The 57,395-nt window shown below is 58.8% G+C and carries 51 protein-coding genes and 1 riboswitch (2 of these 52 only partly in view); of the genes, 33 read left to right on the top strand and 18 right to left on the bottom strand.

Annotated elements, in window-relative coordinates; all coding sequences use genetic code 11:
* The 4 genes from ACTJKV_RS13870 to ACTJKV_RS13855 form a co-directional block, all read right to left on the bottom strand.
* Positions 1-1,460, bottom strand: partial view of a sugar ABC transporter ATP-binding protein gene (locus ACTJKV_RS13870; RefSeq protein ID WP_313590783.1) — the 5' portion only. Its footprint begins 115 nt before the window's first position; only the first 1,460 of its 1,575 coding nucleotides appear in the window; it begins with the start codon at positions 1,458-1,460; the stop codon falls past the left edge of the window.
* Positions 1,457-2,623 (bottom strand): Gfo/Idh/MocA family protein, encoded by a 1,167-nt coding sequence (locus tag ACTJKV_RS13865; RefSeq protein ID WP_112953159.1) that lies wholly within the window; start codon positions 2,621-2,623, stop codon positions 1,457-1,459. The genes ACTJKV_RS13870 and ACTJKV_RS13865 overlap by 4 nt, the downstream gene beginning before the upstream one ends.
* A 121-nt stretch (positions 2,624-2,744) precedes the next feature.
* Positions 2,745-3,866 carry a substrate-binding domain-containing protein gene (locus tag ACTJKV_RS13860; RefSeq protein ID WP_153310795.1) on the bottom strand — a complete coding sequence of 374 codons (1,122 nt, stop codon included), beginning with the start codon at positions 3,864-3,866 and terminating at the stop codon, positions 2,745-2,747.
* 38 nt (positions 3,867-3,904) lie between these two features.
* A complete protein-coding gene (locus tag ACTJKV_RS13855) occupies positions 3,905-4,732 on the bottom strand; it encodes a sugar phosphate isomerase/epimerase family protein (protein ID WP_440598882.1) in 828 nt (275 codons plus the stop codon).
* 188 nt (positions 4,733-4,920) lie between these two features.
* On the opposite strand from ACTJKV_RS13855, the gene ACTJKV_RS13850 reads away from it, so the two are divergent.
* Both ACTJKV_RS13850 and ACTJKV_RS13845 read left to right on the top strand, forming a co-directional pair.
* The gene (locus ACTJKV_RS13850) at positions 4,921-6,276 is read left to right on the top strand and encodes an ROK family protein (protein ID WP_153310797.1); all 1,356 of its coding nucleotides are present in this window, start codon (positions 4,921-4,923) and stop codon (positions 6,274-6,276) included.
* Between the two features lie 9 nt (positions 6,277-6,285).
* The gene (locus ACTJKV_RS13845) at positions 6,286-7,290 is read left to right on the top strand and encodes a substrate-binding domain-containing protein (protein WP_153310798.1); all 1,005 of its coding nucleotides are present in this window, start codon (positions 6,286-6,288) and stop codon (positions 7,288-7,290) included.
* Positions 7,291-8,129: 839 nt separating this feature from the next.
* On the opposite strand, the gene ACTJKV_RS13840 is transcribed toward ACTJKV_RS13845, so the two are convergent.
* The 6 genes from ACTJKV_RS13840 to ACTJKV_RS13815 form a co-directional block, all read right to left on the bottom strand.
* On the bottom strand, positions 8,130-8,807 hold the full coding sequence (locus ACTJKV_RS13840; RefSeq protein WP_207773771.1) for a hypothetical protein: 678 nt from the start codon (positions 8,805-8,807) through the stop codon (positions 8,130-8,132).
* 356 nt (positions 8,808-9,163) lie between these two features.
* On the bottom strand, positions 9,164-10,570 hold the full coding sequence (hydA, locus tag ACTJKV_RS13835) for a dihydropyrimidinase (protein ID WP_440598881.1): 1,407 nt from the start codon (positions 10,568-10,570) through the stop codon (positions 9,164-9,166).
* Positions 10,571-10,586: 16 nt separating this feature from the next.
* Positions 10,587-11,852, bottom strand: coding sequence for a cysteine desulfurase-like protein (locus tag ACTJKV_RS13830; RefSeq protein ID WP_274101651.1), 1,266 nt, complete (start codon positions 11,850-11,852; stop codon positions 10,587-10,589).
* Between the two features lie 23 nt (positions 11,853-11,875).
* Positions 11,876-12,625, bottom strand: a complete 750-nt coding sequence (locus tag ACTJKV_RS13825) for an amino acid ABC transporter ATP-binding protein (RefSeq protein WP_062600265.1) — start codon at positions 12,623-12,625, stop codon at positions 11,876-11,878.
* A complete protein-coding gene (locus ACTJKV_RS13820; RefSeq protein ID WP_113179956.1) occupies positions 12,622-13,296 on the bottom strand; it encodes an amino acid ABC transporter permease in 675 nt (224 codons plus the stop codon). The genes ACTJKV_RS13825 and ACTJKV_RS13820 overlap by 4 nt, the downstream gene beginning before the upstream one ends.
* Positions 13,297-13,353: 57 nt before the next feature.
* On the bottom strand, positions 13,354-14,142 hold the full coding sequence (locus ACTJKV_RS13815) for a transporter substrate-binding domain-containing protein (protein ID WP_111847523.1): 789 nt from the start codon (positions 14,140-14,142) through the stop codon (positions 13,354-13,356).
* A gap of 157 nt (positions 14,143-14,299) precedes the next feature.
* On the opposite strand from ACTJKV_RS13815, the gene ACTJKV_RS13810 reads away from it, so the two are divergent.
* Positions 14,300-14,998, top strand: coding sequence for a FadR/GntR family transcriptional regulator (locus ACTJKV_RS13810; protein ID WP_113180097.1), 699 nt, complete (start codon positions 14,300-14,302; stop codon positions 14,996-14,998).
* Positions 14,999-15,172: 174 nt separating this feature from the next.
* A complete protein-coding gene (locus ACTJKV_RS13805) occupies positions 15,173-15,469 on the top strand; it encodes a PRC-barrel domain-containing protein (protein WP_062423755.1) in 297 nt (98 codons plus the stop codon).
* Positions 15,470-15,658: 189 nt separating this feature from the next.
* On the opposite strand, the gene ACTJKV_RS13800 is transcribed toward ACTJKV_RS13805, so the two are convergent.
* Positions 15,659-15,913, bottom strand: a complete 255-nt coding sequence (locus tag ACTJKV_RS13800; RefSeq protein WP_130978135.1) for a hypothetical protein — start codon at positions 15,911-15,913, stop codon at positions 15,659-15,661.
* 307 nt (positions 15,914-16,220) lie between these two features.
* Here ACTJKV_RS13800 and ACTJKV_RS13795 point away from each other — a divergent pair, with 307 nt between their 5' ends.
* From ACTJKV_RS13795 to ACTJKV_RS13760, 8 genes are all read left to right on the top strand, one after another.
* Entirely contained in the window at positions 16,221-16,691 is a 471-nt protein-coding gene (locus ACTJKV_RS13795; RefSeq protein WP_440598880.1) for a heme-degrading domain-containing protein, read from the top strand.
* 146 nt (positions 16,692-16,837) lie between these two features.
* Positions 16,838-17,674 (top strand): transporter substrate-binding domain-containing protein, encoded by an 837-nt coding sequence (locus ACTJKV_RS13790; protein ID WP_062600269.1) that lies wholly within the window; start codon positions 16,838-16,840, stop codon positions 17,672-17,674.
* 23 nt (positions 17,675-17,697) lie between these two features.
* A complete protein-coding gene (locus tag ACTJKV_RS13785) occupies positions 17,698-18,444 on the top strand; it encodes an amino acid ABC transporter permease (protein WP_112953227.1) in 747 nt (248 codons plus the stop codon).
* Between the two features lie 65 nt (positions 18,445-18,509).
* On the top strand, positions 18,510-19,223 hold the full coding sequence (locus ACTJKV_RS13780) for an amino acid ABC transporter permease (RefSeq protein WP_313554904.1): 714 nt from the start codon (positions 18,510-18,512) through the stop codon (positions 19,221-19,223).
* Between the two features lie 12 nt (positions 19,224-19,235).
* Positions 19,236-20,021, top strand: a complete 786-nt coding sequence (locus ACTJKV_RS13775; RefSeq protein ID WP_113226644.1) for an amino acid ABC transporter ATP-binding protein — start codon at positions 19,236-19,238, stop codon at positions 20,019-20,021.
* A 2-nt stretch (positions 20,022-20,023) separates the two neighbouring features.
* Positions 20,024-21,364, top strand: coding sequence for an MmgE/PrpD family protein (locus ACTJKV_RS13770; protein ID WP_113261460.1), 1,341 nt, complete (start codon positions 20,024-20,026; stop codon positions 21,362-21,364).
* A gap of 15 nt (positions 21,365-21,379) precedes the next feature.
* A complete protein-coding gene (locus tag ACTJKV_RS13765; RefSeq protein ID WP_113261459.1) occupies positions 21,380-22,684 on the top strand; it encodes an LLM class flavin-dependent oxidoreductase in 1,305 nt (434 codons plus the stop codon).
* Positions 22,685-22,813: 129 nt separating this feature from the next.
* Complete coding sequence (locus tag ACTJKV_RS13760; protein WP_112520683.1) at positions 22,814-23,680, top strand: D-amino-acid transaminase; 867 nt, start codon at positions 22,814-22,816, stop codon at positions 23,678-23,680.
* 16 nt (positions 23,681-23,696) lie between these two features.
* Here the strand turns inward: ACTJKV_RS13760 and ACTJKV_RS13755 are convergent, their stop codons facing one another.
* Positions 23,697-24,569, bottom strand: a complete 873-nt coding sequence (locus ACTJKV_RS13755) for a LysR family transcriptional regulator (protein ID WP_376752867.1) — start codon at positions 24,567-24,569, stop codon at positions 23,697-23,699.
* A gap of 174 nt (positions 24,570-24,743) precedes the next feature.
* Between ACTJKV_RS13755 and ACTJKV_RS13750 the strand changes: the two genes are divergently transcribed.
* The gene (locus tag ACTJKV_RS13750) at positions 24,744-26,255 is read left to right on the top strand and encodes an MFS transporter (protein ID WP_312930270.1); all 1,512 of its coding nucleotides are present in this window, start codon (positions 24,744-24,746) and stop codon (positions 26,253-26,255) included.
* Here ACTJKV_RS13750 and ACTJKV_RS13745 read toward each other — a convergent pair.
* On the bottom strand, positions 26,245-27,777 hold the full coding sequence (locus tag ACTJKV_RS13745; protein ID WP_113261458.1) for a serine hydrolase domain-containing protein: 1,533 nt from the start codon (positions 27,775-27,777) through the stop codon (positions 26,245-26,247). The genes ACTJKV_RS13750 and ACTJKV_RS13745 overlap by 11 nt on opposite strands.
* Before the next feature lie 110 nt (positions 27,778-27,887).
* Here ACTJKV_RS13745 and ACTJKV_RS13740 point away from each other — a divergent pair, with 110 nt between their 5' ends.
* The 5 genes from ACTJKV_RS13740 to ACTJKV_RS13720 all read left to right on the top strand — a co-directional run bounded on the left by ACTJKV_RS13740 (position 27,888) and on the right by ACTJKV_RS13720 (position 35,793).
* Positions 27,888-28,925, top strand: a complete 1,038-nt coding sequence (locus tag ACTJKV_RS13740; protein WP_113261457.1) for a dipeptidase — start codon at positions 27,888-27,890, stop codon at positions 28,923-28,925.
* Positions 28,926-29,071: 146 nt separating this feature from the next.
* Positions 29,072-31,672 (top strand): bifunctional lysylphosphatidylglycerol flippase/synthetase MprF, encoded by a 2,601-nt coding sequence (gene mprF / locus ACTJKV_RS13735; protein WP_440598879.1) that lies wholly within the window; start codon positions 29,072-29,074, stop codon positions 31,670-31,672.
* On the top strand, positions 31,669-33,033 hold the full coding sequence (locus ACTJKV_RS13730) for a virulence factor family protein (RefSeq protein WP_113261456.1): 1,365 nt from the start codon (positions 31,669-31,671) through the stop codon (positions 33,031-33,033). Before mprF ends, ACTJKV_RS13730 begins: the two co-directional genes overlap by 4 nt.
* 190 nt (positions 33,034-33,223) lie before the next feature.
* Positions 33,224-34,366 carry a M24 family metallopeptidase gene (locus ACTJKV_RS13725; protein WP_440598878.1) on the top strand — a complete coding sequence of 381 codons (1,143 nt, stop codon included), beginning with the start codon at positions 33,224-33,226 and terminating at the stop codon, positions 34,364-34,366.
* An 89-nt stretch (positions 34,367-34,455) separates the two neighbouring features.
* A complete protein-coding gene (locus tag ACTJKV_RS13720) occupies positions 34,456-35,793 on the top strand; it encodes a telomere resolvase (RefSeq protein ID WP_440598877.1) in 1,338 nt (445 codons plus the stop codon).
* Between the two features lie 71 nt (positions 35,794-35,864).
* Here the strand turns inward: ACTJKV_RS13720 and ACTJKV_RS13715 are convergent, their stop codons facing one another.
* On the bottom strand, positions 35,865-36,533 hold the full coding sequence (locus tag ACTJKV_RS13715) for a CHASE3 domain-containing protein (protein ID WP_313554803.1): 669 nt from the start codon (positions 36,531-36,533) through the stop codon (positions 35,865-35,867).
* A gap of 209 nt (positions 36,534-36,742) precedes the next feature.
* Positions 36,743-36,845: riboswitch (TPP riboswitch) on the top strand.
* 71 nt (positions 36,846-36,916) lie between these two features.
* Between ACTJKV_RS13715 and ACTJKV_RS13710 the strand changes: the two genes are divergently transcribed.
* Genes ACTJKV_RS13710 through thiD form a run of 3 tightly spaced genes read left to right on the top strand, consistent with a single transcriptional unit; the run spans position 36,917 to position 39,097 of the window.
* Entirely contained in the window at positions 36,917-37,654 is a 738-nt protein-coding gene (locus ACTJKV_RS13710) for a hydroxyethylthiazole kinase (RefSeq protein WP_440598876.1), read from the top strand.
* Positions 37,641-38,300 (top strand): thiamine phosphate synthase, encoded by a 660-nt coding sequence (thiE, locus tag ACTJKV_RS13705; protein ID WP_440598875.1) that lies wholly within the window; start codon positions 37,641-37,643, stop codon positions 38,298-38,300. The genes ACTJKV_RS13710 and thiE overlap by 14 nt, the downstream gene beginning before the upstream one ends.
* The gene (gene thiD / locus ACTJKV_RS13700; RefSeq protein ID WP_440598874.1) at positions 38,297-39,097 is read left to right on the top strand and encodes a bifunctional hydroxymethylpyrimidine kinase/phosphomethylpyrimidine kinase; all 801 of its coding nucleotides are present in this window, start codon (positions 38,297-38,299) and stop codon (positions 39,095-39,097) included. Before thiE ends, thiD begins: the two co-directional genes overlap by 4 nt.
* Before the next feature lie 13 nt (positions 39,098-39,110).
* Here thiD and ACTJKV_RS13695 read toward each other — a convergent pair whose 3' ends face one another.
* A complete protein-coding gene (locus tag ACTJKV_RS13695) occupies positions 39,111-39,587 on the bottom strand; it encodes an Lrp/AsnC family transcriptional regulator (protein WP_062423735.1) in 477 nt (158 codons plus the stop codon).
* Between the two features lie 127 nt (positions 39,588-39,714).
* Here ACTJKV_RS13695 and alr point away from each other — a divergent pair, with 127 nt between their 5' ends.
* Positions 39,715-40,881, top strand: a complete 1,167-nt coding sequence (gene alr, locus ACTJKV_RS13690; RefSeq protein WP_440598873.1) for an alanine racemase — start codon at positions 39,715-39,717, stop codon at positions 40,879-40,881.
* Between the two features lie 7 nt (positions 40,882-40,888).
* Positions 40,889-42,145: a D-amino acid dehydrogenase gene (locus ACTJKV_RS13685; RefSeq protein WP_440598872.1), complete on the top strand. Its 1,257-nt coding sequence runs from the start codon at positions 40,889-40,891 to the stop codon at positions 42,143-42,145.
* A 37-nt stretch (positions 42,146-42,182) separates the two neighbouring features.
* On the opposite strand, the gene ACTJKV_RS13680 is transcribed toward ACTJKV_RS13685, so the two are convergent.
* Positions 42,183-42,893, bottom strand: a complete 711-nt coding sequence (locus ACTJKV_RS13680) for a GntR family transcriptional regulator (RefSeq protein WP_062423733.1) — start codon at positions 42,891-42,893, stop codon at positions 42,183-42,185.
* A gap of 260 nt (positions 42,894-43,153) precedes the next feature.
* Here ACTJKV_RS13680 and ACTJKV_RS13675 point away from each other — a divergent pair, with 260 nt between their 5' ends.
* The 6 genes from ACTJKV_RS13675 to ACTJKV_RS13650 all read left to right on the top strand — a co-directional run bounded on the left by ACTJKV_RS13675 (position 43,154) and on the right by ACTJKV_RS13650 (position 48,827).
* The gene (locus tag ACTJKV_RS13675) at positions 43,154-44,233 is read left to right on the top strand and encodes an ABC transporter ATP-binding protein (protein ID WP_144620057.1); all 1,080 of its coding nucleotides are present in this window, start codon (positions 43,154-43,156) and stop codon (positions 44,231-44,233) included.
* A 30-nt stretch (positions 44,234-44,263) separates the two neighbouring features.
* Positions 44,264-45,553 (top strand): ABC transporter substrate-binding protein, encoded by a 1,290-nt coding sequence (locus ACTJKV_RS13670; protein WP_062423731.1) that lies wholly within the window; start codon positions 44,264-44,266, stop codon positions 45,551-45,553.
* 189 nt (positions 45,554-45,742) lie between these two features.
* Positions 45,743-46,654 (top strand): ABC transporter permease, encoded by a 912-nt coding sequence (locus ACTJKV_RS13665; RefSeq protein WP_440598871.1) that lies wholly within the window; start codon positions 45,743-45,745, stop codon positions 46,652-46,654.
* Between the two features lie 3 nt (positions 46,655-46,657).
* Positions 46,658-47,476 carry an ABC transporter permease gene (locus tag ACTJKV_RS13660; RefSeq protein WP_274101693.1) on the top strand — a complete coding sequence of 273 codons (819 nt, stop codon included), beginning with the start codon at positions 46,658-46,660 and terminating at the stop codon, positions 47,474-47,476.
* Positions 47,477-47,486: 10 nt separating this feature from the next.
* Complete coding sequence (locus ACTJKV_RS13655; RefSeq protein ID WP_274101695.1) at positions 47,487-48,233, top strand: aspartate/glutamate racemase family protein; 747 nt, start codon at positions 47,487-47,489, stop codon at positions 48,231-48,233.
* Between the two features lie 111 nt (positions 48,234-48,344).
* A complete protein-coding gene (locus ACTJKV_RS13650) occupies positions 48,345-48,827 on the top strand; it encodes a BA14K family protein (RefSeq protein ID WP_062423727.1) in 483 nt (160 codons plus the stop codon).
* 46 nt (positions 48,828-48,873) lie between these two features.
* Here the strand turns inward: ACTJKV_RS13650 and ACTJKV_RS13645 are convergent, their stop codons facing one another.
* Together ACTJKV_RS13645 and ACTJKV_RS13640 are read right to left on the bottom strand one after the other, a co-directional pair.
* A complete protein-coding gene (locus ACTJKV_RS13645) occupies positions 48,874-50,229 on the bottom strand; it encodes a sigma-54-dependent transcriptional regulator (RefSeq protein WP_274101697.1) in 1,356 nt (451 codons plus the stop codon).
* 1 nt (position 50,230) lies between these two features.
* The gene (locus ACTJKV_RS13640) at positions 50,231-52,051 is read right to left on the bottom strand and encodes a sensor histidine kinase (RefSeq protein WP_274101699.1); all 1,821 of its coding nucleotides are present in this window, start codon (positions 52,049-52,051) and stop codon (positions 50,231-50,233) included.
* 257 nt (positions 52,052-52,308) lie between these two features.
* Between ACTJKV_RS13640 and ACTJKV_RS13635 the strand changes: the two genes are divergently transcribed.
* The 4 genes from ACTJKV_RS13635 to ACTJKV_RS13620 form a co-directional block, all read left to right on the top strand.
* Entirely contained in the window at positions 52,309-53,643 is a 1,335-nt protein-coding gene (locus ACTJKV_RS13635) for a dicarboxylate/amino acid:cation symporter (RefSeq protein ID WP_062443951.1), read from the top strand.
* Positions 53,644-53,764: 121 nt separating this feature from the next.
* On the top strand, positions 53,765-54,202 hold the full coding sequence (locus tag ACTJKV_RS13630) for an EamA family transporter (RefSeq protein WP_440598870.1): 438 nt from the start codon (positions 53,765-53,767) through the stop codon (positions 54,200-54,202).
* 91 nt (positions 54,203-54,293) lie between these two features.
* Positions 54,294-55,826: an acyl-CoA carboxylase subunit beta gene (locus ACTJKV_RS13625; protein ID WP_440598869.1), complete on the top strand. Its 1,533-nt coding sequence runs from the start codon at positions 54,294-54,296 to the stop codon at positions 55,824-55,826.
* Positions 55,827-55,837: 11 nt separating this feature from the next.
* Positions 55,838-57,395 carry the 5' portion of an acetyl-CoA carboxylase biotin carboxylase subunit gene (locus tag ACTJKV_RS13620; protein WP_440598868.1) on the top strand. 446 nt of this gene lie beyond the right edge of the window, so 1,558 of the gene's 2,004 nt are visible here — the first part of the coding sequence; the start codon lies at positions 55,838-55,840; the stop codon falls past the right edge of the window.

Genomic DNA, 57,395 nt, shown 5'->3' with positions numbered 1-57,395 from the left:
AAAGCCTCGCGAGGAAGGTCCGAGTAAACGCGTCCATCCGCCATGACGAGAATGCGGTCGCAAGCGGTCAGCAGTTCCGAAAGCTCCGAGGAGATCATGATGATGGCCTTGCCGGAGGCGGCAAGATCCCGCACCAGACGAATGATCTCCGACTTCGAGCCGATGTCGATTCCGGCTGTCGGTTCGTCGAGAATGAGTATGTCGGGATCTGTGGCCAGCCACTTGCCGATCACCACCTTCTGCTGGTTGCCGCCTGATAGCGTGGCCACGGCGTGGTCGCGGCTCGCTGTTTTGATCGAAAGCCGCGCAATCTGCCTGTCCGTGAGGTCGACCACGGCCTTGCGGTTGACCACACCGGCACGCGACAGCCGTTCGATGACCGCGAGCACCATGTTCGATGCCACCGAATGCGCAGGAATGATGCCCTGGGTGGCCCGCGCCTCTGGAACCAGCGCCACGCCGTTGTCGATCGCATCGCCGGGCTTACGGATCGAGACCTCCCTGCCCTTGATGCTGATCATGCCGCTTGCAGCAGGATCGATACCGGCGAGCAGCCGCGCGAGCGAAGACCGTCCAGAACCCAGAAGCCCGGCCAGGCCGAGGACTTCGCCGGCGTGCAGCGCGAAGGACACATGCTCAGGCTTGTGCGCACCGCTGAGATTGCTGACCTCCAGCAGGACCTTTCCCCTGACGTAAGAGCCTCGCACGACGTCCGAAAGTCCTTTCGAGCGCTTGCCGACGATATGCTCGATCATGGTGTCGATCGGTAGCTCGGAAAGCGGCGCGGTGACGACGTGCCGGCCGTCACGCAGAATGGTCGCGCGGTCGGCGATGCGGGCGATCTCGTCCATGCGGTGGCTGACATAGATGATTGCGACACCCTCGGCCTTCAGCTTTTGAAGGAAGACAAATAGGCGTTCGACGTCGGAGACCGCGAGCGCCGTCGAGGGCTCGTCCAAAACGAGAACCTTCGCATCCTGCGAAATCGCCTTGGCGATCTCGGTTAACTGCTTCTGGCCAGCACCGAGATCGCCGACCAGGGCGCGGGGATCGACCGAGACCTCAAGCCGCGCAAAAAGTTCAGCGGCGCGGCGCTCCGCGTCCGCATCGTCGATCAATCCGGTGCCGGTGCGGCTTTCACGCGTCAGGAACACGTTCTGCGCCACCGTCAGCGTCGGGATAAGGCTCATTTCCTGGTAGTTCATGGCAATGCCGGCGTCACGTGATTCTTCCGGCGTGTGAGCCGTCAATGCGCGTCCGGCGACGACGATCGTGCCCTGATCAGGCCGATGAACTCCGTTCAGTATCTTCAGGATCGTGGATTTGCCAGCGCCGTTGCCGCCCAACAGGGCATGAACCTCGCCGGGCAACACCTCGAGATCGACGCCTTCAAGGGCGCGGACGCCCCCGAAGGATTTCGAAATGCCTGTCATCCGAACGGCTGCGGCGCTGTCGTTCATCCCACCTTCTCCCATACACCCGACTCACCGGAGCGGATGAAAGCATCCGCGACAAGTTCGGTCAGCAGGCCGTCTTCAAAATTGGGGCTCGGCTGCTTGCCCTTCGCGATCGCCTGGAAGAAGTCGTAGCACTCGACGATCTTCGTTTCCGAATATCCGATGCCAAGGCCGGGGATCGGCCAGAGACCGCCACCATAGGGGTGCGCCGGACCGGTATACACGGTGCGGAAGCCGCGCGCATCAGCCGGGTCGTCCGCAAACATGACCTGCAACTCGTCACGGCGTTCGTAGTTGAAGTGGATCGAGCCCTTTGTACCGTGGATTTCGAGCGTGATGAAATTGTTGCGCCCATAGGCATTGCGGGTCGCCTCAAGGCTACCGATCGCACCATTGGCAAATTTCAGCATGGATACGACTTCGTCGTCCACATCCACGTCGCCACGTTCAGCGTCGGCCGCTTTTTCCGCCGCACCAAGTTTGTCGATACCGCCCTGTTGAAGCGGACGGGTCTTGTTGTAGGTCGTGGTCAGCGCGATGACCTCCGCAATCGGCCCTACCAGATAGTGCGCGAGATCGACCACATGGGTGCCGATATCGCCGACCGCGCCCGAGCCTGCGATCTTCTTCTGGAAGCGCCAGGAAAGCGGTGAATCCGGATCCGCCGACCAGTCCTGCAGATAGGTGCCACGGAAATTGAGGATGCGACCGATCCGACCCTCATCGATGTACTTCTTCGCCAGAGCAACGGCTGGGGTGCGACGGTAGTTGAAGGCCACCATGTTGATCACGCCGGCTTGTTTGACCGCTTCGGCCATGGCGCGAGCTTCTTCCACGGTGCGAGCCAACGGCTTCTCGCAGATGATATGCTTGCCGGCCTTTGCCGCCTCTATGGCGATCTCAGCATGGACATTGTTCGGCGTGCAGATATCGACAACGTCAACATCCGGCCGGTTGACCGTGGCGCGCCAATCCGAGGAAGCTTCCTCGAAACCGAAGCGTTGGCGGGCATCCTCGGCCATGCCGTCGGTCACATCCACTATCACCTTGCGGTGCGGGATCGCCGGAGCCGGCCAAAAGAACATCGGCATAGCGGCATAGGCCATGGCATGCGCCTTGCCCATGAAGCCGCCGCCAATCATGGCGACGTTCATCACTTTCGTCATCGAGGTATCTCCTAATTTGGTGCAGCGATACGCTGCTCAACATGCCGGTGGGATCAGCGATCGCCTTACCGGGGCTCTCCTGGCGCGGCGCGGATTTTCCGCACCGCGCGCTGTAAGCGGTTTAGTTGCCTAGGCTGGACTTGACGTTGGCGGTCGCTTCGGTCGAATAGACCGTCTTCCACGCATCTAGCAGGCTGTCGCGGGTGACAGGCAGAGCCGGCAGGGCGACAAAGGCTGGGGCCGTCTTGCCCAGAAGGGCATAGCCGGCAAGTTTGGCTTCTACGACGCCCGCATCATAGGGCCGCTGGGCGCCGAGGCCCTTGACGAAACCGTTCTGCGCCATCGAGATCGCCACGTTTTCGCCGAGGTCGATCGTGGTGATGATCAGGTCGTCCCGTCCGGCATTTCGCGCTGCGGCGATGACGCCTTCGGCGGGCACGTCCCAGACCGCCCAGATGCCCTTGACGTTCGGGTTGGACGTCAGAATTGCGCCGGCGGCCTTTTCTGCGTCACCGGAGAAATCCGGGCCGCCGATGCCCTGCTCGGCTACGATCTTGATATCGGGATAGTCCGACGCGATGGTCTTCTTGAAGGCGTCATAGCGCTGCTTGGTAACGAAGAAATCAGCAGCGTGGAACACTAGGCCGATCTCGCCCTTGCCACCGAGTGCCTTGGCCATCAGATGCGCCGAGGCAACGCCATTGCCATAATTGTCAGCGGAGACGACGGAGACGTAGTCCTTGCCCGCCTTGAAGCCGGTAGGCACGTTATCCATGAACACCAGCTTGGTGCCAGCATCCGCTGCGGCCTTGTAGGCCGATGCGGTCGCAGTCGGATCGGTCGGGATGGAAACGATGATGTTCGGCTTCTGCGCCATGATGGTTTCGAGGTCGGCCACCTGCTTTTCGGGCTTGAAGCCGGCATCCGTGACCGCAATGACCTTGATGCCCATGGCCGCAAACTGTGTCTGCAAGCCGTTGATCTGGGCGCGAGACCAGTCATTGCCGCCGTAATGCATGACGATAGCAGCCGTGGCACCCATTGCCTTGACCTTGGCAAGTTCCTCGGCGGTCAGCGAGACGCCGGAGGCGGGCGACGGGTCTTCACCCGACGGTCCCTTCGACAGCACCGATTCCTGCAGCTTGGCGAGCGCGGTATCGGGATCGGCGGCAAATGTCGGGGCCGCGATGGACAGCACTGCCGCGATGGTCGCGGAGCACAAAAGAATGCGTCTGGTAATCATGGTTTCCTCCCGTGGATGGGGCATAGCCCCGGTGGCCTTCAATCCTTCTTGAGATCGGCCGATTTCAGATAAGTCATACTGGCACGAGCGCCCTCCAGCGGATCGGTCCAGGCATCGAGTTCCGCGCAGATCCAGCCGGCAAAGCCGATCTCGCGCAAGGCGGCAATAATGCCGTCGGTCGGCACGTCACCACGATCAAGAGGCGTGAAGGCAAACGGCTCGCGCTGCAGGCCCTTGAGGTGGACATAGGAAATACGGGACGCGTGATCGCGTATAAGCTGCGCAGGATCGCCGCCTGCTGCTGCGAGATGCGCCGTGTCCGGGCAGAAATCGATACCCGTCAGGCCGAAGATCTTTGCGACCTCCTCCGGTCCCTCCACGATTGTGGAGAGGTGGGGATGATAATGGCCGCGCAAACCGTGTGCGCTCGCAATTTCCCCTACCCGATCAAGCGCTGCCGCCAGCTTGTGAAAATCCGCCTCCCGCGTTCCGTCGAAACGCTTTGCGCCGCCGCCGACAACGAGATGCGGAGCACCGAGTTCGGCGGCCCGTTCCGCGGCGCGCGTCACGCGGGCCAACTCCTCCGGAAGGATATCGTCGAAGATGAAGTTTCCGCCAGCATATGCGGCGACAATGCTCAAACCATTGTCGGACAGCAGGGCACGCATATCCGCCGTGGCGAATTCGAGCAGGTTGCCATCGAAAAGCTCCACGCCTTCATATCCTGCCGCTGCAATATCGGCGAAGGCACGCCTCATGTCACCGAAGGTCCGGTAAGAGAGCTGTGTAATCGAGGTGACGCCAACGGCACTTCCGCCGAGCTCCCCCCAGCAATTGGCATGATAAGCCAGCTTGCAACGCTCCATGGTCATCTCCTCCTCAAGACATTTCCACCTTATATCGCCTTGATTGCGCCCTTAAACCACTCATGTCAACATTTAAAATGCATTTATTGGCAAACTTATGCTGTTTTAATACAAAAGTTTGTTGTTGCACGTCTCAAGGTGAGGATTTATCAAGGCTTATCCGCTTGGTTCGGGTGAAAGGAATAGATATGCCTGCTACGGCGAAGATGGACGCCGATATGCACCCGCGACGAAAGGGGCGTCCGCGCACGGCGGAAACGGCTGCGCCCAGCCTTGTGGAAATTCTCAACCTGGTGCGCACGGAAAAGGCTACGACCCGTCAGGAACTGGAGCGTGAAAGCGAACTCGGCCGCGCCGTGGTGGCAGATCGCCTGGGGACGCTCGCCGAACTCCGGCTCGTTGATGAGAGCGAGCTTGGGACGGCTACAGGCGGTCGGGCGCCGCGGCTCGTGCGGTTTTCCGCAAATCGCGGCAGCATCCTCGTCGCCACCCTCGACCAAACTGCGCTTGGCGTCGGCCTTGCCGATCTCGGCGGCCATCTGAGGATGGAACATCACGAGGCAGCGGACCTGACGCAACCTGTCTCTACGCTGCTTGACCGGCTCACCATGCTGTTTCGCTGGATCCTCGATATGCAGCCGGACGCCGGCGAGCTATGGGGCATTTCCATCTCGGTGCCTGGCGTCGTGACCGACGCTGGCGAAAGCTTTTTTCAGACTGGCACACCCCCGGTGCTGCCGGGATGGGAGAGCTTTCCGCTGGTCGAGAAACTGGTCGAGGGATTCGACGTTCCCGTCTGGCTGCGGTCCAGCGTCGAGACCATGACCATGGGTGAATTTCACTCCGGCGCTGGCGTCGGCCACCGGGCGATGCTGTTCGTCAAGATCGGTAAACGTATCGGCGCCGGGCTGGTCAGTGACGGTGCGCTGTTCCGGGGCGCACAAGGCGCGGTCGGCTTGATCGGCTCCGTGCCGGTGAGTTCGGGTGAGAGGCACGGTACGCTGGAGACCATGGCCGGCTCGGAGGCGATAATTCGTGACGGCCGGATACAGGCGGAGAAGGGCTTGAGCCCGATCCTCGCCGAGCATGCCCGGCGCGGCGGCGAGATCACGGCGGTCGAAGTGGCGCAGGCGGCGCATATGGGCGACGCGGCGGCCATCGATATCCTCTCGCAAAGCGGGCGTATGATCGGCCAGGTCGTGGCGACGCTTGCAAACATGCTGAACCCGGAACTGATCGTGCTCTCCGGGTCGATCGCTCAGAGCAACGATATCCTGCTGGCAGCCGCTCGCGAGGCCATCTATGGCGCATCCCACCCGCTGGTCAGTCGCGACCTACAGATCATCCGCTCACAGATGGGCAGTTCCTCCGGCCTCGTCGGGGCTGCTATCGTGGCGACGGAAAGCCTGTTCTCGCCAGCCGTACTCCGCGACTGGATTATGGCAGGGCGCCCGCAAGCGCATCCACAATTCGAGGCCCTTCGCGGCCGGTTAGAGGCGCAGACCGCAGCCGTTGCAGCGGTCATGCCGCCGCCCAAAACTTGAGGCGTGTCGATGGTGATTGAAGGACTTGGTCCCCATGGCGAACGCGCATCCGCACCAGAGCGGGTCTTGCTTCTTCCTGAGGACAAGGCACGGGCACGGGCTGCGGGCTTACGCATTGCCATCGTCCTGCATACGCTGGCGAGCGACTGGGCCAAGCAGCAACTGGCCGGTATCGTCGGAACGCTCGGCGACTGCGGTGTGGCAGTTATCGATGTCGTCGACTGCGGTTTCACGCCCGAGGTGCAGATCGAGGCGCTGGACCGTCTGATCCGCGAAGCACCGGACGCCATCATTTCGCTCCCGGTCGCCAATGCCAAGGTCGCCGCGGCCCATGCGCGCGTTTCCGCCGCCGGAATCAAGCTCGTGCTGCTTGATAATGTCCCGACTGGTCTACTGCCGGGCAAGGATTACGTATCGCTGATTTCAGCAGACAACTTCGGTCTCGGCAAGATGGCAGCAGAAGGTCTCGCGCCCCATCTCGGCGAGGAAGCCGAGGTTGGTGTGCTCGGCTACGAATCGGATTTCTTCGCGACCAACGAGCGCGAGATCGCCTTTGTGAAATGGATGCGTATCAACCGACCGCGCCACCACCTGCATGTCGCCCGATTCCCTTCCCTCACGGAGGCGGGCGCGACGGCTTCGGCGTTAGCAAAAAAGCTTCCGGACCTAAAAGGGCTGTTCGTGGTCTGGGATACGCCGGCCATCGCGGCGGCCGCGGCTCTCGTCTCCGCTGGCCTGTCTGTTCCGATCGCCACAGTCGACCTCGGCAAGGAGGCGGCCATCAGCCTCTCGGGCGGCGGGCCAATTGTAACAATTGCCGCCCAGCAGCCATTCCGGCAGGGGCAGACGGCCGCCTCGACAACGGTAACCGCTCTCCTCAGTCGCCTTACGCCAGCCTGGGTAGCCCTGCCCGGCGTTGCGGTAACTGCCACAAATGTGGTGGAATCGTTCCAGACGATCTGGCGGTCTCCGGCGCCTCGAGAAGTCTTGAGGCAGCAGAAGCTTCTCCGCTGAGTTTGGCTCATCTGACGATTTTGTTGTGAGGCGATCCTTCGTCGGTCCAAAATTTGGACTGATGAGACCAGAACCCGGATTGGTCTCATGCGATGGGCGCCGTGCCGCCACACGCACAACTTCGGTGCGCTGCGTGATATCCCACCCTTTTGCGCGTAAAGTTCAGCGCATCGATCCGGAAATAATTGCCGCTTTAGCGCCCTGTTGACTGAGGCCCAAAGCCAGGGCAAAAAGGTGGCATCCACGGTCGCTCGCGATTGGAAAACAGAGGGAATTTCAAGGATCTTGAATTAAGTCATTGAAATCACGTGAGAATCCAGGTTCTCCAGCCAATTCTCGCTAAATCCCCTTAATTCCTTGATTTTCTAGTCGTGCCGGATATCGTTTTGGCATCATTGGCGACCTGATGCCCAGAACTGTAGCCCACAGGTGATGCCCACGCGAAATCGCGCGCTGGCATTTTAGTTGGCAGGCAAGGGCAACAACCTCATGGCCCGCCGCGGCAATATTTTCTGTTGGAGTGCCCGCGTCCAAAATGCCGATGGGCGATGCCACCAGGCAGCCGTCTTTCATTGAGCCTTCACCGTTCTGACCGACAGAAATTCAAACTGTTGCTATCAAGCTTAACGTGCTGGTGGGTGAACGACGTGTTGCGGACTTTCAGCTGTGCAGCCCGCTGGAATGATGAAACTCATCGTCTGCGACTTTATTTTCCGGGCGATCGGCGATCGGCGGTCACCGCCGCGCCAATACTAGCTCAGCACGCATCATGGAATTGCAGCAGTCCAATGCACGAATCTTTGCAAAGTCGCCGTGTCAGGAAAGTACGCCTTCGGTGATCAAACCGAGGTAGCTATGCTTCTTGCATCAAAGGTAATCACCAAAGCCACGAGAAGCGCCGCCAGAGTGGCAAACAGAAATGCCGCGAGGAATATGGCGGTCGCTCTTTGTACTCCGATCCTAAGGTCGTGCATGAACCATCGAACCTGTGCCTGAGCATACCAGATCATTGCAAAAGCCACGGTAAACGAACCCACCAGCACCCCATGCTCTTCAGGCATGCTGATGAAATCAAACCCCAGCACAAGGAAAAAGGCGAAAGGCGCAGCGACATAGCATTGGCTGAAGAACGGCGGACGCAGCGAATTGCGAGTGATTTTTGATGCCTTCGATCGCAGCAACGTTACCGCCATACAAAGCGGGTAAATTCCGAAGATCACTCCGCGCGCAATCAGGAGGTTAGACCCAGACCCAAGTTCGCGCGCTGCCTGCGTGGTATCGTACACCGACGGCAGAGCATTGGAGAGCCCTTGGGAAAGAAGCAGGGTGATCAAGAGAAACAAGGGCGGGCTAAGGGTGTCGTCGTACTGGTCGTCGAGCCTGTCGGAGAGCTCGATGTCCGCATACCGCATCATCCTGAGAGGCGTGATCACCGATCTCCACATAGTGAGAGGATAAAACACCAGCCATGCCACGAGCTCGTAGAGAAGTTCTTCGAGCGACTTCAGCAGTTTCATGAAGTCCACTTGTCGGTCCTTTCCGCTCGATGCCTGAGACTGAATGTACCTGTTACCAGCCTGAATACCTGATGTAACCGAAACTTTCCGCGTCCCGTCTCTGCGAAATGTGACATTGATGACCAAGCGGGGAAGCCATCACGACGATACGATCAAAGCAGTGTTTGGCGCTTAAATTTCAATCCAATTTGACATGACACTCGAGCAAGACACCTTGCTCACGCTGGGAAGTGAACCTTCGCCGCCGAAATAGCTTGGCTCGATGCGCGTGAAAAGACGCAAGCTGAATCCCTTTCCGGTGAGCGGTCCCCCGATGTCCGCTATGGGATGACCGCTCCGCTCATTCCCAAAAAGTATCATTTCTTTACGAGGCACGAGGTCGTGCGAGGAATATATCTGCCCCCGGTCGGCGCAGGGCTGAGAGCGGCTTCTTCGACGATCGACTTGCCGCGCAGCAGCACGCGGATGGGCCATCCCTGCACCTCAAGACCTTCGTAAGGCGTATAATCCGAACCGTGCGCCAAGAGATCATTGACAATTGTCACTCGCTTTTCCGGGTCCCATAGAGCGAGATCGGCATCGGAGCCAACTGCGATTGTGCCCTTCTGCGGATAGAGCCCGTAGAGCTTGGCGTGGTTGGTCGATGTCTGGGCAACGAACTGGTTGAGCGATACACGCCCCTTCATCACACCTTCGGAAAACAGGATCGGTAATCGCGTGGCAACGCCTGGGATGCCATTTGGTATCCAGCGGAAATGCCGCTTTCCCTTTTCGTTCAGCTTCCCCTCGGCGTCTTCATAGCGAAATGGGCAGTGATCGGACGAGAAGAGATCGAAGACATTCTGCTCCAAACCTTCCCAGCATGCATCCTGGCTTTGCTGGTCACGTGGTGGGGGAGAACAGACGTATTTTGCGCCTTCCAGCGCATCCTGATCGAGATCAGCAGCTGTCAGCATCAGATATTGCGGACAGGTTTCACCGGCGATTTTCTGGCCGCGCATGCGGGCTCTGCGAATTTCCTCCATCGCCTCGCGATTGGACACGTGAACGATCACGATTGGGACATCCACGATCTCCGCAAGCGACAATGCCCGATGGGTTGCCTCACGCTCGGCCGCAATCGGCCGCGTCGTCGCATGATATTTGGGAGCAAGCTTTCCTTCGTCTTCGTGGCGTCCAATCAGATAGCGGATCGCATCTTCATTCTCGCAATGGACCATGACGAGCGCTCCGGTACGGCGCGCCGCATCGAGCGTATCCAGTATCTGATCATCGCGCAGCCGAAGCCCCTCATAGGTCATGAAGACCTTCAGCGACGTATAGCCAGCTTCCACCAGCGCCGGCAGTTCCTGCCCCAAAACCTCGGGGGTCGGATCAGTGATGACGAGATGGAAAGCAACGTCGGTATAACATTTGTCCTCAGCCTTGGCGTGGTAGGCCTTGAGGGCCTCGCGCAATGTCTGCCCCTTCTCCTGCATGCAGAAGGTCAGCACCATGCTATTGCCGCCCATGGCTGCCGACCGTGTTCCACTTTCAAAATCGTCCGCCATGACGATGCCTTCGCCGGACGGCTGGTCAAGGTGAACATGGCTGTCTATCCCGCCCGGCAACACGAAAAGGCCCGCGGCGTCGATGATCTCCGCTGCATCGTTAAGCCCGCTTGAAAGGGTCGCGATTTTTCCATCAAGGATACCGATGTCGCAGACAAAGGTATCGCTAGCGGTCGCCACGGTTCCGTTACGGATGATTGTATCGAAGCGCATCGACGCCGTCCTTTTCTCAGCTTGCTTTCGCAAAACCCGTTTCGCCGGAAAGAATTTTGTCGAGAGCCTGCGTGAAGCGATCGACTTCTTCCAAGGTATTATAATGCACCATGGACACTCTCAGCATGCCACTTTGGTCGGTGAGGCCAAGATATTCGGCCAAACGGCGCGAGTGGAAATCTCCGAACCGCATTGCGATATGATGCTCATCCATCGCGCGGCATATCTCAGCTGCGTCGCGGCCATCGAAGCGGAAAGCAATCGTGGGAACGCGGGAACTGTCTCCATTATGGCTCTGCCCGACGATCTGGCAGTCGTTTCGCGATCGCAAGTACGACAACAGCCTTTCGGTCAGTGCGTCCTCCTGGGCGGTGATTGCCTTGAACGCTGTTGCGATCCGATTACGAACACTGCTTTTTTCCCCGGCGTGTTCTCCAAGTTTCGTCAGGTAGTCGACGATGCCACAGGTGGAATAGGCAAGCTCATAATTGGGATTGCCAGGCTCGAGCTTTCCCGGAACTTTGTCCTTGCCGTAAAAGTAGTGGTAAAGCGTATCGAGCTCGAGGAGATAATCATATTTCCCATACATGAGCGCGTAATGAGGCCCGTAGGTCTTGTAGAGGCTGAAGACGTAGTAATCCGCATCGAAAGCCCGAACGTCAACGAGACGGTGGGGGGCGTAAGCCACCGCGTCCACGCATAGCCGGGCGCCTTGCGCATGAACGAAGTCGGCAATCTCGCGTACTGGGTTGATCGACCCAAGAATGTTGGAGACATGCGTCATGCAGACTAGCCGCGTGCGCTTCGACATCAAGGGCTGAAGATCTGCCAGATCAAGGCTCAAAGTGTTCTTGTTGAGCGGCCAGAACTTTATGATCACGCCCGCCGACTGCAGTCGATCCCAGGGACCGATATTGGATTCATGGTCACTCACGGTCACGATAATTTCGTCGCCGGGCTCAAGCTGGCTTTCCATGGCGCGCGCCAGGTTTTGCAGAAGCGCAGTTGTCGAATTTCCAAAGACGATCTCTTCAGGCCGCGTCGCGTTGACAAGGTGCATGGCGGCGGTGCGCGCTTCGTAGAGGGCCTCCGCCGCCTTTTGCGACACCTCATAAGAGCCGCCGATCTGGACATTGCGTTCGATCAGGAAGCTGTTGATACGGTCGATCGCACCCTGCAGGATCTGCGAACCGCCAGCGTTGTCAAAAAACGTCCAGCCTCGTTCCAGACCGGGAAATTGGCTTCGCACGAATTCCAGATCGAGCGATGGCTTATCGTTCATGGTGTGTCCTCCACAGACATAATTCAATGGTTGAGTACCGCGCGCAGGAAACTGCGCGTTCTTTCTTCCTGGGGATTGTCGAATATCTGCTGAGGGGTACCCATCTCGACCAGCTTCCCGCCATCCATGAAGATGACGCGGTCGGCCACCTGCTTGGCGAAGCCCATTTCGTGCGTCACGACGATCATGGTGACACCGGTCCCGGCCAGACGCCGCATGACATCCAGCACTTCCCCCACCATTTCCGGATCGAGAGCCGATGTCGGCTCGTCGAATAGAAGAACCTTCGGCTCCATGGCGAGAGCACGCGCAATCGCCACGCGCTGCTGCTGCCCGCCGGATAGCTGCCCAGGATACTTCTCCGCCTGTTCGGAAATGCCGACACGGGCCAACAGGTCTTTCGCCTTCGCAGCCGCCTGCGCTTCGCCAAGCCTGCGCACACGCATCGGCGCCAGCATGACGTTTTTAAGCACCGTCATATGTGGAAAAAGATTGAAGGACTGAAATACCATGCCGACTTCGGCACGAACTTTGGCAAGATCCTTGCCGGGACGCACCTTGACGCCATCGACGGTGATGGAGCTCTCAGGCGAGAAAGCCTCCAGGTGATTGATGCATCGGATCAAGGTCGACTTGCCGGACCCAGATGGACCGATAATGCAAACGACCTCACCTTCGGTGATATTCAGGTCAATACCGTGTAGCACGGTATATGTACCATAAGCCTTGAATAGCCTTTCGACGCGGATCAAATTCTTGGATTGATCAGTCATCTACGTCTCCCTGCACCAAACCGCACTTCGAGTCGGGAAACGACAGCCACCATGGGCCAGAGCAGCAGGACATAGATCAGAGCCGCACCAATCAAGGGCGTGGGATTGGCGCTCAGGGCCTGCGCTTGCGTCGCCTGCTTTAACAGATCAGGCATGGCGACCACCGACGCCAGGGCCGTATCCTTAAGGACATTGATGGAATTGTTGGTCAGTGGCGGAATAACGATCCGAATGGCTTGAGGGAGAATAATGTCCGCCATTGTGTGCCGGTTGGATAGACCGAGAGCCGCCGAAGCCTCGAACTGGCCGACCGGTATGGCGTCGATGCCTGCACGGAAAATCTCTGCCGTATAGGCCGCCGAAACAAGCGAGAGCGCTGTGACCGCCGAAAAGAACGGCGAGAGCCTAATCCCGACGAATGGCAACGCGTAATAAATGACGATGAGAAGAACGAGCAAGGGAATGGATCGGAAGACGTCCACATAGACACGGATGAGCAGCACGATTGCCCGTGGCGCGTAAAGCCGAGTAACCGCAAGCACAAGGCCACCAACGAGACCGGCGACGATGCTGACGATGCCAATCTGAAGCGTGACGACCAGTCCCCACATCAGTTGCGGAAGGCTTTGAAGCAGGACATCGTAATTGAAGAATGTGTTGATGAGATTCATGCCGAAAAGGCTCCCTCAAGCCAGCGGATCTAAGACCCGCTGGCGGCTGTGGTGCTGTTAAAGTTTTGGCATGTCCATGACCGTCACGGTCGATGTTTTCTCTTCCGCAGGCGCTCCAAACCAAGTCTGATGAAGCTTGGCGAGATAACCGTCCTTCTTCATCTCGGTGATGACGCCATTCACCTGCTCTGCAAGCGGGTCGCCCTTGTTGAACATAACGGAGTATTTCTCGCCGGTCTCGATGCGGGCGACCACCTTCAGTTCTGGCTTGTCCTTCACATAGTACAAGAGAGCTGGAATGTCGCTGATGTAGCCATCGATGCGGCCGGCAACAAGATCGAGCATAGCGGGAGAAAGTCCTTCGAACCGCCGGATGTCGGAGAACTTGTATTCGGCCTTATTCTTCTCAGCCCACATGTCGCCGGTCGAGCCAGTGTCAACACCGACCACTTTGTCATTCATATCTTTCAAGCCGGTGATTCCGGACTTTGCTGTCACCGTGAGCGACTGGTCGCTGTCGTAATATGGCTGCGCGAAGGATACCGATTCAAGACGCTTTGGCGTAATGGTAATCGAAGAGATCGCCATATTGATGCGCCCCGACTGAACCGCCGAGAACAGTCCATTGAATGGAGTGTTTACAAACTCGACCGACTTGCCGAGGCGCTTTGCGACCTCGTTGACGAGGTCGACTTCGAACCCGACGACTTTGCCGGAGGCGTCCTGGAATTCCCACGGCACGTTGCCGATGTTTGCGCCCACAGTCAAATCAGCGGCGCGCGCTGCTTGCATGCTCATAAGAGCGATACCGGCAGCCAATGAAGCGGTTAAAAATCTCGCTGTCATGCGTTTCATCAGTGTTCCCCTTGTTATTTGATACACGATCACACATTGTGGTCTAACTGGTCGGACCAGTTAGACCAAACAAGCATGGACTTTCGGTCTTGGCAAGCTGTTGTGTTGAAAATAGACGTTGATTAAGAAAAAGAGGGATGCGCGCAGGATGCTGAACAAAACGCTTTTGCCACAAACAGTGGCGCGCGAAATCCAGACTATGATTCAGAGCGGCGTGCTCAAGCCCGGCGAAAAAATCCAGTCCCAGCGCGAGCTATCGGAAAAGTTCGGCGTCAGTCGCGCGTCGCTGCGCGAAGCCTTGCTGACCCTTGAGACACTTGGCATGGTAAAGACGGAAGCAGGACGCGGAACCTTCGTCACCGCTCCAGCAGAGCGCTCTGCGGGACCCGCTGCCAATATGGCGCCGTGGCGGTACTCGCAAAGCTATTCCGCTTTCGATGTGTTCCAAACACGCGCACTTCTCGAAGGCGAGATCGCGAAACTGGCCGCCGGTCGCTTGACTCAGCGCCAACTGGACGAAATGGAGCAGGCCACCGAGACGATGGAGCGTTCCTGGGAGAAGCAGGATGTCATCTCCAATGTCGAAGCCGACCTGCAGTTTCATTCGACGATCGTATCCGCGTGCTCGAATGTGATGTTGCAGGCGTTGTACCAGACTGTCCGTGAACTTATCACGGAGACCCAGCGGCAACCCATTCCCATTACGGATCCAGCCAGGATGCGCAAATCAATTGCCGAGCATCGCCGCGTCATTGAGGCTCTACGTCTCAACGACGGAAACTTGGCGAAAGCGGAGATGGAAATGCATATTCGCAACACAGCCCGCTGCGCTGGGCTGGATCCTTAGATTGCCGACCGCAGGTATCGTCGCCGCGCATGAGCGTGTGAAGCTACGAGCGCCGCGTTTTAGTTGAGACAGAGCGGTGCACGTTGATTTCGTGATACACCCGCTCACACAAATTTCCTCGGAACAGGAGCGGAATCCACGAGTTATCCTGGTGCCAACAACAGGAGAAACATCATGGATCATAGCAATCACATCCGCCTCACCGTTGATGAACTGAGACCCTCCGTGCTCGCAGGAGCCACGGTCTACGGAGCAGACGATCACAAGGTCGGAAAGGTTGACCACGTCCATGGTATCGGCGAGAGCAGCAGCGTGATTATCGATGTGGGTGGCTTTCTCGGGATCGGCGCGAAGCCAGTTGCGGTTTCCATCTCGGATCTGGACTTCATGCGTGACGAGGACGGCGATGTGCATGCCGTGACCTCCTGGACGAAGGATCAGCTCAAGGAGATGCCAGAGCATCGCGACTGATCTTTTGATAAAGCGGGGGCGGCCTCTAGGGGCCGCCTTTTGCTTCGACGACGTGGCCCGTTCATTTTTTGCGGACTACGACAAACTTTATGCGACAGAAAAGCTATGACGACCGTCTCACCGGTGGCGGTGTTTCCATCTCTCGCCACGCGCTATCCTATGCACAGAACGTATCTCGAAAGGCCCGTCTCACTTCAACTGGTTGAGTAGAGCCGAAATCTTGTCCGATTCTGGCAGGTGCGGCGCGTGCTCCAGTTTGGATTTGTGCCGATAGCTCGGGCTGGTCGCATACCATTCGATAAGCGCCGAGGCAACTTCCTGTGCTCTTCCATCAGTCTTGTCGACACCGTTTTCTTCGCACCAGGCGTTGAGGAAACGGTTGACCTCTTCCAGGTCATCTGACGAAAGGGGGACGGTGGAATAAGATGGAGACTGTGTGTTCATGGTGGCACCACGCATTAATTATATATGTTACAACTTCCGAATAAATTGTTTTGTTCCCATAAGTATTTGGGGCAGCTGATGATATTGCAAAAGCGGCCTCACTTTCGATATTTGCGGTAGAAGGTCGCGCCTTTTGCATGACGTGGAGCGCTTGGAAATATATGTGCTCCTCCTCGTCCCGCACTCACGGGAATTCTCAGGACAGTCCTCCAGCACAACCGTCGCCGAAAAGGCTTGTCTGATGCGGTTGCTCCTCCTATTCAATCCCCCATCTTGAGCGCGAAAGCGTCGACCCGAGGACGTGATGATGCACAATAGCAAGCCGACGATCGAGAGCGTGAAGGCCGAAGAAGCGGCCCTGCAGGTTCCAACATTTCACTACGACTTTGCCTGGACGCTCGGAAGCCTGATCCGGCAGAAGGCGGCGGAGAGAAAACACCCTGTGGCCGTCGAGGTCAGGCACGGAAACGACGTGGTGTTTGCAACGCTTTTGCCTGGAGCGACCATCGATAATTTCGGCTGGACCCGTCGCAAATGCGCTGTCGTGCACCGCTTCCACCGCAGCTCTCTTCGCGTGCGGCTCGAAGCTGAGGCCAAGGGCTATGACTTCAATGCGAAATTTGGCTTGCCCGTGACTGATTATGTGGCAAGCGGCGGCGGTTTTCCGCTGATCCTGCAGGGCGGTACGCTCGTCGGGTCCGTTGCCGTCAGTGGACTCCCCGATATAGAGGATCACGCCCTGATCGTGGAAAGCCTTCGCGAACTGCTGAGTATCTGACGGCAGCCGCTTGATTGGGGGCAGCGTTGCGAAAGGCGCCGCTCGAAGAAAGAACGCTTTTCTGCATTCTTGCTAAAATGAAGAATGGCGTTCCTCGTGAGGCCTTGGCCGTTCGATTATGTTTCGCGGCGAAATAGGAGCCTCCCATGTTCGTCAAAGCCTTCACCAAAGCTGTCTTCGCCCTTTCCATCTCACTTGCGACACTGGCAGCGACTGAGGCTTCCGCGGATGCCACGCTTGATCGCATCAAGGGCCGCGGCAAGCTGACTGTCGGCGTCATCTTGTCCGGCGCGCCATTTGGTTACATCGATCCGGCGTCGCAGGAGCAGAAGGGGTACAATGTCGATCTCGCCAAGGCCCTGGCGGCCGATCTCGGCGTCGAACTTGAGACCGTGACGGTGACACCGCCGAACCGCGTTCAGTTCCTGCAGCAGGGCAAGGTCGATATCCTGATCGCCAATATGCAGTACACGGAAGATCGCGCGAAGATTCTTGACTACGTTCCGACCCCTTATGATCGCGCTGGCGGCGCGGCGGTGGTGCGTAAGGATAGCGGACTGAAGGACTGGGCCGATTTGAAAGGCAAGCCGGTTTGCATTTCGCAGGGATCCAACTATGCACAGCCATTGGCGGAAGAATACGGCGCAATCGTCAAGGGCCTGCCAAGCCAGCCAGAATCGCTTCTGGCACTTCAGGGCGGCAACTGCGTTGCAGCCGTGCATGTGGGCGCAACCGTCGGCCTTCTTCTCGTGGACCGCGCCGATGAATGGAAGGATTACGCCATCCCCTTCCCAACCGAGCTCATCCCTTCCGACTCCGTTATCTGGCTGCGCAAGGGCGAAAGCGACACGCAGGCAGCGCTCGACAACAGCGTCAAAAAGCTTCACGCGTCCGGCAAGCTGCTTGAAATGGCCAAAGCGAACCGCCTGCTGAATACCAAGTATCTCGAGGAAGAAAAGACCAAGCTTTCTGCCGCGCAGTAAGCGGAAGGCAGCGGTAGCGCTCCATGCAAGACATGAATCCGACCAGCCTGTTCGTCGATCTGACGGGCAGGCTGGGTCTCAATTACGAATTTCTCCTGACCGGCTATGAAGCGCAGATCTGGCGCGACGGCTTTCTGACGACCCTCTATCTCGTAGCCGTCACTATTCCGGTCAGCCTGTGCTTCGGTGTCATCTTTGCGGCTTGCCTGACGTCTGGCAGGTCCTGGCTGTCGACGCCTGTGCGCGCCTTCGTGGAGCTTACCCGCAACACGCCGACGCTGGTGCAGTTGATGTTCAGCTTCCTCGTGCTCAACACCGTCGTGTCCAACATGGTCGGGGGTGCGGTCAACAATCCGCTGTCACCATTTTTCTGGGTGGTTGCCGTGGTGGGACTGCATGTCGCAGCCCTGCATGCGGAAGCGATCCGAGGCGGCATCGAGGCGGTTCCCGCATCGATGATCGAAGCCGCGCGAGGCATGGGTTTCAGCCAGTTCGAAATTCTCCGCTATGTGCAGATCCCGCTTGCACTCCGCTCCTCGCTGCCAGCGATCGTCAATGGGCTGATCAGCCTCGTCAAATCGACGACTGTCGGCAACGCGATCGCGGTCAGCGAAATCACCTACGCCTCCATCATGGTCTGGACGCAGCGCGACAATGTCGTCGAACTGATGATCGTGCTGCTCGCCTTCTTCAGCCTGATAAACTTCCTCATCGCCCGCCTCGGCACATGGGTAGAACGCAAGCTGGCAGTTCCGGGGTATGGGCTATGAGTATAGTCACCTTACAACAAACAGGGTCCAGCGGCGGCATTCTGCGCTATATCGGCTTTGTTGCCATGCCGCTTCTGGTGGTCATCTGGTCGCTGCTCGATCCCACACTTGGTGCCGAGTTGGTGAAGTGGGTGCCCTATCTCGCTTCCGGCTTCTGGATGAACATCGTCATCACGTTCTCTGCTGTGACGCTGGGGACCGTGGCGGGTGTGCTTCTTGGCCTCATGCAACTGGCGCCGCTTTGGCTCATCCGCTGGCCGGCGGCGATCTATGTGCAGATTTTCCGCAATGCGCCGGCACTCGTGCTGATCTTCGCTACCACCTACATCTTTCCCTTCGAGATCGTCGCCTTCGGCCACTACCTGCCCTTTCCAGATTGGATCAAGGCGGTGATCGGCCTCGGCATCCTGGCTAGCGCCTACATTGCCGAGATTACGCGCGGGGCAGTGCTTTCCATTCCGACAACGCAGTGGGAGGCAACCAAGGGGCTCGGCTTCTCAAGGTTACAGGCGCTGCGCTTCGTCATCCTGCCACAATGCATCAGACGGTCTCTGCCGCCCTGGATGAATGTCGCCTCTTCGATTGCCATGGGGACATCACTTGCGTCGCTCGTCGGTGTTCACGAACTCATGCACGCCGCGACCGATGCCAGCACCGCCGTGCGCCGGCTGGACTTCACCGTCATCGCCTATGTCGTGGTCATGGCCGCCTTTTTCACGCTTTGCTACCCGCTTTCTCGACTGACGCGCCGCCTCGAGCAGCGCTTCAATGCGGGTTGAAGGATTTCGATCATGACCACATCCACCGACACCGCGATCGTAAAACTGGAGGACGTTCATCTCGCCTTCGGACAGACCGAGGTTCTGAAGGGCATCGATCTCACCGTCAACAAGGGCGATGCCGTCTCGATCATCGGCCCCTCGGGCTCGGGAAAGTCGACGCTTCTTCGCTGCATCAACGCGCTCGTCACGCCGCAGAAGGGCCGCATCACCGTGGCTGGCACGCGCGTGGATGAGCTGACAAAGGAAAGCGAACGCATCGCGCTACGCAAGCGCGTCGGCATCGTCTTCCAGCAGTACAATCTCTTCCCGCATCTGACCGTGCTCGACAACATTGTGCTGGCACCGACCCGCATCTTAGGCGCGGACCGCGGAGCGACCGTCAAGCTTGCACGCGAGTTGCTGGAAAAGGTGCGACTTTCGGAAAAGGCCGACGCCTATCCAGGCCAGTTGTCGGGCGGCCAGCAGCAGCGTGTGGCGATTGCCAGGGCTTTGGCGATGAAGCCGGAGCTTGTGCTCTTCGACGAGGTAACATCGGCGCTCGATCCGGAAACGGTCGGCGAAGTTCTCTGGGTCATCCGCGACCTGATCCGCGATGGGATGACCAGCATTCTGGTCACGCATGAGATGCGTTTCGCCGAAGAAATCAGCGATACAGTCATCTTCACTGAAAATGGCCGGGTGGTGGAGCACGGTTCGCCGAAGCACATCTTCCACGAGTCGCAAAATCCCCGCATCCGCCAATTTGTCGGCGGTCTTTCCGGCGGGCGCTCCGTTCGCGATGGCGAAGGGATCTGACCATGTCCAAGGCCATTGTCACCGAAGCCTTTGCCACGGCAATCAGCAACGCCGATCCCCGCCAGGATAGTGCGGCCATGGAAGCCGCGCGGATAGCGATTATCGATTTTCTGGCATGTGCCATCGCCGGCGCCAATGACCGTACAACGGATATCCTCGCCAAGGCAGTGGGCGTCGATCTTCCAGGCAACGCGATCCTCATCGGCAGAGCCGCAAAGACGAACCCTCTCACGGCTGCGGTCATCAATGGTTACGCGGGCCACGTACTGGATTATGACGATGTTCATTCCAGCGTGCGCGGCCATCCGACCACCGTCATTCTACCAGCTCTCCTGGCATTCGTCGCCGATGAGGGCGTAAGGGCAGAAGCCCTAGTTGCGTCCTACATCGTCGGGCTGGAAGCAATGGCGCGGCTCGGATTGTCTCTCGGTTCCAGGCACTACGAAAATGGCTTCCACGCAACCGCTACGCTTGGCCCGATCGGCGTTGCCGCTGCCATCAGCCATCTCACCGGCGCTGCCTCCGAAAAGACCGCGATCGCGCTTGGGCTTGCCGCAACCCAGGCCTCCGGCCTGCGCCTGCAATTCGGCTTCGATGCCAAGCCCTACCATGCCGGAATGGCGGCGCGCTCCGGCCTGCTTGCTGCCCGGCTGGCGGCGGCTGGCTTCAGCGGCGCGCCCGATTTTCTCGACAACCCAACCGGTTTCTACTCCGCTTACGGCTTCGGTGCCTCTCGGCCGGAACTGGCGACCGAAAACTGGGGCGCTCCGTGGCAGATAGCATCGCCCGGCCTGACGCTGAAAGCCTATCCCTGCTGCACGGCAAGTCATCCGGTCGCATCCCTCGGCATCGAGCTTCAGCACGAAGGTCTGGCTGCGGATCAGGTGGAAGCTGTTACGTTCACCTATCCGCCAGGCGCGGACGCGGCTCTTGTGGTCACAAAGCCGGAAAACGGTATCGAAGCCCGTTTCAGTCCGGAATATGTGTTTGCTGCCGCCCTGCTGGATGGGGCGCTGAGACTTGATCATTTCGACGAAAGATCGGTCGAAGATCGCATTATGGCGCTTGCACTCAAAGCCAGCCGCCGCCATGACAATGCCGCTCCGCGCATGTCGAGCGATCCCAGCACACGCTTCGTCCTTCTGGATGTCGCGCTCAAGGATGGCACTAACATCCACCGTCGTTTCGACGGCTTGCCAAGCCTCACCGACCCCGAACAAAAATTCAAGAATGCGACTTCAGGGCGCTCGGCTTTCGCCGATATTCCCGAACTCGTTCGCAGCATGGAAAGCGAGGCCGATCTCGCCTGCCTTCTGTCCCTGCTCAACCAGACCTCCCTCTGACGAAAGACGTATGCCATGACTGCCAAGCGACAAATCCACCTCGGCCTGTTTCTCCAGGGCGCAGGCCATCACGTCTCCGGCTGGCGGCACCCAAAAGCGGAAGCCGGAAGCGAGAATTTCGACCTGCTTCGCCGCGTCACGCAAGCCGCCGAGCAGGCGAAGTTCGACATGGTATTCCTAGCGGACGGCTTGACCAGCGGCGTCGATGCCCATCCGTCCACGATCGCCCGTTTCGAACCTCTGACGCTGCTTGCAGCACTTGCACTCGTTACCGACAAGATCGGTCTTGCCGCAACATCCTCCACCACCTACGGGGAACCCTACCATACAGCCCGAGCCTTCTCCTCGATCGATCATCTCAGCCACGGTCGCGCCGCATGGAATATCGTCACGACCTCCTATGCCCGCACGGCCAACAACTTCTCGAAGTCGCATCCCGCGCATGACGAGCGCTATGCGGTGGCGGAAGAGTTCGTCGATGTGGTTCGCGGTCTCTGGGACAGCTGGGATGATGACGCCTTCATCAAGGACAAGCAGAGCGGCATCTATGCCGATCCGAACAAGGTACATATGCTGGACCACCAGGGTCAATATTACTCGGTTAAAGGCCCACTCAACATTCCGCGCTCGCCCCAGGGCCACCCTATCCTGATCCAGGCCGGCTCCTCCGGTCCGGGCCAGGATCTTGCGGCCCGTACCGCCGATGTCGTGTTTACCGCGCAGCAAAGCCTTGCGGAAGCGCAAGGGTTCTACAAGAGCCTGAAATCACGCGTCGAGAAATTCGGCCGTCCTGCTGATGCCGTTGCTATCATGCCGGGCTTCCTGCCGGTGATTGGGCGCACGTCGAAAGAAGCGGCGGAAAAACTGGCAGAGCTCGACCAGTGGACGGAGCTGAAAAGCGCCATGCCGCTGCTCGAAGAGCGTATCGGTCACAGCCTCGCAGACTACGATCCAGACGGTCCCTTGCCGGATCTGCCCATTTCCGATCAGTTGCGCAGTCGGGCCGAGCTTTTGACCGCACTTGCCCGACGCGAGAACCTGACGATCCGCCAGCTGGCCCTTCGGGTGGCTGCCGGACGCGGGCACCATATCGTGCTCGGCACGCCGGTCGATGTCGCGGACCGGATGCAGGAATGGTTCGAAACCCGCGCCGCCGACGGCTTTAACGTCATGCCGCCCTTCTTCCCGGAGGGCCTGGAAGACTTCACGCAACTGGTTGTGCCCATTCTGCAGGAGCGCGGGCTGTTCCGAACCGACTATACAGGCTCGACCCTGCGCGATCATCTTGGTCTGGCGCGTCCGGCACTCACCTCGGTCTGATCTCGTTTCAGACTGCTATACGCACTGGCTCGAAGCCTCCGGTTCTGAACCGCCAGCCTTGCATACTGATGCCCGCAATGCCAGACAGGGAGGACAGCTGGTAGGCATAGGGCAAGCATAGGCAGGATCATGGACAGAACGGTTTATCTCAATGGCGCATGGGTTGCGGAAGGCGACGCGAAAGTTTCGGTCTTCGATCGTGGCTTCCTTTTTGCCGACGCGATCTATGAAGTGACGGCGATTATTCACGGCAAGCTCGTCGATTATCCCGGCCACCTCGCCCGTCTGAAACGATCGCTCGATGCGCTCGGCATCGCCAAGCCGGTGGCGGAAGCCGAATTGCTGGACCTGCACAAGGAGATCGCAAGACGCAACGGCATCGAGGACGGCCTGATTTACTTGCAGGTTTCCCGCGGCGTTCAGGATCGCGACTTCGTCTTTCCTGAAGCCATGGAGCCGACCTTCGTGATGTTCACCCAGACCAAGAAGGTGCTGGACAATCCGAAGTGGAAGACCGGTCTTTCCGTCAAGACGGTGCCCGAGGGCCGCTGGTCGGACCGGCAGATCAAGACCGTCCAGCTTCTTTACTCATCGCTTCGCAAGACGGAAGCCAATCGCCAAGGTTACGACGACGTTCTGTTTGTCGAAAACGGCCATATCACCGAAGCAAGCTCTGCGAATTTCCACATCGTCACGCAAGAGGGCGTTCTGGTCACACGCGATCTGTCGAACGCGCTGCTGCACGGCATCACCCGCGGCTCCATTCTTCATCTCGCAAGGAAGGCGGATCTCAAGGTGGAAGAGCGCGCTTTCACCCCGGAAGAAGCCAAAGCCGCTTCTGAGGCTTTCGTGACATCTGCAACGAGCTTCGTCACGTCCGTGGTCAAGATGGATGGCGACACAATCGGCAATGGTGAAGTTGGCCCGATCAGCCGCCGTCTGCTGGATATCTATATTCGCGAGCAGCTCTCAGCGGGTATTCCGATCGCGGGTTAAAGACGTCTTCTCTCGATCAGGCGCTTGCGAGGCTGATCCGCCGGTTACTGGATTTACGATGTTCACTGAAGGCTGCGGTAATCGCCCGCAGCGTTTCCCGCGTCTTGGCATCCGTGAGTGAGGAGTGCAGCGTGATCGATAGCGAGGGAATGCGCGGCAGGCCGAGCGCATGCCCGACGTCGATCATGTCCGGCGTTGCCAATCGGCAGGGAAATGCCGCCACGGCAAGTCCAGCAGAAAGCGCGGCAGTGACGGCCGAGGTCCCTCCGATAAACACTTCCGTCCAGGGAATAGATGCGCCGTCCAACAAGCGGGTCGCCACTTCGCGCACCGTGCAGCAGGTCGGATGGCTGGCAAGCGGCAATGGCTCGCCGGCCCGATGCTCGAAATCAGCGGACGCGAACCATCCGAAATGCTCTGGCCCCAGCACCTCGCCGCCTCTCCGGTCATCATCGCTGCGCACGATGATTGCATCAAGCGCGCCCTCCTCGTAGGAGTCGAGAAGCGCACGCGAATTGTCGATCATGACTTCAACCTTGAGGCAGGGATCGAGCGTCTTCAGCTTGGCGAGGAGGATCGGCATCTCCGGTCCCATAATATGAGCGGCAATGCCGAGCCGGAACCGCCGTCGCTCTGCCGTTAGTGCAGCCATTGCACGCTCATGGGCAGCGAGAAATTCTCTCGCTGGTGGCAGGAAGGTTTCGCCTTGCGCCGATAGCCGGACCTGCCTCGGCGTGCGTTCGATCAACCGCTTTCCAAGACGATCTTCGAGCCGCTTGAGCTTCACGCTGACGGCGCCCTGCGTAGAACCAAGAGCTTCCGCCGCGCGTGTGAAGCTCTGATGGTCCGCGATCATCACGAACGCCCGCACGGCATCGACTTCCAGCATCCCGATCATCCATCATATTTTGTTGTTACTGAAATTCCCTGCCATGCAGTTGATGGATGGTCAAGCCTCCGGCACATTGGCTTCGACACAAATCAATCTACAAGGCCGTCGCGCCCAGTCTTCGCTTCCCAATGGATGCGACGCGCCTTGCATTGTCAAAAAGCAGGGCAGACCATGACAACCTATCGACAATCCAGAAATTGTTTCGCGCTCGTCGCCGTATGTCTTTCGGCTCTGATGTTAGGGCTTGAAATTACCAGCATTCCCTCAATCTTGCCGACGCTCGAGAAAGTCCTGTCGGCGGACTTTCAGCAACTCCAATGGATCATGAACGCCTATACGATCGCAATGTGCTCCGTACTGATGGCCATGGGGACGTTGGGCGATCGCTTTGGACGCAAACGGGTCTTCAAGATAGGCATCGCAGTCTTCGCCTTCGCTTCGCTGATTTGCGGGCTGGCGACCAGCGCGCCCCTGTTAATCGCAGCCCGCTTTGTTCAAGGAACCAGTGCAGCGGCGATGCTCGCTTGTCAGGTCGCTGTTTTATCCCATCAATTCCAGGATGGGGCTGAGCGCGGAAAAGCATTTGGATGGTGGGGTATCGTCTTTGGAGTGGGCTTGGGTTTTGGTCCGATCGTCGGGGGAATGCTCATTACACTGACAAGCTGGCACTGGGTTTTTCTTGTCCATGTGGTGATCGCGGTCGCAACCGTCGTCTTCGCGCAGAAAGGCGTCGAAGAATCTGTCGATCCGCACGCGACACGCATCGACATGGGAGGAATGGCAACGCTCTCGCTAGCCGTCTTCGGCATTGTCTATCTCATCACCCAAGGTCAGCAGCTTGGACCGACAAGCCCTCTTGCATTGACCATTCTCGCTATAAGCGCTGCGAGTTTCCTGCTTTTCGTGATCATCGAGATCCGCGTCGCGCGACCTATGTTTGATTTCGGAGCGTTCCGCGTCCGTCGCTTCGCTGGTGCGATCATTGGGTCGAGCGGCATGAATTTGAGCTTCTGGCCCTTCGTCATCTATCTGCCGATCTATCTTCAGGCTGTGCTCGGCTATGATGCGATCGCTGCAGGGATGACCGTGCTGGCCTATACGCTCCCAACCATTGTCGTTCCGCCGCTTGCCGAGCGGCTATTGCTTAAATGGGGTCCGAGACTTGTGATCCCGGTTGGCCTCCTCACTATCGGTGCGGGGTTCATGCTCTTGGTTTTGGTGATCAACAGCGAGCATGCCAGCTGGATGACCTTGCTGCCGGGTTGCGACTTGGCTGGCATCGGATTAGGCCTGACCAATACGCCCGTCACAAACACGGCAACGGGAGCGTTACCGCTGGAACGCAGCGGGATGGCGTCGGGCATGGATATGAGCGCCCGAATGATCTCACTATCCATCAACATTGCGCTGATGGGACTCATCTTGTCGAGCAGTATATCCGGCTACATACTTCGTGCGCTTCCCGATGCACCCTCAGGTTCCACGCTTCGAACGCTAGCAGATATCGTTTCGGCCGGAAACCTCACCGCCATCGAGAACAACGGGGTCTCGCTCACGTTGGCGAAATCGGCGCTGTCGTACGGCATAGGAAGGGTTGCGCTCTATGGCGCGATCTCAGCATTCATCCTGGCCCTAGTCAGCTTCACAATCTTCGGGAACAATCGGACACCCCTTAAACGGTAGCACCAAGCCCATCGCATTTCCGTCGATACTCGATCATCCGGGCGCGGCTTGTCACAAGCTCCACATGATCGTCGCCGAGCGTGTGGAGGCAGACGCGCTTCGTCCACGGGCCATCTTGGATGGTGAAGAGATAGCGCCCATTGCCGAGCGCCATAAGCGGCATGCGCCGGCGAAGGGGCCCAGTGCCCATGATTAGGGTGCCAGCGGCGATGTCGAACTCCGCGCCCTCGTCGGAGCGCCAGCGTCCATCAAGCGTTGGCGGAACGTCTTTGCCAGGCACGACGGGTAGAAACCGTCGCGGCGCATGGCCGACTTCGCCAGCAAGCGTTTCTCCATAAAGGCGAAGACGAACGGGCGAGGACGCTGAGCGAGACGAGACCCAGCCATCACCCTCGTCATAGAGCGTGTCTTCGGCATCGAGAAAGCTGCAGGTGCTGCCCTTGATCTCCAGCCACCAAGGCCCCGTCTCTGTGACGTAGAGACCATCCGGCAGGAACGCTGCTGGTCTCGGCAGCGGCAAGCCCGTCAGTGTCGCCATGCTCTCAAGTGCAATCTTGAACCCGTTGGTGTCCTCACGATTGGAGAGGACGACGAAGCCCGTGCCACTCTCTGGATCGAGCAGGAAATAGCTCTTGTAGCCGGGATGCGATCCGCCGTGGCCGACGAAACGCCTGTCGCCGAGATGCGTCCACCGAAGACCCAGACCATACTCGCTTATCCTGCCATCGGCGAGCGGACGCGGAGCCGACAGTTGATCGAGCACGCCGGTGAAACCATGATCGCCCTTCAACAGGCATTGCAGCCATGCGATGAGCGCCTCGGCACTTCCGGCAAGGCTTCCGGAGGCGGAGAGATGCAGGCCGGCGGCGGACAATTGCCAGCCCTTATCGGATTTCCAATAGCCGGGTGCCAAGCCGATAACAGGATTGTTCCAGACATCCGGCGCGGACAGCGCAAGCCCCAGATGCCTGGCGGTCTCTTGCACGAAGTCGTCGAAACGAAAACCCTTTCGCGCCAGTGCAGCCTCGACCAGTCGGTAGCCGGTATTGGAGTAGGACACTTCCGTACCGGCGGGGAAATTCAGCCTCGTCTGGCGCGCAACATAGTCCAGCAGGGGCTGAGCCTTTGTCTCGCTGTAGACCGACAGGCCAAGCAGCGAGAGGCACTCACGCACGTCCGGCAAACCTCCGCTCATATCCAGCGCCTGGCCGACCGTGACATCGCGTAACGGGGACTGCAGCTCCGGCAGGTGCTCGCCGAGCGGATCATCAAGACCCATCACATCGCTATGGGCGAGGACCATGGCGCAGAACACATGTTTGGTCAGCGACGCATAGCGGGCCACGGTCCTGGACGAGAACGGCGCAAGGGTGGAGAGACTTTCAACGCCGCCAGCATGGGCGAAGCGAATGCCGGAAAGATCGAAGCCGACCACGCAGCCGCCCGGCTCATCGTCGCGCCAATGCGAGACGAAATCTCCAGCTGTTTTCGAAGCGCCAGTCCAGTCCATCGTCATTGTCATCACCCACGTCCTCTTTGTTCCACCAGGCAGCGGAAACCATTCTTGCATTGCATTTGCCCCACTCTCGGGGATAGAGCAAAGACGCGATGACATCAGTTGGAAGCAATCCTATGACCGATCAAACCGTCCTGCCCGTCTTCGATGGGCATAATGATGTTCTGCTGCGATTGAAACTCTCCGGTTATTCAAACCCGGAAGAGCGTTTCATCGAGGGAGACAGCACCGGCCATATCGACCTTCCCAAGGCCAAGAAAGGCGGATTGGCGGGCGGGCTTTGCGCCGTCTACATCCCCTCACCGCGCGGAACCGATGCCAATGGCGATTTCCTGGCCCCGACCCAGCAGACGGCGCTTGCCACAACGCTTGCAATGGCCGGTCTGCTGTTTCGCATCGAAGCGCAGTCGAAGGGCGGGCTTGCGGTCTGCCGCAGCGCTGCGGATATCCGCAACGCCATGGCGCGCGGTTCGTTCGCCTCCGTCTTCCACATCGAAGGTGTCGAAGCCTTCGACGCCGACTTGGAAGCGCTCTATGTTCTGCATCAGGCGGGCCTTCGCACGCTTGGTCCCGTCTGGAGCAGGCCCAATATCTTTGCCTACGGCGTTCCCTTCCGCTTTCCCTCCTCACCCGATATCGGCCCGGGGCTGACGGAGGCGGGGCAGCGTCTCGTCAGGACCTGCAACGAGCTGAAGGTCATGATCGACCTGTCGCATATGAACGAGCAGGGTTTCTGGGATATCGCCAAATTGTCCGACGCGCCGCTGGTCGCCTCGCATTCCAACGCCCATGCGCTCTGCAACCACAGCCGCAACCTGACGGATCGTCAACTCGATGCCATTCGCGACACGGGTGGTCTGGTGGGCATCAACTTCGGCGTCCTTTTCCTGCGTCAGGATGGCATCAAGAACCCGGATACGGATATTCGCGAACTGGTTCGTCATGTGGATTACATCGTCGATCGTATCGGCATCGACCATGTGGCGCTCGGATCCGATTTCGACGGCACGACCATTCCGGCTGCCATGCGTGACGCTTCCGATCTGCCGCTTCTTGTCGATGAACTGCGCAAGGCTGGATACGATCAGGCGTCGCTGGAGAAGATCGGTCACGGCAACTGGCTAAGAGTTTTGGAACGCAGCTGGGGTGCGTAACCCGATATTCTCCCAGCATTTTAGACAAACGACATACTGTAGATAATCTCACAAAGATTATGATTTTTCGTATTTGTGAAACCACAACGAATTACTGTCATAATCCTGTGGTTGGCAAACTGCGCCTCGCTTTCGTGGAACATTAAATGACAGAGAAGAACGACGTCACGCCGATTGAAGAGGCCGAAGATGGCCTGAGCGGCTTTTTCGAACGTTACAAACCCCATCTGACATCGCTTGCGGTCATTGCCGTCTTCGTCATGATGACGGTGACGATCTATCGCCTCACGTCCGAGGTCCGCTACGATGACATCGTCGTCGCCCTTCTCGACACCAGCTGGAAGTCGGCGTTTCTCGCCGTCCTCTTCACGGCGCTGAGCTTCGCTGCCCTGATCTGCTACGATCTGAATGCACTCGAATTTATCGGCAAGCGCCTCAAAAAGCCTTCCGTCATCGCCACGGCCTTCATCGCCTATGCCGTTGGCAACACTGCAGGCTTCGGCCCCTTGAGCGGCGGCGCGATCCGTTTCCGCGCCTATTCGCGCATGGGACTGACGCCATCCGACATCGCCCGCGTCATCGCCTTCGTCACCCTGTCCTTCGGCCTCGGACTTCTGTCCGTCAGTGCGCTCGCAACCTTGATCGTTGCGCCGCGCGTCGCCAGCATCATGGGCGTGGACGCAATCTGGCTTCGCGGTGCCGCAGTCATTGTCATCCTTGTTCTGGCGACGTTGATCTATGTCGGTCGCAATGGGCGCGTCGTTCAGATCCGTCAGCTGAAACTGCGCCTTCCCGATAGCCGCACCTCGTCACGCCAGTTCCTGGTGTCCGCGCTCGATATCGCGGCATCGGCTTCGGTCCTCTATGTGCTCTTGCCGGAAACCAATGTCGGCTGGCCAAGCTTCTTTGCCATCTACGCCACCGCAGTCGGCCTTGGCGTCCTCAGCCACGTGCCGGCAGGTCTTGGCGTTTTCGAAGCGGTGATGGTGGCGGGTCTCGGCAACGCGATCAGCCTCGATCAGCTTCTCGGTGGCCTTGTCCTTTACCGCGTCATCTATCACGTGCTGCCGCTCCTCTTCGCCATCATCCTGATGCTGATCACCGAGATGAAGCAGTTCGCCGCAAAGCCGGTGATGGCCGATATCGGCAATCTCGCCGGTCGGCTGGCGCCCTCGCTTCTCTCGGCCTTTGCCCTGATCCTGGGCGCAATGCTGATCTTCTCCTCCGTGACGCCAACGCCGAACAGCAACCTGGATTTTTTGTCCAACTTCGTGCCGCTTCCCATCATCGAAGCTGCGCACTTTCTCTCCAGTATCCTGGGCCTCGGCCTCGTCGTCGCATCCCGCGGCTTGAGCCAGCGTCTGGATGGCGCATGGTGGGTGGCGCTGGTGGCGGCCGCAGGCGGCCTGTTCCTCTCGCTCATCAAGGCGATCGCGATTTTCGAGGCGATCTTCCTTGGCGTCTTCATCGTCGCGCTCTTCTTCAACATGCGCGCCTTTACCCGCCACGCCTCGCTTCTGCGTCAGGCTCTTGGTCCCACCTGGATTGCTGCGATGGCGGTCATCGTCGCTGGTGCCGCCACGATCCTCCTGTTCGTCTATCGCGATACCGATTACAGCCAGACTTTATGGTGGCAGTTCGAGTTTTCAGAGGAAGCGCCGCGCGGGCTTCGCGCCGTCCTTGGTCTGGTTCTCGCCTCTTCGACCATCGCCATCTTCAGCCTCTTGCGGCCTGTCACCTACCGGCCGGAAGAAATCCAGCCCGAAGACATCGAGAAGGCCACCGATATCGTCGCCAAGCAGGACGTAGCGGACGCCAATCTGGTGCGCATGGGCGACAAGCACATCATGTTCTCGGAAAAGGGCAACGCCTTCATCATGTATGGCATTCGCGGCCGCTCGTGGATCGCGCTGGCCGATCCTGTCGGGGACGAGAGCGAATTTTCCGATCTGATCTGGCAATTTGTCGAGACCGTGCGTGCCAATGGCGGACGTGCTGTCTTCTACCAGATTTCTTCCGCGTCGCTGCCCTATTGCACAGATGCGGGCCTTCGCGCCTTCAAGCTCGGCGAACTCGCGATGATCGATCTCAAGCGCTTCGAACTGAAGGGCGGCAAGCTGGCCAATCTGCGTCAATCGCTGAGCCGCGGCACGCGCGACGGCTTGACCTTTTCAGTTGTCGATACGCCGGATGTCCCAGCCATCTATGACGAGTTGAAGCAAGTCTCCGATTCCTGGCTGGAGCATCACAACACGCGCGAAAAGACCTTTTCGCTCGGCTCCTTCGAGCGCGACTACATCCTGTCTCAGCCGGTTGCGGTTCTGCACAAGGACGGCAAGATCACTGCCTTTGCCAACCTGTTGATGACCGATACCAAGAGCCAGGTGACGGTGGATTTGATGCGCTTTGCACCGGATGCACCGCGTGGCTCCATGGACTTTCTCTTCGTCAGCATCATCGAGCATATGCGTGAACAGGGTTATGCCCAGTTCAACCTCGGCATGGCGCCGCTGTCCGGCATGTCGAAACGCGATGCCGCCCCCGTCTGGGATCGTATCGGCGGCACATTGTTCGAGCACGGCGAGCGGTTTTACAATTTCAAAGGCCTGCGCGCCTTCAAGTCTAAATTTCATCCCAAATGGGAGCCACGTTACGTTGCCGTCTCGAACGGCACCAGCGCCGCGCTGGCTTTGATGGACACAACGGTTCTCATCAGCGGCGGCGTGAGAGGAGTGATCGGTAAATGAGATTTTTGAAACGGCTCACAGGCGCTTTGCTCACGGCAGCGGTTTTGCTGCCTTCACATGCGCCGGCACAGGACGCTCAAAAATACGAAACCGGCATGATCCCCGCCGATCACATTCTGCTGCCCGATGGCGACATCACCTCAACCGTGTTCCTGGTGTCGGACGGCAATGGCTGGGATGAGACCGAACAGAAGGAAGCCGGTGCTCTTCTCGAAAAAGGCGCCGCCGTCGTCGGCATCGATTTTCCGGAATACATCAAGTCGCTCGAGAAAGACGACGACGACTGCGTCTACATGATCTCCGATATCGAACAGCTTGCGCAGGAAATCCAGCGTAAGGCGGGCGTTTCCAATTACAGCCTTCCGATCATTGCCGGCACGGGTGATGGCGGCGCGCTGGTCCTGGCGATGATCGCGCAAAGCCCGGCGGCAACGATCGGCGAGGCTGTCGCGGTCGATCCTGTGGCGAGCATTCCCTTGAAGAAGGTGCTCTGCACACCCGCAACCAAGGATAAGGACGGCGACCGCACCATCTACGGCCTGACGGACGGCCCGCTTCCGGCACCCGTCACCGTGCTGTTCACGCCGAAGGCTGAGGCGAAAGGCCGGGAACATGTCGACGCGCTTTTGAAGGCGCATGCGGACATCGACGTCAAGGATGTGACGGATGATGCGCAGACCGCGCTTATTCAGGTTCTGCAGGACCGGATCGATGCGGCCGCCAATTCCGACAGCCCGCTCGGCCTGCCGCTTACCATTCTCGAAGCCAAGCCGACCATGGATACGATGGCGGTCGTCTATTCCGGCGATGGTGGCTGGCGCGATATCGACAAGGATGTCGGCGACTATCTGCAGAAAGACGGTATTCCCGTCGTCGGTGTCGATTCACTGCGCTACTTCTGGTCCGAGAGAAAACCTCAGGACGTGTCCGACGACCTCGCGCGGATCATCGACACCTATCGCAAGGAATGGAAGGTCAACAACGTTCTTCTGATCGGATATTCTTTCGGCGCCGATATTCTGCCTGCGACCTATAACGGCTTGCCGGAGAAGGATAAGGGGCGTGTGGTGCAGATGAGCCTTCTGTCGCTTTCCCACCAGGTGTCCTACGAGATTTCCGTCGGCGGATGGCTCGGGGTATCCTCGGATGGAGCGGAAGATCCTGTCAACGATCTCGCCAAGATCAATCCAAAGATCGTCCAATGCGTCTACGGCACGGATGATGATGAAAGCGCCTGCCCTGCTCTTAAAGACAAGGGCATGGAACTGATCGGCATTGAGGGCGGCCACCATTTCGATGAGGACTATGAGGCGCTGACCCGCAAGATCGTTGCTTCGCTGAAACAGCGACTGCAAAAATAACGAGGTCTCAGGCGCTACCGTCATCTTGAATACAGTCTGCAGCCTTTGTACTGCTTCTGACGCTGCGTTGCGCGCAAGGGTCTGACCACCTCAACGCGCAACACCGCTCTAGAACAATGACCTGAAGCATGACGCGCACCTGTAAGACATCGCGGACATGCTTTGGGTGTAACAACCAAAGTGTGTGACGATGCAATTTCCAGCCAAGCCCGCTGCCATTTCCGATGCCGAACGCCAGGAGAGGCTTCAGCGCTTGCGGGTGACGATGGGCGAGCAAGGCTTCAGCGCCGTGCTTCTCGGCTCGACGGAAAGTCTGCGCTATTTCACAGGCCTTGTCTGGCACCAGAGCGAACGGCTCCTTGGCGCGCTCATCACCCTGGATGCTCTTCATTACATCGTGCCAGGCTTCGAACAGAGCCGCGTTGACACACTTCCCCATATCGAGGGAGAGGTTCATCTGTGGCAGGAGGAGGAAAGCCCTTCGGCCCTCGTCGCAAGCCTTGCAGGCTCATCCGGCCTGATCGCTCTGGACGACGCCCTACCCCTCTTCATCTATCACAGCCTTGCCGCCAAGGTCGGGCCTGATCGTCTGGTCGATGGCGGCCCAGTGATCCGCGGCCTTCGGCTTCTCAAATCCAGCGCTGAAATTGCCATCATCGACTATGCGATGAGCCTGACGCTGGACGTGCACAAACGCGCCCATGCCATGATGAAGCCAGGCGTGCTGACGTCCGATGTCGTCCGCTTCATCGACGAGCAGCACCGCGAGCTTGGCGGTGAGGGTGGCTCTTCCTTCTGCATCGTCTCCTTTGGCGAAGCGACATCGTTGCCCCATGGCGCCGACGGGGAGCAGACTTTGCAGGCTGGCGACGTCATTCTGGTCGATACAGGGACGCGCATCGACGGCTATCACTCCGACCTGACGCGCACCTATGTGATGGACGAGCCAAGCGCTGATTTCGCTCGCGCCTGGGCTATCGAGCGCGAGGCACAGCAGGCGGTGTTCGATGCCGCACAGCTTGGGGCGCCGTGCGAAAATCTCGATGCGGCAGCCCGCGCCGTCATGGCTCGGCATGGGCTCGGACCGGATTACGCTCTTCCCGGCCTGCCGCATAGGGCGGGCCATGGTCTTGGCCTGGAAATCCACGAAGGACCTTACATCGTGCGCGGCAACACGCAGCCGCTCGTGGCCGGCATGTGCTTCTCCAACGAACCCATGCTGGTCTATCCGCAAAAATTCGGCATCCGTCTTGAGGATCACATCTACATGGCCGCCGATGGCCCACGCTGGTTCACACAGCCTGCCAACTCACCCGTCCACCCTTTCGGTTAAATTCAGAAATACCGCCTCTGTCGCCCCTACATTAGCCCTTGCGTAAAATTTATATATTTTCTATCCCAAGAGAACTTGAGGAGGAATCGATGTCCGTCGCGGAAAAAAGAAAAACAAAAACGCCCATTTTGGCCGATCGCATCGCCGACTTCGTTGAGAAGATCAAAACAACGCGCAAGGACGACGGCAGCTTCGACACGAAAGCAATCGGACGTCTATGGGACGACGAGGTCCGTTTCCATTTCGAAAACGGCAGAACCGCCAAGACGCTTGAGCTTTACATCGTCAAGTACCGCTATGCGCTGAAAGACGCCTTCGGGCCGAAGACGACACCGCTTGCCATCTGCAACATGAAAAAGCTGCGCGAGCGTCTCGATACCTACATAGCGCGAGGCGATTACCCGCAAAGCGGGGTGGCGATGTCGATCGTGGAGAAGATCGAAAGAGCCGAGCACAACACGGCTGGCCGCAAACCCCGCTTCCTGCTGCGCGTTTCGGACTTCATCTCCGCTATCAATGGGGTCAGCACCAAGGGAGAGATGCAGGCGCTGTGGGACAGGGAAATGGACGCCATGACCGGCAGAACACAGGCGACGGTCATCTCCTACATCACGAAATATCGCAATGCCATTCGCGAGGCCTTTGGCGAGCAGCATCCCATGCTGCGCATCGCCGCAGGCACGCCGCAGCTCTACGATGACGCGCGCAAAGCCAAAATGGCGAAGATCGCCACCAAGCACGGCTCGCTGATCACCTTCGAACATTATTCAGAAGTGATGCGACGCTGCCGGCGCTTCCTTCACTCGGAAGACCCGCTGACGATCGGCATCGGCCTGATCGGCACCACCGGTCGGCGTCCCTTCGAAGTCTTCACCCAGGCTGAGTTTACCCCAGCGCCCTATGGCAATGGCGTCTCCAAATGGAGCGTGCTGTTCAACGGGCAGGCGAAGACGAAGCAGGGCGAAGGGACGAAATACGGCATTACCTATGAAATTCCGGTCCTGGAGCAAGCCAAGATCGTGCTCGAGGCCTATCGACGCCTGAGAAACAGCAGCGATGGCAAGCTTTGGCTCGGCATGAATGTGGACGAGTTTTCCACCGATGCGAGACTGCCGCTGCGCGATGCAATGATAGCGAAATTCGAGGACCTCTGGCCGAAAGAAGAGCCGCCGAAGCCCTATGGGCTACGTCACCTCTATGCCGAAATCGCTTATCGCAACTTCGCGCCCGCCAATGTGACGAAGAACAGCTATTTCGCCGCCATCCTCGGCCATAACAACAATGATCTGGAAACGTCGCTCTCCTACATGACCTATGCTTTTCCTGAAGACGAGCATGAATCGAAAGCGCGGGCGGAGCGTGTGGCGGATCGCACGATACGGCAGATGATCACCGTCAATCAGATCCCCGGTATGGCAGGCGAGTAAAGCACAGCGACGCGCATTTTCATGGTCTTGTAGATGATGGGCATCGGCGAACTGGGCATTCCGTAAACGCCTTATGACCGGATCACACGATACCGGCGCGCCAGGTACATCTCGACGCCAGCCCGTGTGAGGAAAGAAGCAAGGCCCACGATGATCGCCACAACCCTGATGCGGAATTCATCGGCCTCGACCTCGGCGTGCCGGGTGTCCAGCAATGTGTGTTCCGTAACGGTGATCTCGCCGATGATATCGCGGATGCGGTCCATCGTTCCGACAGCCATGTAACCGATTTCATTTGTGCGGGCGGCATCTGCACCGACGCCATCATAGAGCGATATTGAGTGCTTCAGCTCTTCAAGCTTCTTCTCGATCAATGCGTCGAGCGCTTTGACGCGGGCAACCTGGTCGGAATTGTCCGATATCCTGGTCATCAAATCGTTCTGAAGCAGGTGCAGGCGCTCCATCGCCTTCTCATACGGCGCGAGATAGCGCTTGTCGCCGCTGACGAGATAGCCCCTCTGTCCCGTCTCGGCATCATCAAGCGCGATCAAGACGTCCTTGGTGGTATCGATCGCTTCATAGGTATGCACCACCATATCGTAATGGTCGCTTAAAAGGTCATGCGTCCATGAGGTGGCAAGGATACCGGCAGCCAAAACGACCCCGACCGGTATTGATCGCAGCAGTGTCGGGAATGTCAGATACTTGTGGCGCAGCGACGTTAAAGACCAGTCAGACATTTACGGGATCATCCAAGCAAGCGCAGTTCAACGTCGTTATATCCGTCCGATGGCAAAAGCGCTAACAGGTTGGCATACACCGTGCCAGGCAGTTCAACGCAACAACAATCAGGAAGTTCAAAGTCGTTCGCCGAATTCGATTGCAGCCATGTGACGTGAACTGGTCTGTCAAACGCCTTGACACGAGGTTCTATTTCTCATTTAGAGTCAGGCATTCCGAGGGGAGCATCGAACGATGCTGAGATGGCGGTGAGCCGGACCCTTGAACCTGATCCGGTTCATACCGGCGTAGGAACGGAACAGTCGCCGTCAGGCACAGCTTTCTTTTCCATGCGTCATGCTTATCCGGGTCCGCTAACGGCGTGTCTGGAGATGAACGGCTGATGGTAAGATTTCCCACCGCAGAAAAAGCGGCAGACCTTCTGGCTCTTGTGCGGGAGCGACGACCGCGTGTCCACTGCCTGATGAATACGGTGGTGCAGAAGTTTACCGCTGACGGCATCACCGCAATCGGCGGCATCCCCTCGATGACATCGTCGGAAGAGGAAATCGAGAGCTTCGTGACGAAGACGGATGCGCTGACGATCAACCTCGGGACGCTGGACGAAGCGCGCCGCAAGGTCATCCGTATCGCCGTCACTATCGCCAATCGCCAAGGCAAACCCTGGATCGTCGATCCGGTCCATTGCGACTACTCCCCTTCACGGCTAGAATTCGCCCATGAATTGAGCCGGCTGCACCCCTCGATCACACGTGGGAACGCGGCAGAAATGGCGGTTATCGGCGACGTCGGTGGTGCATTGCGCATTCAGACGGGAGCGGTGGATAGCTTGAGTGATGTCGACCGCAAGGTCCGGATCGTCAACGGCCATGCCCTGATGGCAAAGGTGACGGGAACCGGATGCCTTTCCGGCGGTATCATTGCCGCCTTCATGGCCGTCGAGCCGGATGCGATGCTGGCTGCAGCATCGGCTCTGACTGTTACCGGCGTTTCCGCAGAGATCGCGGCCAGACATGCCAGCGGACCGGGATCGTTCGAAGTCGCCTTTCTGGACGCGCTCTTCACTCTGAGGAGCGAAGACATTCTCTCCCATGCGAGGATCGAACATGACGAAGATTGATTACCGGCTGAATGCCATTGTCGACGCCTCTCTCAGCGATATCGCTCCGCTTGCCGAGCTTGCAGCTCTGGCAGCACATAACGGTGCAACGATCATCCAATATCGCGACAAGACCGCCTCCACACGCCAGATGATCGACCAGGCAAGAGCCATCGTTGAAGCCCTGAAAGGCACCGGCGTACCGCTGGTGATCAACGATCGATTAGATGTCGCCATGGCAACGGGCGCAGATGGCGTGCATCTCGGCGCAGACGATATGGATGCAGACACAGCAAGGCGCCTTCTCGGTCCCGATGCGATCATCGGGCTCACCGTCAAATCCATGGCTGATGCCCGACACGTCGCGCAAGCACCGGCCGATTATGCCTGCATTGGCGGGGTGTTTGAAACCACCTCCAAGGTTAATCCAGATACGCCGGTCGGCCTTGCAGGGCTAAAGCAAATAAGGACATACCTGCGCAACGAGCGACCAGACCTGCCGGTGGGCGCAATTGCCGGCATCACGCTGGAGCGCGTTCCCGACGTGATTGCAGCAGGTGCCGATGGGGTGGCGCTGATCTCCGCCCTATTCCGCACGGACGATATAGCAACGACGGCCAAGGCGTTTCGCAATGCCGTGGATGAAGCGATGGGAGCACGCCCATGACCGCCATTGCTTTGACCATCGCCGGTTCCGATAGTGGCGGCGGTGCCGGCATTCAGGCCGACCTCAAGACATTCTCCGCTCTTGGTGTCTATGGTGCGAGCGTCATCACCGCCATCACCGCACAGAACACCAAGGGCGTGACCGCGGTTGAAGATATTTCCGCCACGATCATTGCGGCTCAGATGGATGCGGTGTTTTCCGACCTCGATATCAAGGCGATCAAGATCGGCATGGTCTCGCGCACCGACACGATACGAACGATTGCCGAGAGACTGCGCAGCCAGCCCCAACCGGTCGTCCTTGACCCCGTGATGGTGGCGACCTCCGGTGACAGGCTGCTTCAGGAGGAGGCAATCGAAACGCTTCGAAGCGAATTGCTGCCGCAGGCAACGCTTGCCACGCCGAACCTTCCTGAGGCGGCACTGCTGACCGGGACCGGCATCGCCACCGATCGTGCCGCGATGCTGAAACAGGCCGAGATGATCCTGGCGCTTGGTGCGAAGGCTGTCCTGATCAAAGGCGGCCACGGCACCGGATCAAAGAGCGTCGATCTTCTGATTGACGGCGAGACAATTCAAGAATTTGCCATGCCGCGCATCGAGACGAAGAACGACCATGGTACCGGCTGCACGCTCGCGGCAGCGATTGCGGCCCATCTGGCGCTCGGTCTGCCGTTGACGGATGCCGTCGGCCTGTCCAAAGACTATCTCCAAGGTGCGTTGGCAGCAGGCCGCGACCTTAAGGTCGGTCATGGTCACGGGCCGGTTCATCATTTTTACCGCTGGTGGGCGCCCTGACGGGCCGGCCCGATCAAGATTTGCGCTCCGTCGCACGCGGCTTGGGGGCGGCGAGCGCATTGCGGATGGCGAAGCTCGAATGGATGCGTGAGACGCCCGGAAGCTTGGAGAGAATATCCTTGTGGACCCGCTCGAAATCGCCTGCGGTTTCGACCTCGACGCGGAGAAAATAATCCGAGCCGCCGGTCATGAGATAGCATTCTCGCACTTCCGGATAACGCCGCACGGCATTTTCAAAGCGATTGAGAAAATCCTCCGTCTGCCGGTCGAGCGTGATCTGGACGATGACGGAAATCACCTCTCCACCGGCGGCACTTCCGGTGATCGCCGTATAGCCGCGAATGACGCCTTCCCTCTCCAGAATATCCACACGACGCAGACAAGCGGACGGCGATAGCCCCACCTCAGCGGCAAGCTTGGCATTGCTGATGCGGGCATTCAGCCGAAGCAGGCGGATGATATGACGATCGGTGGCGTCGAGAGCAGACATGGTTTCGTTCCGATTGATCGCACAAAGTTGCAAGAAAAACGATTTTATCGAATTTTCTTCGTCTTACACTGCTTAAATTCAAGGATCATTGCAATACTCTGTTGCCAAAAGAACAAAGGGAACGACAATGGACATGACCCTCCAGCAGCAGAAAGCTCAAGGTGGCGCAAGCGGCTATCTGACGATCGATCTTGCAGCCCTTCGCGACAACTATCTGACGCTTGCCTCCAAGGCGCCGCATGCGCTGACGAGTGCCGTGGTGAAGGCAGATGCCTATGGTCTTGGTGCCGATATCGTCGCGCCCGTCCTTTACGATGCGGGATGCCGGCACTTCTTCGTCGCTCATATTGATGAGGCGCTGTCTCTTCGTCTGCACATAGCGCCCGATGCAAAAATCTTTGTTCTCAATGGCCTCCAGCCTGGAAACGAAACCTCCTGCTCTGCACTGAACATCATTCCGGTTCTCAACTCGCTGGAGCAGGTCGCCCAATGGTCGGCGCAAGCCGCCGTCCTTGGCAAGACTCTGCCCGCTGCCCTGCAAATCGACACTGGCATGTCGCGGCTCGGACTGGCGCCTTACGAGGTCGAAAGGCTGTTGGCCACTCCTGCCATGCTCAAAGCCATCGATCTTGCCTGCATCATGAGCCATCTCGCTTGCGCCGACGAGCCGGACCATGAGGCCAATGCTCTGCAGCTTAACGTCATGCGCAAAACCACCGAGCAGTTTCCCGGCGTGCCGGTCTGCTTTGCCAATTCCGGCGGCATCTTTCTCGGCACGGACTACCATAACGCCCTGATGCGACCGGGTATCGCGCTTTATGGGGGCGCGCCATCGGCAGTTCATCCCAATCCGATGAAGCCGGTCGTCGGCTTGAGCGTTGCCGTGGTTCAAACTCGTACAGTGCCGGCTGAAAGCTTCGTCGGCTACGGTGCCTCGCTGCGCACCAAAGCCGATACCCGTCTGGCAACGATTGCCGCAGGCTACGCGGATGGCCTGCCGCGCTCTTTGAGCAGCCGAGGAGCCGCTTATTTCAACGGCGTTCGGCTTCCTATTGCCGGGCGTGTTTCGATGGACAGCATCACGCTCGATATCTCCGCCCTTCCCGAAGACACGCTCACCCATGGCAGCCTCGTCGAAATCATCGGCCCGAACCAGACGCTCGAGGCAATTGCCGAGGACGCAGGCACGATCGCCTATGAAATACTGACGCGGCTGGGCCAGCGCTATCGCCGTCGCTATATCTATCCGGAAAAGCAGGCTGCCGCTTCTTCCACTATCGCTCGAAACCTGTGAGGCCAGCATGAACATCACCATTCTTGGAGCCGGCGTCATTGGCGTCACCTCAGCCTGGTACCTCGCCAAGGCCGGACATTCCGTGACCGTGATCGACCGGCAGCCGGCAGCGGCACTGGAAACCAGCTTCGCCAATGCCGGCGAAGTATCGCCGGGCTATTCGTCTCCCTGGGCAGCACCCGGCATTCCGATGAAGGCGCTGAAGTGGCTCTTCATGGAGCACGCGCCGCTGATCATTCGCCCCACCGCAGATCCCGCCGCCTGGCGCTGGATGATCCAGATGCTGAGCAACTGCACGGCTGCGCGCTACAACGTCAATAAGAGCCGCATGGTACGTATCGCCGAATACAGCCGCGACTGCCTGATGGCGCTTCGTGACGAGACCGGCATTCAGTACGATCAGCGCATGCAGGGGACGCTGGAAGTCTTCCGCACCCAGAAGCAGTTCGATGGTATCGGCAAGGACGTCGAGGTTCTCAAAGCCGGTGGCGTGCCTTACGAAATTCTCGATCGTAACGCCTGCGTTGCGGTAGAGCCGGGTCTTTCTTCCTCGCAGGACAAGATCGTCGGTGGCCTGCGGCTGCCGGGTGATGAGACGGGCGACTGCTTCATGTTCACCTCGGAGCTGGCGAAACTGGCGGAGCAGGCCGGCGTCAAGTTCATCTATGACACCGGCATCATGCGCCCTATCGTCGAAGGCAATCGCCTCAAGGCCGTTGAGACGAGCAAGGGCCTGATCGAAGCGGATGTTTTTGTTGGCGCGCTTGGCAGCTACACGCCACATTTTCTCAAGCATCTCGGTCTCGACCTGCCCGTCTATCCGGTCAAGGGCTACTCGATCACCGTGCCGATCGTCGATGCGGCCAAGGCGCCGATCTCCACGGTCATGGATGAGGCGCACAAGGTGGCGATTACCCGCCTTGGCGATCGCATCCGCGTGGGCGGCATGGCGGAAATTGCCGGTTTCAACAAGGATCTGCCTGCCAAACGCCAGGCAACCTTGAGGCATTCGGTGGAAGACCTGTTCGGTGGTGCCGGTGATCAATCCCAGGCGAAATTCTGGTGCGGACTGCGGCCGATGACGCCGGATGGCACGCCGGTGATTGGCGCGACGCGCTATGCGAACCTTTACCTGAACACCGGCCACGGAACGCTTGGTTGGACCATGGCCTGCGGCTCGGCTCGCGTACTGGCGGATCTGGTGTCGGGCAACAAGCCGGACATCGATACCGCCGACCTCGGGATCAGCCGCTACGCGGCATAAGGCAACTGCCGTGCGGCGCTTGCGCGCACGGCTTTTGTTACAGCGCCAGCGCTTCCTTCAGCGCCAGGCCTTCCTTCACACGCAGATCGAGGTCGGCCTCGATGTGATCGATGTGATGCATCATGAGGCGATGGGCCTTTTCTCCGTCGCGGGCTTCCAGCGCATCGAGAATGGCGGAGTGATCGCCATGGCCGCAGCTTGAAATGCCGGATCGGCCATAAAGGGCGATGACAAGCGAGGAGCGGGCGACGAGCTCGCCCATGAATTTTTCGAGAATGGCGTTGCCGGCATGTGAGGCTAGGAGCAGATGAAAATCGCCTGAAGCCTTGATCTCCGCTCGACGAGCCGAAGGGCCCCTCTCATGCTGATATCGCGTTTCCTCTTGCAGATGAGCGCGCAGGCTGGCGATGCCTTCGGGTGTAATCCGTTCCACCGCTGCGGCAACGATGCCCTGTTCTATGAGGCGGCGAGAGGCAAAGACCTGACGAGCTTCATCCGGCGATGGATTGGATACGAAAGCGCCCCTATTTCGCTCCGTCCTCACCAGTCCCTCAAAGCTCAGCATCTGCAAGGCAGCGCGTACGACCGTACGGCTGACATCGAAGAGCGCGCCGACTTCGGCCTCTGATAACTTCGTTCCCGGCGTCAGACGGCGATCTGCGATCGCATCGCGCAAGGTATCGCGAATTGCTTGCGCGCGATCCTCCGGCGCGTTGTCCATGTCGGGTTCGAGTTGAGAAAGTGTCATTGCTTTTTCCCGATTTATTTTCTTACTATCGCGAAAGTCGCGACGTGGAAACATGAAAGCGCCCATCGCTCCCGCAAAATTGCATACAATCCTGCCCGCTATTGAAAACAATAGCTGCTTTTTTGTGCATGCAAGTGGCGGGGGCTGATCAAAGTCGCGCCAGCTAAAATAAAAGCGATGCCGTTTCAATCGGTTAGACATGCAAGCCTGAAATTGGCACGGCTTATGCAAGTTCATCTGCAACAAGCAGGGGATCATGCATGAGCAAAGCTGCCGAGATAGACATCGCCGCCGTTACCAAGGTCTATGGAAGCACCACGGCCGTTCACGCCATTAGCCTGAAAATACCGGCGGGCAGCTATTGCTGTCTGTTGGGTCCGTCCGGCTGCGGCAAGACCTCGACGCTGCGCATGATCGCAGGCCACGAAACCATTTCCAGCGGCGATGTTCGGCTCGGCAATACGGTCGTCACCGATCTGCCTCCTGCCCAACGCGGCACGGCGATGATGTTTCAATCCTATGCGCTTTTCCCGCATCTCGATCTCGTCGACAATGTCGCCTTCAGCCTCAAGATGAAGGGCGCGGACAAGGAGACCCGGCGGGCCAAGGCGCTCGAAATGCTGAAGCTGATGCAGCTTGAGCCCTATGCGACCCGCCGTCCTGCGCAGCTTTCAGGCGGCCAGCAGCAGCGCGTCGCGCTCGCCCGCGCGCTCATCACCGACCCGGAAGCGCTGCTTTTGGACGAGCCGCTCTCGGCACTCGATCCCTTCCTCAAGATCCGCATGCGTGCGGAACTGAAGAAGCTCCAGACCTCGCTTGGCATCACCTTCGTGCATGTGACCCACAGCCAGGAAGAGGCTATGGCGCTGGCCGATATCATTGTCGTCATGAATGACGGCCGCATCGAGCAGGCCGCCGCACCCCGCGATGTGTTCGAGCGCCCCGCCACGGCTTTCGTTGCCCGCTTCATGGGCGATCACAACGTCATTTCCGGTCGCCTGAAAGAGGTTGACGGCGAGATGGTAACACTGGAAGTGGCGGGCGGCGGCATCTTCAAGGCCAGCGGCAAGACACCGCCGGATGATGCGGTCGATATTGCCGTGCGCACCGACCGCGTGCGCATCGGCGAAGGGGAACCTGGCCTTGGTTTCACCGGCATCGTCTCCAACGTCGAGTATCGCGGCGCCAGCGTCAAGCTCGCCGTCAACGGCGCCGGCATCGACGATTTCAACGTGATTTTGACCGACGCGGTCTTCTTCGAAAATCCCATCAAGGTTGGCGATGCCATACCTCTTTCCTGGAATGCGGACGATGCCATCGTGCTCGGACGGGTAGAATAACGACCATAAAACAACCAGAGGAGAACTGAAATGACCGATTCCAACAAGACGAAAAAGGGTCTGACCCGCCGCGGTCTCCTGAAGGCGGGCGCTGCCGCCACGGGTGCTGCCGTCGGTTCCGGCCTGATCACCGGCTTCCCCACCATCTGGGCGCAGAACCCGATCACGCTGCGCCAGTTCGGCACGGGCGTGTCCAACATCAATGCGATTGCCGAAAAGTGCAAGGCGGACCTCGGCATCACGCTTGAAATGACGGCAACGGATTCGGATGCAGCCGCACAGCGCGCCGTCACCCAGCCGAACTCCTACGACATCGCAGACATCGAATACTGGATCCTGAAAAAGGTCTATCCGGCCGGTGTGATCCAGCCGATGGAAATCAAGAAGCTGAAATATTACGACAAGATCGTGCCGCTGTTCAAAACCGGCAAGCTGACGCCCGACAGCGTGATTGCCCAGGGCACGGCACCCCACACGGTGGGTTATGTCGAGAAGCCCGGCGACAAGAAGTTTGCCAAGAGCGAAACCGAATACTTCACCATGGTTCCGACCATCTACAATGCCGATACGCTCGGCATTCGCCCTGATCTCGTCGGCCGTGAGATCACCACCTGGGCCGACATCATGGACCCGAAGTTCAAGGGCAAGACTTCCATCCTGAACATCCCATCGATCGGCATCATGGATGCTGCAATGATCATGGAAGCCATGGGCAACATAAAATATGCCGACAAGGGCAATATGACGAAGGCCGAAATCGACAAGACCATCGATTTCCTCATCAAGGCCAAGAAGGACGGACAGTTCCGCGCCTTCTGGAAGAGCTTCGACGAGAGCGTCAACCTCATGGCGTCGGGCGAAGTCGTCATCCAGTCCATGTGGTCGCCGGCGGTTGCCGCCGTTCGCTCCAAGGGCATCGCCTGCAAATACCAGCCGCTAAAGGAAGGCTATCGCTCCTGGGGCGGCGGTCTTGGCCTCGCCAAGCACCTGAGCGGCGCGAAGCTCGACGCGGCCTATGAATATATCAACTGGTACACATCCGGCTGGGTCGGCGCTTACCTAAACCGCCAGGGCTACTACTCCGCTGCCATGGATACCGCGAAGAACTACATGACCGCCGACGAATGGGGTTACTGGGTAGAAGGCAAGCCTGCCCAGGGCGATATCATCGCTCCAGACGGCAAGGTCATGGAAAAGGCTGGCGCTGTGCGCGATGGCGGCTCCTTCGAAGAGCGCATGGGCAAGGTCGCCTGCTGGAACTCCGTCATGGACGAAGACCGCTACATGGTCCGTCGCTGGAACGAGTTCATCGCTGCTTGATGAGAAAAAGAAGGCTGGCGGTCAGCGCCGCCGGTCTTCGGTTGCCGATACCCTCGGCACTTGCTTTTCGTCATCCTCGGACATGATCGGGGCCGACCATGACGACGGAGAGGTTTCAATCCGTCGTCATCGCACCAGGACCGGCAGCGCGAAGCTGCCGATCATGACAACAATAAAGGGCTCCATTGAATGGCGACGGTCAGATTTATAGGCGTTGGCGAAAAGAAAGAAAAAACGGGCAAGCCCTTCACCCTGCCGAAGGGACTTGTGTCTTACATCGAGGCAACGCCGTTGGCGCTGATCCTCGGCTTCTTTCTCCTTCTGCCGATCCTGATGATCGTCGTGGTGAGCTTCTGGGATTATGACTTTGCCCAGATGTATCCCGACTTCGTCACCTTTAACTATACCGAAACGCTCGGCTCGTGGGTGACGTGGCAAACCTATCTCAATACGTTGAAATATGCCTTCCTTGTGTGGGCGATCACGCTGTTCCTCGGCTTCTGGGTGGCCTATTTCCTGGCCTTCCATATTCGCACCACCACCATGCAGATGGTCCTGTTCCTCATCTGCACCGTGCCCTTTCTGACCTCCAACATCATCCGCATGATTTCATGGATCCCGGTCCTCGGTCGCAACGGCCTGATCAACAGTGCGCTGGTGAATTTGGGGATTGTTCCGGCACCCATCGAATCGCTACTTTATTCCGACTTCGCCGTGGTGCTGGCCATGGTGCATCTCTACACGCTCTTCATGGTGACGCCGATCTTCAACACGCTGATGCGCATCGACAAGTCGCTGGTGGAGGCCGCGCGCGATGCGGGTGCGTCCAGCTGGCAGGTGCTGTGGAACGTCATCATTCCCTTGGCGAAGCCCGGAATGGCCATCGGGACCATTTTCGTCGTAACGCTGGTCATGGCGGATTTTTCCACCGTGCAGGTCATGTCCGGCGGACAGAGTGCCTCTGTTGCCCTGATGATGAAGAACCAGATGTCGCTCCTGCAATATCCGGCCGCTGCCGCAAACGCCGTCGTCCTTCTCGCCCTCGTTCTCCTGATGGTCGCAGGCATTCTGCGGGTCGTCGATATCCGTAAGGAGCTCTGATCCATGCACTCGGAAAAACGCGGTCGCGAATTCTACATCCTTGCCATCTTCTTCGCCCTCTTCGCGCTGTTTCTGTATGGCCCGCTCTCGGCCATCCTGATCCTGGCCTTCCAGGGACCGAATGGCGGCCTGACATTCCCGCTGAACGGCGTCTCTCTACACTGGTTCGCCAACCTCTTCGAGCAGCAGGCGGTCGGGGACTTTGGTGGCTCCTTCCGACGCTCTTTCATGCTGGGCGTGATGGTGATGATCGTCACCGTGCTTGTCTCGCTTCTGGCGGGCCTCGCCTTCCGCCGCAAATTCGTCGGCGCCACCCCGCTCTTCTATCTCTCGGTTGCAAGCCTTGTGGTGCCATCCATCATCATCTCGCTCGGCATCGGCGTGCTTTTCCAGCAGCTTGGCCTGGAGCCTGCATGGTACAGTTCCGCCTTCGGCGCACAGCTGACGTGGACCCTCCCCTTCGGCGTCCTCATCATGTTTGCGGTCTTCAACCGCTTCTCGCCATCTTACGAAGAAGCGGCGCGCGATCTAGGTGCAAATTCTTGGCAGACCTTCAGCAACGTGGTGTTGCCGATGATTGCGCCAAGCCTGATCGGTGTCGGCCTCTTCGGCTTCACGCTTTCCTACGACGAGTTTGCCCGAACCCTCATGACGTCAGGCACGTATAATACGCTGCCGCTCGAAATCTACGGCATGACGACGAACGTCACCACGCCGGTGCTCTATGCCCTGGGTGCCGTCACCACTTTCTTCTCTCTCATCGTCATCGGCGCAACGCTTGGTATCATTGCCGCCATGAACCGCCGCCGCTCGAAAGGCTGACCTGCACATCATGCGCATTCTCGTCGTCAATCCCAACACCACGCAATCGATGACCCAGACGATCGAGGCGGCGGCCAAGGCGGTCGCTTCCGCCTCGACGGAGATCGTCGCCGTGACGTCGTCGATGGGACCGGTCTCGATCGAGGGTTACTACGACGAAGTCTTCGCCATACCGGGGCTTCTCCTGGAGATCGCCAAGGCAGAGAAGGGCGGCGCGCAGGCCGCGGTCATTGCCTGCTTTGACGATACGGGCCTCGATGCGGCGCGCGCGCTTGCGACCATCCCTGTCATCGGCATCTGCGAGGCAGCTGTCGCGACCGCGGCTTTCATCGCGCAGCGCTTCACCGTCGTCACCACCATGGAACGCTCCCGCCTGCCACTCGAACATCTGGTGCATCGCTACGGCATGGGCGCGCGCGCCAAGGTGCGGGCGGCGGACATTCCGGTCCTGTCGCTGGAAGACCCGAGTTCAGACGCACTGCCGCGGCTCCGGGCCCAGATCACGGCAGCGCTTCACGAAGACAAGGCGGAGGCCATCGTGCTTGGCTGCGCCGGCATGGCGGATCTCGCGGCAGAGCTGTCACATGAATTTGGCGTTCCCGTCATCGATGGTGTTTCGGCAGCGGTCAAACATGCCGAGACGCTGATCTCGCTGAAGCTCACCACGGCAAAGCGGGGTGCCTATGCAAGCCCCGTCGAAAAGCCCTACCTGGGCTTGATGGAAGCGTTTTCGCCTAGCCATATGGCGGCAGGTTAAGCGTTTCGATCCTGCCACAATTCATTCAGCGCCCGTTCAGCCTGCGGAATCTATTTTCTTAACCATCGGATAACAACTGGCGGGCAACTGCCGTTTTGATGGAAAATGAACATGGCTTCGATTGCAGCTAAATCTCTTCTGGCCCTTGCGGTATCTGCAACCGTCCTGGCACCCTTGAACACGGCATCTGCTGGCGACTGGCGTCACAGAAATCGCGACGCAGCCATCATCGGCGGTGTTCTTGGCCTCGCTGCCGGTGTCGCTGTCGGCTCTGCCCTGTCGCAGCCGCGCTATGAGGAAGAGCCGGTCTATGCCGAGCCTCCTCCGGTCCGCCGTTACCAGACCTATCAGCCCAGCTACACATATGATGATCCGGACTATCGCGAGTATCGTCCGGCACCCCGCCCGGTCTATCGCGCCCAGCCGGTTTACGAGCCCCGCCCTGTCTACAGACAGCGTCAGGTTTACCGCACGATCGAACCGTGGTCTCAGTCCTGGTATAACTATTGCTCGCAGCGTTACCGCAGCTTCAATCCGAACAGCGGTACCTATATCGGCAATGATGGAAACAGTCACTTCTGCGTCGCAGGCTGACCACTACATCCTGGATTTTTAAGAACTTGAACCGCTCGGATGACCCTCATTTGGGGACGTAATCCGAGCGGTTTATGTTATGGCGCTGCAGCTTGTCGTAAAAGGTCTTGCGCGCAATTCCGAGCGCCGCGATGGTTTCGGCAACGTCACCCTGATGCTTCTCCAGTGTTTCGCGAATGATGTCCGCCTCCTGCCGATCCATGCGTTCGGAAAGCGTCCCTGATCCACTCGATATCGCAGCCGGGCTGGAAATCTGCGGCTGCCCGCCTTCCAGTCCCAGCACCACACGCTCGGCGAAATGTCCGAGTTCACGCACATTGCCCGGCCATTGGTGTTCGTTGAGGTAGCGCGAAACGGATGCCCCGATCTGCGGCACCGGCATGCCGAAGCGGCTGGAAGCCTTGCTGACGAAGTGAGAAAAAAGCAGCGGTATGTCGGCACGCCGCTCGCGCAGTGGCGGGATGGAGAGCGTCACCACATTCAAACGGTAATAGAGATCCTCGCGAAAATCCTTGCGCTGCTCGGGATCCCCGAGATCCACCTTGGCGGCGGCGACGACACGAATATCGACGGAACGCTCCTCGTTTGAGCCGACCGGAGATACCTCGCGCATTTCCAGCACGCGCAGCATCTTCACCTGGAGAGCAGGCGGCATGCTTTCGATCTCGTCCAGAAACAGCGTCCCGCCGCTCGAATATTCGATGCGGCCGATGCGCTTCTTCTGCGCACCGGTAAAGGCACCGGCCTCATGGCCGAAGAGCTCGCTTTCGATGACGGTTTCCGGCAAGGCACCGCAGTTCAACGCCACGAAGTTTCCGTGGCTGCGCTTCTTGCTCCAGCGGTGCAGGGCAGTTGCCACCACTTCCTTGCCGCTGCCAGTCTCTCCCGCCACCAGCACATCCACATCCGTATCGGCGATGTGGCGCAAGGTATTGCGCAGGCGCTCCATCGCAGGCGTCTGGCCAAGCAGCGGCATGTCGTCGATCGACTGTTCCGCCGCCTGCTTCAGCGCCCTGTTTTCCATCACCAGCCGGCGCTTCTCCAGCGCACGGCGCACACTTTCCACCATGCGCTCGGCGGGAAAGGGCTTGGCAATAAAATCGTAAGCGCCGTTTTGCAACGCACTAACCGCCATCGGCACATCGCCATGGCCGGTGATCAGAATGACCGGCAGATCCGCGTCGATCTTCCGGACATGCTCGAAAAACTGCAGGCCATCCATGCCGGGCATGCGCACATCAGTGACGATCACACCGTCGAAATTTTCTTCCAGAGCGTCAAGCGCCATCTCTGCCTTGGGGAAAGGCATCACCGTCATGCCTTCGAGTTCAAGCGTCTGCCGCATCGCCTTGCGAAGCTGCGAGTCATCATCCACCAGGTAGACCGTTCCCATCACCGTCATGTCACGCCCGCTTCAAATAGACTGAGAAACATGTGCCGCTTTCGCCGGTATCGACCTCGATCCGGCCACCATAATCCGAGGCGATATCGCTGGAGATGACGAGGCCGAGACCAAGCCCGCCTTCCTTCGACGTGTTGAAGGGAGAGAAAAGCTGCTCGAGAATTGGCGCAGCGATGCCGGGTCCGTTATCGCGAACCTTCAGCACAACGTCGTCCTTTTCCTCCTCGACCCGGACGTCGACGCGACCATCAGTCTTCTCCTCGACGGCTTCGAGCGCGTTCTGCAGGAGATTGATGACGATCTGCTCCAGGCGGATGCGGCTTCCCATCACCTTGACGCTCTCATCGGGAAGATCGAGATCGAGAATGTCCATGCGACCGGAAAAGCGGCTGCGTAACAACACCACCGCCCCTTCCACAACCAGGCGAAGGCTGACGGGCTCTGCTGCGGTCCTTCCCTTGCGGGCAAGGATTTTGAGATCGCTGGTGATGACGCCGATGCGCTCGGTCAGTGCAGCGATATTCTCTAGGTTCTCATCCGCCTCTTCGGCACGCTTTCGCTTCAAAAGTACGCGCGCATTGTCCGCATAGGCGCGAATGGTCGCCACGGGCTGATTGATCTCATGCGCGACGCCCGCCGCCACCTGGCCAAGAATCGAGAGCCGGTTTGCCTGGACGAGATCGTGCTGAACGCTCTGCAACTCTTTACCAGTCTGTTCGTGTCGCAGAATTTCGGCCTGAAGCTTGTCGCGCGCCATGGTCAGATCGACAGTGCGCTCCTGCACGCGGCGCTCCAGCTCTGCCCGCGCGCGCTCTGCAGCAGCCTGTGCCTGCTCCGCCTTCAACCGACGCCGAAGCCAGATTGCCGAGAGCGCAAAGAGCGGCATAAGGGCAGCAAGGGCAATGATCCGGCTTTCGCGTATCGCGGCATTGGTCGTCGGCGTCACGGGCTGAAGATAATGCAATGACCATCTGGTCGTCGGAACGGGGAGCTCCAGACGAAGATAATCTCCTCTCAGCGCTGGCGGGGAGTTGACCTCAACCAGCGCCACATCCGGACCGAGTTTGGATCGCACGGTCACCGGCAAGGGAGAGAGCGCTTCCTCTCCGAATTGAAGACTGGCGGAAATCATCCGCCGTTTGTCTTCGTCGATCGGCGCCACCGTCTTGAACCGCCATTCGGGTATGCTTGTCATCAGCACCACGCCGTTGGAATCGACGATATAAACGGGACGCCCGCCGATATTCCAGTCGGTCTCAAGCCGATTGAATTCCACCTTGGCGATGACGACGCCGAGCGGCCTTCCATCTGCCCCATCGATCCGCCGCGATATATAGAGACCTGGCCGGCGGCTGACATTGCCAAGCGCGTAATGCTCCGCCATGCCCGTTTCCATGGCTCTGCGAAAATAGTCCCGGAAGGCATAATTGGAGCCAACGAAACTCTCGGGCGTCTGCCAATTGCTGGACGCGATGGTGACGCCCTTCGCATCCGTCACATAGATGACCGAGGCCTGCGTGCCCTCGATCAGCCCCTCCAGCTTTTCATCCAGACGCTGGACGGCCGCGCCGCCATTCTCCAATGCTTCGGTGATATCCCTGTCTCGGGAGAGGACGAGCGGCAGGACGCGCGGGCGCTCCAGTGCCACATTTAGCAAAGCCGTTTTCAGCTCGGCGTCCGTGGTGGAATCGGCAATCAACCGTTTCGTCGCTTGGACGCGCCCGATCTTGTCGGCAGCCACGAAGGCGCCGAAGCCAATGATGACCCACATCAGAGCAAAGGCCATCCAGCGGAAGCGGCTACTATTTAAGAAAGTGGACATTGTATTGCTCGAAACCCATCGCCCCAATGTGCGGGAATCCACACAAAACACAAGAGATGTTGAGCGGGAAAACACACTTGTGAAAACGGTTCCTGATTCAACTCAAAATAAAATACATATTTTTCAGTAATTTATTCCCAGAAAGTCGAACTGGCACGCTACTTGCTCTTGTATTTCCGAACGGCAGAGGGCCGGGCAAAACGCAAAGGCAAACCCGGGAGGCCGTCAGGGCAGGGTTAAGCCGAGGAGGAACTACAATGATTGACAGCACAGCCGTGGCCGAAAGCCACGCCAGACTGCCTTTTTACCGGCATCTCTATTTCCAGGTCATCGTCGCCATTGCCGCAGGTATTGCGCTCGGCCACTTTTATCCCGCTCTCGGCGAACAGCTGAAGCCGCTTGGTGATGGTTTCATCCGCCTGGTCAAGATGATCATCGCACCCGTGATCTTCCTCACAGTCGCAACCGGCATTGCCGGCATGAACGACATGAAGAAGGTCGGCCGCGTTGCCGGCAAGGCGATGATCTACTTCATAACCTTCTCCACCCTGGCGCTCATTGTCGGCATGATCGTCGCCAACGTCGTTCAGCCGGGTGCCGGCATGAACATCGATCCGTCCACGCTGGACGGCAAGGCCGTTGCCACCTACGCCGCCAAGGCGCATGAGCAGTCCATCACCGGCTTCCTGATGAACATCATCCCGACGACGATCGTCGGCGCTTTCGCAGAAGGCGATATTCTTCAGGTGCTGTTCTTCTCCGTTCTGTTCGGCATTTCGCTCGGCATCGTCGGAGAGCGTGGCAAGCCTGTCGTCGATTTCATGCATGCTCTGATGTATCCGATCTTCAAGCTGGTCGCGATCCTGATGAAGGCTGCTCCGATCGGTGCGTTTGGCGCCATGGCCTTCACCATCGGCAAATACGGCATTGCATCGGTCACCAACCTCGCCATGCTGATCGGCACCTTCTACCTGACGTCGCTGATCTTCGTGCTCGTCATTCTGGGTGCCGTCTGCCGCTATAACGGCTTCTCCATCCTGGCGCTGATCCGCTACATCAAGGAAGAGCTGCTGCTCGTTCTCGGCACATCCTCTTCGGAAGCAGCCCTTCCGGGCCTGATGAGCAAGATGGAAAAGGCTGGCTGCAAGCGTTCTGTCGTTGGCCTCGTCATTCCGACCGGCTACTCCTTCAACCTCGATGGCACGAACATCTACATGACGCTCGCTGCCCTCTTCATCGCACAGGCAACGGGTATCCACCTGTCCTTCGGTGAACAGGTTCTCCTGCTGCTCGTTGCCATGCTGAGCTCCAAGGGTGCCGCAGGCATCACCGGTGCTGGCTTCATCACGCTCGCGGCCACACTCTCGGTCGTGCCATCCGTACCGGTCGCCGGCATGGCGCTGATCCTCGGCATCGACCGCTTTATGTCGGAATGCCGCGCACTGACCAACTTCGTCGGCAACGCGGTCGCAACCATCGTTGTTGCCCGTTGGGAAGGCGAACTCGACCAGGAGCAGCTGGCAACGGTGCTGAGAGGCGAAGAGCCCAAAGTCGTCGACGATCCGACCGCGCTTGGGGTTCCGGCAGAGTAAGAAACGCCCTTAGAATCAATACATACAGAGGCCCGCTTCGATCATTCGAGGCGGGCCTCTTCTCTTCCGGCCCCGGCTTGGTAAGGATGAATACCACTCCTCTCCTCAACGGTGCTCGATGATGAAAAACCTGTTTCTCTCCTGGCAAGTCTGGGCTCTTCTTTCGGCCGCTTTCGCCGCACTGACCGCCATCTTCGCCAAGATCGGCATCGAAAACGTCAACTCCGATTTCGCCACTTTCATCCGAACCATCGTCATTCTTCTGGCTGCAGGCTTGATGGTCTACGTTACCGGGAACTGGCAAAGCCCGGCGACGATTACGCCGCGCACCTGGCTCTTCCTCGTCCTCTCCGGGCTTGCGACCGGTGCATCCTGGATCTGCTATTTCCGTGCCCTGAAGATCGGCGATGCCGCGCGCGTTGCGCCAATCGACAAGCTCAGCGTGGTCTTCGTCGCGGTGTTTGCGGTTCTCTTTCTGGGCGAACGGCTCTCTCTTCCCTACTGGCTCGGCGTGATCCTAATTGCCTGCGGGGCAGTGCTCGTCGCCTATCGCGGCTAGCTGGTGTATGTTCCGTCTGCGACGAAGGCCGACATTTCCATTTTGCGAATAAGGCTTTAAGACTTGTCGGCGAATGCGACAGGGAGGTCTTATGCGTTCAGTCCTTCAAGAACTGGAAAGCCGCCGCGCCGAGGCTCGTCTGGGCGGCGGGCAAAAACGTATCGATACGCAGCACGCCAAAGGCAAGCTGACGGCGCGCGAACGCCTCGACGTGCTGCTGGATGAAGGCTCCTTCGAAGAATACGACATGTATGTGACCCACCGGGCGGTGGATTTCGGCATGGCGGATCAGAAGGTGGCTGGCGATGGCGTCGTGACCGGCTGGGGCACGATCAACGGACGGCAGGTCTATGTGTTCAGCCAGGATTTTACCGTGCTTGGCGGCTCCTTGTCGGAAACCCACGCACAAAAAATCTGCAAGATCATGGATATGGCGGTGCGCGTCGGTGCCCCTGTGATCGGCTTGAACGATTCCGGCGGTGCGCGCATCCAGGAAGGCGTCTCGTCGCTTGCGGGCTATGCGGAAGTTTTCCGTCGCAACGCGGAAGTGTCCGGCGTGGTGCCGCAGATCTCCGTCATCATGGGTCCTTGCGCGGGCGGTGCAGTCTATTCGCCCGCCATGACCGACTTCATCTTCATGGTGCGCGATACCTCCTACATGTTCGTCACCGGTCCGGACGTTGTGAAGACCGTCACCAATGAGATCGTCACCGCCGAGGAACTGGGTGGCGCCACCACCCACACGAAAAAATCTTCTGTTGCCGATGGCGCCTATGAGAACGACATCGAGGCGCTGGAAGCGGTGCGCGCGCTGTTCGATTTTCTCCCCAACAACAACCGGGAGAAGCCGCCGACGCGACCGTTCCATGACGATCCGGCCCGCCTTGAGGCGAAGCTCGATACCTTGATCCCGGACAGTTCCAACAAGCCCTATGACATGAAGGAGCTGATCCACGCGATTGCGGACGAAGGCGATTTCTTCGAATTGCAGGAGGCCTTTGCCAGAAACATCATTACCGGTTTCGTCCGCCTTGAAGGCGAGACCGTCGGCGTCGTCGCCAACCAGCCCATGGTGCTGGCCGGTTGCCTGGATATCGACAGCTCCCGCAAGGCGGCAAAGTTCGTGCGCTTCTGCGACGCCTTCAACATTCCGATCCTGACCCTGGTGGATGTGCCGGGCTTCCTGCCGGGTGTCGCGCAGGAATATGGCGGCGTCATCAAGCACGGCGCCAAGCTGCTCTTCGCTTATTCCGAAGCAACGGTACCGATGGTGACGCTGATTACCCGCAAGGCCTATGGCGGCGCCTATGATGTCATGGCGTCGAAACATATCGGCGCCGACATCAACTATGCCTGGCCGACGGCGGAGATTGCCGTGATGGGCGCCAAGGGTGCGGCTGAAATTCTCTACCGCTCCGAACTATCGGACCCTGACAAAATCGCGGAACGGACGCGCGAATATGAAGAGCGTTTCGCCAATCCTTTCGTCGCTGCCGAACGTGGCTTCATCGATGAAGTCATCATGCCGCATTCCTCGCGACGCCGCATCGCCCGCGCCTTTGCGTCCCTGCGCAACAAGCAGGTGACGACGCATTGGAAAAAACACGATACGATTCCGTTGTGAGGATGAAGCCTATGTTCAAGAAAATCCTCATTGCCAATCGCGGCGAAATCGCCTGCCGCGTCATTCGCACCGCAAAGAAGATGGGCATCGCAACGGTCGCGGTGTATTCCGATGCGGATGCCAATGCGCTGCATGTGCGCGAGGCCGACGAAGCGGTGCATATCGGCCCCGCACCCTCCAACCAGTCCTATATCGTGATCGACAAGATCCTCGAGGCCATTCGCAAAACGGGTGCTGACGCGGTGCATCCGGGCTATGGCTTTCTCTCTGAGAATCCGGCTTTCGCGGCGGCTCTGGAAAAGGAAGGCGTTGCCTTCATCGGCCCGCCGGTCAGAGCCATCGAAGCGATGGGAGACAAGATCACCTCCAAGAAGCTGGCCGCCGAGGCAGGTGTCTCCACCGTTCCCGGCCATATGGGTTTGATCGAGACTGCCGATGAAGCCGTCCGCATCGCATCCGAGATCGGCTACCCGGTGATGATCAAGGCATCGGCCGGCGGCGGCGGCAAGGGCATGCGCATTGCCTGGAACGATAGCGAGGCGCGCGAGGGTTTCCAGTCATCACGCAACGAAGCAAAAGCATCTTTCGGTGACGACCGGATTTTCATCGAAAAATTCGTCACACAGCCGCGTCACATCGAAATTCAGGTTCTCGGTGATCAGCACGGTACCGTGCTCTATCTCGGCGAACGGGAATGCTCCATTCAACGCCGAAACCAAAAGGTGATCGAGGAGGCGCCGTCTCCGTTTCTCGATGAGGCGACGCGCAAGGCGATGGGCGAGCAGGCTGTCGCGCTGGCCAAGGCGGTCGGTTATTTCTCCGCTGGCACGGTGGAATTCATCGTCGATGGCGACCGCAACTTCTACTTCCTGGAAATGAACACCCGGCTTCAGGTGGAGCACCCCGTCACCGAACTTGTGACCGGCATCGATCTCGTGGAGCAGATGATCCGGGTGGCAGCGGGCGAAAAACTGTCTCTCTCCCAACCGGACATCAAGCTCAAAGGCTGGGCGATCGAGAGCCGGCTTTATGCGGAAGACCCTTACCGCAACTTCCTGCCCTCCATCGGTCGATTAACCCGCTACCGTCCCCCGGAAGAGGGCCGCCAGGAGAATGGCACGATCCTTCGCAATGATACCGGCGTCTTTGAGGGCGGCGAAATCTCGATGTATTACGACCCGATGATCGCCAAGCTCTGCAGTTGGGGCGAGACACGGCTCTCCGCGATCGATGCCATGGGCGAGGCGCTTGATCGGTTCGAAGTCGAGGGCATCGGGCATAACCTGCCCTTCCTTTCCGCGGTCATGCAGCATCCTCGTTTCCGTTCCGGCAATCTGACCACCGGCTTTATAGCCGAGGAATTTCCAGACGGCTTTTCCGGAGTGGAGCCGCAGACGCAAGCCGATGAACGACTGGCCGCGATTGCTGCGGTCATTCATCATCATGCGCAGAGCCGCGCAGCGCAGATCTCCGGCACCATCGGCAACCATCGCCGCATTGTCGGCAAGGACTGGGTGGTTCAACTCGGTAAAACCGAGCACCGGATTTCCGTTGATCTCGAGGGCGATC

This window comes from Agrobacterium sp. 22117, from assembly GCF_052045735.1.
Classification (GTDB): Bacteria; Pseudomonadota; Alphaproteobacteria; order Rhizobiales; family Rhizobiaceae; genus Agrobacterium; species Agrobacterium cavarae.
Note: the sequence above shows the minus strand (reverse complement) of the source record. Positions and strands in the feature narration are given on the sequence as shown.

Coding starts and splice junctions, on each gene's coding strand:
- ACTJKV_RS13865 (WP_112953159.1), bottom strand. CDS start 2,623: ATGACGAAAGTGATGAACGTCGCCATGATTGGCGGCGGCTTCATGGGC.
- ACTJKV_RS13860 (WP_153310795.1), bottom strand. CDS start 3,866: ATGATTACCAGACGCATTCTTTTGTGCTCCGCGACCATCGCGGCAGTG.
- ACTJKV_RS13855 (WP_440598882.1), bottom strand. CDS start 4,732: ATGGAGCGTTGCAAGCTGGCTTATCATGCCAATTGCTGGGGGGAGCTC.
- ACTJKV_RS13850 (WP_153310797.1), top strand. CDS start 4,921: ATGCCTGCTACGGCGAAGATGGACGCCGATATGCACCCGCGACGAAAG.
- ACTJKV_RS13845 (WP_153310798.1), top strand. CDS start 6,286: ATGGTGATTGAAGGACTTGGTCCCCATGGCGAACGCGCATCCGCACCA.
- ACTJKV_RS13840 (WP_207773771.1), bottom strand. CDS start 8,807: ATGAAACTGCTGAAGTCGCTCGAAGAACTTCTCTACGAGCTCGTGGCA.
- hydA (WP_440598881.1), bottom strand. CDS start 10,570: ATGCGCTTCGATACAATCATCCGTAACGGAACCGTGGCGACCGCTAGC.
- ACTJKV_RS13830 (WP_274101651.1), bottom strand. CDS start 11,852: ATGAACGATAAGCCATCGCTCGATCTGGAATTCGTGCGAAGCCAATTT.
- ACTJKV_RS13825 (WP_062600265.1), bottom strand. CDS start 12,625: ATGACTGATCAATCCAAGAATTTGATCCGCGTCGAAAGGCTATTCAAG.
- ACTJKV_RS13820 (WP_113179956.1), bottom strand. CDS start 13,296: ATGAATCTCATCAACACATTCTTCAATTACGATGTCCTGCTTCAAAGC.
- ACTJKV_RS13815 (WP_111847523.1), bottom strand. CDS start 14,142: ATGACAGCGAGATTTTTAACCGCTTCATTGGCTGCCGGTATCGCTCTT.
- ACTJKV_RS13810 (WP_113180097.1), top strand. CDS start 14,300: ATGCTGAACAAAACGCTTTTGCCACAAACAGTGGCGCGCGAAATCCAG.
- ACTJKV_RS13805 (WP_062423755.1), top strand. CDS start 15,173: ATGGATCATAGCAATCACATCCGCCTCACCGTTGATGAACTGAGACCC.
- ACTJKV_RS13800 (WP_130978135.1), bottom strand. CDS start 15,913: ATGAACACACAGTCTCCATCTTATTCCACCGTCCCCCTTTCGTCAGAT.
- ACTJKV_RS13795 (WP_440598880.1), top strand. CDS start 16,221: ATGCACAATAGCAAGCCGACGATCGAGAGCGTGAAGGCCGAAGAAGCG.
- ACTJKV_RS13790 (WP_062600269.1), top strand. CDS start 16,838: ATGTTCGTCAAAGCCTTCACCAAAGCTGTCTTCGCCCTTTCCATCTCA.
- ACTJKV_RS13785 (WP_112953227.1), top strand. CDS start 17,698: ATGCAAGACATGAATCCGACCAGCCTGTTCGTCGATCTGACGGGCAGG.
- ACTJKV_RS13780 (WP_313554904.1), top strand. CDS start 18,510: ATGCCGCTTCTGGTGGTCATCTGGTCGCTGCTCGATCCCACACTTGGT.
- ACTJKV_RS13775 (WP_113226644.1), top strand. CDS start 19,236: ATGACCACATCCACCGACACCGCGATCGTAAAACTGGAGGACGTTCAT.
- ACTJKV_RS13770 (WP_113261460.1), top strand. CDS start 20,024: ATGTCCAAGGCCATTGTCACCGAAGCCTTTGCCACGGCAATCAGCAAC.
- ACTJKV_RS13765 (WP_113261459.1), top strand. CDS start 21,380: ATGACTGCCAAGCGACAAATCCACCTCGGCCTGTTTCTCCAGGGCGCA.
- ACTJKV_RS13760 (WP_112520683.1), top strand. CDS start 22,814: ATGGACAGAACGGTTTATCTCAATGGCGCATGGGTTGCGGAAGGCGAC.
- ACTJKV_RS13755 (WP_376752867.1), bottom strand. CDS start 24,569: ATGCTGGAAGTCGATGCCGTGCGGGCGTTCGTGATGATCGCGGACCAT.
- ACTJKV_RS13750 (WP_312930270.1), top strand. CDS start 24,744: ATGACAACCTATCGACAATCCAGAAATTGTTTCGCGCTCGTCGCCGTA.
- ACTJKV_RS13745 (WP_113261458.1), bottom strand. CDS start 27,777: ATGACAATGACGATGGACTGGACTGGCGCTTCGAAAACAGCTGGAGAT.
- ACTJKV_RS13740 (WP_113261457.1), top strand. CDS start 27,888: ATGACCGATCAAACCGTCCTGCCCGTCTTCGATGGGCATAATGATGTT.
- mprF (WP_440598879.1), top strand. CDS start 29,072: ATGACAGAGAAGAACGACGTCACGCCGATTGAAGAGGCCGAAGATGGC.
- ACTJKV_RS13730 (WP_113261456.1), top strand. CDS start 31,669: ATGAGATTTTTGAAACGGCTCACAGGCGCTTTGCTCACGGCAGCGGTT.
- ACTJKV_RS13725 (WP_440598878.1), top strand. CDS start 33,224: ATGCAATTTCCAGCCAAGCCCGCTGCCATTTCCGATGCCGAACGCCAG.
- ACTJKV_RS13720 (WP_440598877.1), top strand. CDS start 34,456: ATGTCCGTCGCGGAAAAAAGAAAAACAAAAACGCCCATTTTGGCCGAT.
- ACTJKV_RS13715 (WP_313554803.1), bottom strand. CDS start 36,533: ATGTCTGACTGGTCTTTAACGTCGCTGCGCCACAAGTATCTGACATTC.
- ACTJKV_RS13710 (WP_440598876.1), top strand. CDS start 36,917: ATGGTAAGATTTCCCACCGCAGAAAAAGCGGCAGACCTTCTGGCTCTT.
- thiE (WP_440598875.1), top strand. CDS start 37,641: ATGACGAAGATTGATTACCGGCTGAATGCCATTGTCGACGCCTCTCTC.
- thiD (WP_440598874.1), top strand. CDS start 38,297: ATGACCGCCATTGCTTTGACCATCGCCGGTTCCGATAGTGGCGGCGGT.
- ACTJKV_RS13695 (WP_062423735.1), bottom strand. CDS start 39,587: ATGTCTGCTCTCGACGCCACCGATCGTCATATCATCCGCCTGCTTCGG.
- alr (WP_440598873.1), top strand. CDS start 39,715: ATGGACATGACCCTCCAGCAGCAGAAAGCTCAAGGTGGCGCAAGCGGC.
- ACTJKV_RS13685 (WP_440598872.1), top strand. CDS start 40,889: ATGAACATCACCATTCTTGGAGCCGGCGTCATTGGCGTCACCTCAGCC.
- ACTJKV_RS13680 (WP_062423733.1), bottom strand. CDS start 42,893: ATGACACTTTCTCAACTCGAACCCGACATGGACAACGCGCCGGAGGAT.
- ACTJKV_RS13675 (WP_144620057.1), top strand. CDS start 43,154: ATGAGCAAAGCTGCCGAGATAGACATCGCCGCCGTTACCAAGGTCTAT.
- ACTJKV_RS13670 (WP_062423731.1), top strand. CDS start 44,264: ATGACCGATTCCAACAAGACGAAAAAGGGTCTGACCCGCCGCGGTCTC.
- ACTJKV_RS13665 (WP_440598871.1), top strand. CDS start 45,743: ATGGCGACGGTCAGATTTATAGGCGTTGGCGAAAAGAAAGAAAAAACG.
- ACTJKV_RS13660 (WP_274101693.1), top strand. CDS start 46,658: ATGCACTCGGAAAAACGCGGTCGCGAATTCTACATCCTTGCCATCTTC.
- ACTJKV_RS13655 (WP_274101695.1), top strand. CDS start 47,487: ATGCGCATTCTCGTCGTCAATCCCAACACCACGCAATCGATGACCCAG.
- ACTJKV_RS13650 (WP_062423727.1), top strand. CDS start 48,345: ATGGCTTCGATTGCAGCTAAATCTCTTCTGGCCCTTGCGGTATCTGCA.
- ACTJKV_RS13645 (WP_274101697.1), bottom strand. CDS start 50,229: ATGACGGTGATGGGAACGGTCTACCTGGTGGATGATGACTCGCAGCTT.
- ACTJKV_RS13640 (WP_274101699.1), bottom strand. CDS start 52,051: ATGTCCACTTTCTTAAATAGTAGCCGCTTCCGCTGGATGGCCTTTGCT.
- ACTJKV_RS13635 (WP_062443951.1), top strand. CDS start 52,309: ATGATTGACAGCACAGCCGTGGCCGAAAGCCACGCCAGACTGCCTTTT.
- ACTJKV_RS13630 (WP_440598870.1), top strand. CDS start 53,765: ATGAAAAACCTGTTTCTCTCCTGGCAAGTCTGGGCTCTTCTTTCGGCC.
- ACTJKV_RS13625 (WP_440598869.1), top strand. CDS start 54,294: ATGCGTTCAGTCCTTCAAGAACTGGAAAGCCGCCGCGCCGAGGCTCGT.